Annotated in this window: 52 protein-coding genes and 1 riboswitch (1 of these 53 running past the window's edge); of the genes, 31 read left to right on the top strand and 21 right to left on the bottom strand. The window is 75.5% G+C overall.

Annotation, left to right across the window (positions count from 1 at the left end; translation table 11 throughout):
- On the top strand, positions 1–433 hold the final stretch of the coding sequence (locus ACIQBJ_RS04090; RefSeq protein ID WP_400703052.1) for an alpha-galactosidase. 1346 nt of this gene lie to the left of the window's left edge; only the last 433 of its 1779 coding nucleotides appear in the window; its start codon lies beyond the left edge, outside the window; its stop codon occupies positions 431–433.
- Between the two features lie 58 nt (positions 434–491).
- Positions 492–1490, top strand: a complete 999-nt coding sequence (locus ACIQBJ_RS04085) for a LacI family DNA-binding transcriptional regulator (protein ID WP_400703049.1) — start codon at positions 492–494, stop codon at positions 1488–1490.
- Between the two features lie 79 nt (positions 1491–1569).
- Here the strand turns inward: ACIQBJ_RS04085 and ACIQBJ_RS04080 are convergent, their stop codons facing one another.
- The gene (locus tag ACIQBJ_RS04080; RefSeq protein WP_400703046.1) at positions 1570–2541 is read right to left on the bottom strand and encodes a LuxR C-terminal-related transcriptional regulator; all 972 of its coding nucleotides are present in this window, start codon (positions 2539–2541) and stop codon (positions 1570–1572) included.
- Positions 2542–2906: 365 nt separating this feature from the next.
- Between ACIQBJ_RS04080 and ACIQBJ_RS04075 the strand changes: the two genes are divergently transcribed.
- The 4 genes from ACIQBJ_RS04075 to ACIQBJ_RS04060 all read left to right on the top strand — a co-directional run bounded on the left by ACIQBJ_RS04075 (position 2907) and on the right by ACIQBJ_RS04060 (position 6489).
- Entirely contained in the window at positions 2907–3095 is a 189-nt protein-coding gene (locus ACIQBJ_RS04075; RefSeq protein WP_400703043.1) for a hypothetical protein, read from the top strand.
- Positions 3096–3149: 54 nt separating this feature from the next.
- A complete protein-coding gene (locus ACIQBJ_RS04070) occupies positions 3150–3422 on the top strand; it encodes a hypothetical protein (RefSeq protein WP_400703040.1) in 273 nt (90 codons plus the stop codon).
- 128 nt (positions 3423–3550) lie between these two features.
- On the top strand, positions 3551–5101 hold the full coding sequence (locus ACIQBJ_RS04065; protein ID WP_400703037.1) for a CHAP domain-containing protein: 1551 nt from the start codon (positions 3551–3553) through the stop codon (positions 5099–5101).
- A 101-nt stretch (positions 5102–5202) separates the two neighbouring features.
- A complete protein-coding gene (locus ACIQBJ_RS04060; protein ID WP_400703035.1) occupies positions 5203–6489 on the top strand; it encodes a transglycosylase family protein in 1287 nt (428 codons plus the stop codon).
- A 68-nt stretch (positions 6490–6557) separates the two neighbouring features.
- Here ACIQBJ_RS04060 and ACIQBJ_RS04055 read toward each other — a convergent pair whose 3' ends face one another.
- Together ACIQBJ_RS04055 and ACIQBJ_RS04050 are read right to left on the bottom strand one after the other, a co-directional pair.
- Complete coding sequence (locus ACIQBJ_RS04055; RefSeq protein ID WP_400703032.1) at positions 6558–7421, bottom strand: endonuclease/exonuclease/phosphatase family protein; 864 nt, start codon at positions 7419–7421, stop codon at positions 6558–6560.
- A 41-nt stretch (positions 7422–7462) separates the two neighbouring features.
- Complete coding sequence (locus ACIQBJ_RS04050; protein WP_400703030.1) at positions 7463–8482, bottom strand: PQQ-binding-like beta-propeller repeat protein; 1020 nt, start codon at positions 8480–8482, stop codon at positions 7463–7465.
- Positions 8483–8689: 207 nt separating this feature from the next.
- On the opposite strand from ACIQBJ_RS04050, the gene ACIQBJ_RS04045 reads away from it, so the two are divergent.
- A complete protein-coding gene (locus ACIQBJ_RS04045; protein WP_400703027.1) occupies positions 8690–9094 on the top strand; it encodes a nuclear transport factor 2 family protein in 405 nt (134 codons plus the stop codon).
- Between the two features lie 58 nt (positions 9095–9152).
- On the opposite strand, the gene lanL is transcribed toward ACIQBJ_RS04045, so the two are convergent.
- Positions 9153–11735: a class IV lanthionine synthetase LanL gene (gene lanL / locus ACIQBJ_RS04040; RefSeq protein WP_400703024.1), complete on the bottom strand. Its 2583-nt coding sequence runs from the start codon at positions 11733–11735 to the stop codon at positions 9153–9155.
- A gap of 1 nt (position 11736) precedes the next feature.
- A complete protein-coding gene (locus tag ACIQBJ_RS04035; protein ID WP_400703021.1) occupies positions 11737–11907 on the bottom strand; it encodes an SflA family class IV lanthipeptide in 171 nt (56 codons plus the stop codon).
- A 438-nt stretch (positions 11908–12345) separates the two neighbouring features.
- Positions 12346–12433: riboswitch (ZMP/ZTP riboswitch) on the top strand.
- 38 nt (positions 12434–12471) lie between these two features.
- On the opposite strand from ACIQBJ_RS04035, the gene ACIQBJ_RS04030 reads away from it, so the two are divergent.
- Complete coding sequence (locus tag ACIQBJ_RS04030) at positions 12472–13635, top strand: phosphoribosylaminoimidazolecarboxamide formyltransferase (RefSeq protein WP_400703018.1); 1164 nt, start codon at positions 12472–12474, stop codon at positions 13633–13635.
- 7 nt (positions 13636–13642) lie between these two features.
- On the opposite strand, the gene ACIQBJ_RS04025 is transcribed toward ACIQBJ_RS04030, so the two are convergent.
- The 3 genes from ACIQBJ_RS04025 to xylA all read right to left on the bottom strand — a co-directional run bounded on the left by ACIQBJ_RS04025 (position 13643) and on the right by xylA (position 16360).
- Positions 13643–14134, bottom strand: a complete 492-nt coding sequence (locus ACIQBJ_RS04025; RefSeq protein ID WP_400703016.1) for a tyrosine protein phosphatase — start codon at positions 14132–14134, stop codon at positions 13643–13645.
- Positions 14135–14365: 231 nt separating this feature from the next.
- Complete coding sequence (locus ACIQBJ_RS04020) at positions 14366–15100, bottom strand: ASCH domain-containing protein (RefSeq protein ID WP_400703013.1); 735 nt, start codon at positions 15098–15100, stop codon at positions 14366–14368.
- Positions 15101–15193: 93 nt separating this feature from the next.
- Positions 15194–16360, bottom strand: coding sequence for a xylose isomerase (gene xylA / locus ACIQBJ_RS04015; protein WP_400703010.1), 1167 nt, complete (start codon positions 16358–16360; stop codon positions 15194–15196).
- Between the two features lie 178 nt (positions 16361–16538).
- Here xylA and ACIQBJ_RS04010 point away from each other — a divergent pair, with 178 nt between their 5' ends.
- From ACIQBJ_RS04010 to ACIQBJ_RS04000, 3 genes are all read left to right on the top strand, one after another.
- Positions 16539–18014: an FGGY family carbohydrate kinase gene (locus ACIQBJ_RS04010; RefSeq protein WP_400703007.1), complete on the top strand. Its 1476-nt coding sequence runs from the start codon at positions 16539–16541 to the stop codon at positions 18012–18014.
- 82 nt (positions 18015–18096) lie between these two features.
- A complete protein-coding gene (locus tag ACIQBJ_RS04005; protein ID WP_400703004.1) occupies positions 18097–19374 on the top strand; it encodes an ROK family protein in 1278 nt (425 codons plus the stop codon).
- A 64-nt stretch (positions 19375–19438) separates the two neighbouring features.
- Positions 19439–19960 (top strand): hypothetical protein, encoded by a 522-nt coding sequence (locus ACIQBJ_RS04000; protein WP_400703001.1) that lies wholly within the window; start codon positions 19439–19441, stop codon positions 19958–19960.
- Between the two features lie 221 nt (positions 19961–20181).
- Here the strand turns inward: ACIQBJ_RS04000 and ACIQBJ_RS03995 are convergent, their stop codons facing one another.
- Positions 20182–20430 (bottom strand): LacI family DNA-binding transcriptional regulator, encoded by a 249-nt coding sequence (locus tag ACIQBJ_RS03995; protein WP_400702998.1) that lies wholly within the window; start codon positions 20428–20430, stop codon positions 20182–20184.
- A 194-nt stretch (positions 20431–20624) separates the two neighbouring features.
- On the opposite strand from ACIQBJ_RS03995, the gene ACIQBJ_RS03990 reads away from it, so the two are divergent.
- From ACIQBJ_RS03990 to ACIQBJ_RS03935, 12 genes are all read left to right on the top strand, one after another.
- Positions 20625–21425 carry an alpha/beta fold hydrolase gene (locus ACIQBJ_RS03990; protein ID WP_400702995.1) on the top strand — a complete coding sequence of 267 codons (801 nt, stop codon included), beginning with the start codon at positions 20625–20627 and terminating at the stop codon, positions 21423–21425.
- 308 nt (positions 21426–21733) lie between these two features.
- Positions 21734–22186, top strand: a complete 453-nt coding sequence (locus ACIQBJ_RS03985) for a DUF1508 domain-containing protein (protein WP_400702992.1) — start codon at positions 21734–21736, stop codon at positions 22184–22186.
- Positions 22183–22587: a hypothetical protein gene (locus ACIQBJ_RS03980; protein ID WP_400702989.1), complete on the top strand. Its 405-nt coding sequence runs from the start codon at positions 22183–22185 to the stop codon at positions 22585–22587. The genes ACIQBJ_RS03985 and ACIQBJ_RS03980 overlap by 4 nt, the downstream gene beginning before the upstream one ends.
- Positions 22588–23126: 539 nt before the next feature.
- Positions 23127–24161, top strand: coding sequence for a PstS family phosphate ABC transporter substrate-binding protein (locus ACIQBJ_RS03975; protein ID WP_400702986.1), 1035 nt, complete (start codon positions 23127–23129; stop codon positions 24159–24161).
- 217 nt (positions 24162–24378) lie between these two features.
- Positions 24379–24981, top strand: coding sequence for a hypothetical protein (locus ACIQBJ_RS03970; protein WP_400702983.1), 603 nt, complete (start codon positions 24379–24381; stop codon positions 24979–24981).
- Positions 24982–25094: 113 nt separating this feature from the next.
- A complete protein-coding gene (locus ACIQBJ_RS03965) occupies positions 25095–26138 on the top strand; it encodes a substrate-binding domain-containing protein (RefSeq protein WP_400702980.1) in 1044 nt (347 codons plus the stop codon).
- Positions 26139–26445: 307 nt separating this feature from the next.
- Positions 26446–28944, top strand: a complete 2499-nt coding sequence (locus ACIQBJ_RS03960; RefSeq protein ID WP_400702977.1) for a hypothetical protein — start codon at positions 26446–26448, stop codon at positions 28942–28944.
- A gap of 86 nt (positions 28945–29030) precedes the next feature.
- Entirely contained in the window at positions 29031–30047 is a 1017-nt protein-coding gene (gene pstC / locus ACIQBJ_RS03955; RefSeq protein WP_400702974.1) for a phosphate ABC transporter permease subunit PstC, read from the top strand.
- A 13-nt stretch (positions 30048–30060) separates the two neighbouring features.
- The gene (pstA, locus tag ACIQBJ_RS03950) at positions 30061–31350 is read left to right on the top strand and encodes a phosphate ABC transporter permease PstA (protein ID WP_400702971.1); all 1290 of its coding nucleotides are present in this window, start codon (positions 30061–30063) and stop codon (positions 31348–31350) included.
- Positions 31351–31388: 38 nt separating this feature from the next.
- A complete protein-coding gene (locus ACIQBJ_RS03945; protein ID WP_400702968.1) occupies positions 31389–33101 on the top strand; it encodes a substrate-binding domain-containing protein in 1713 nt (570 codons plus the stop codon).
- Positions 33098–34015, top strand: coding sequence for a sortase domain-bontaining protein (locus ACIQBJ_RS03940; RefSeq protein WP_400702965.1), 918 nt, complete (start codon positions 33098–33100; stop codon positions 34013–34015). The genes ACIQBJ_RS03945 and ACIQBJ_RS03940 overlap by 4 nt, the downstream gene beginning before the upstream one ends.
- A 78-nt stretch (positions 34016–34093) precedes the next feature.
- On the top strand, positions 34094–34990 hold the full coding sequence (locus ACIQBJ_RS03935) for a phosphate ABC transporter ATP-binding protein (protein WP_400702962.1): 897 nt from the start codon (positions 34094–34096) through the stop codon (positions 34988–34990).
- A gap of 60 nt (positions 34991–35050) precedes the next feature.
- Here ACIQBJ_RS03935 and ACIQBJ_RS03930 read toward each other — a convergent pair whose 3' ends face one another.
- Together ACIQBJ_RS03930 and ACIQBJ_RS03925 are read right to left on the bottom strand one after the other, a co-directional pair.
- Positions 35051–36304 carry a PP2C family protein-serine/threonine phosphatase gene (locus ACIQBJ_RS03930; protein ID WP_400702959.1) on the bottom strand — a complete coding sequence of 418 codons (1254 nt, stop codon included), beginning with the start codon at positions 36302–36304 and terminating at the stop codon, positions 35051–35053.
- On the bottom strand, positions 36301–37953 hold the full coding sequence (locus ACIQBJ_RS03925) for an ATP-binding protein (RefSeq protein WP_400702956.1): 1653 nt from the start codon (positions 37951–37953) through the stop codon (positions 36301–36303). Before ACIQBJ_RS03925 ends, ACIQBJ_RS03930 begins: the two co-directional genes overlap by 4 nt.
- 124 nt (positions 37954–38077) lie before the next feature.
- Between ACIQBJ_RS03925 and ACIQBJ_RS03920 the strand changes: the two genes are divergently transcribed.
- The 3 genes from ACIQBJ_RS03920 (at position 38078) to ACIQBJ_RS03910 (ending at position 40431) form a co-directional block, all read left to right on the top strand.
- Positions 38078–38455 (top strand): hypothetical protein, encoded by a 378-nt coding sequence (locus ACIQBJ_RS03920; protein ID WP_400702953.1) that lies wholly within the window; start codon positions 38078–38080, stop codon positions 38453–38455.
- Positions 38455–38889, top strand: coding sequence for a response regulator (locus ACIQBJ_RS03915; protein ID WP_400702950.1), 435 nt, complete (start codon positions 38455–38457; stop codon positions 38887–38889). Before ACIQBJ_RS03920 ends, ACIQBJ_RS03915 begins: the two co-directional genes overlap by 1 nt.
- A 111-nt stretch (positions 38890–39000) precedes the next feature.
- Positions 39001–40431 carry a dihydrolipoyl dehydrogenase family protein gene (locus ACIQBJ_RS03910; protein WP_400702947.1) on the top strand — a complete coding sequence of 477 codons (1431 nt, stop codon included), beginning with the start codon at positions 39001–39003 and terminating at the stop codon, positions 40429–40431.
- 66 nt (positions 40432–40497) lie between these two features.
- Here the strand turns inward: ACIQBJ_RS03910 and ACIQBJ_RS03905 are convergent, their stop codons facing one another.
- Positions 40498–41118, bottom strand: a complete 621-nt coding sequence (locus ACIQBJ_RS03905) for a hypothetical protein (protein WP_400702944.1) — start codon at positions 41116–41118, stop codon at positions 40498–40500.
- Between the two features lie 217 nt (positions 41119–41335).
- Between ACIQBJ_RS03905 and ACIQBJ_RS03900 the strand changes: the two genes are divergently transcribed.
- Complete coding sequence (locus ACIQBJ_RS03900; protein WP_400702941.1) at positions 41336–42391, top strand: LLM class flavin-dependent oxidoreductase; 1056 nt, start codon at positions 41336–41338, stop codon at positions 42389–42391.
- A 76-nt stretch (positions 42392–42467) separates the two neighbouring features.
- The gene (locus ACIQBJ_RS03895; RefSeq protein ID WP_400702938.1) at positions 42468–42956 is read left to right on the top strand and encodes a nuclear transport factor 2 family protein; all 489 of its coding nucleotides are present in this window, start codon (positions 42468–42470) and stop codon (positions 42954–42956) included.
- A gap of 21 nt (positions 42957–42977) precedes the next feature.
- Here ACIQBJ_RS03895 and ACIQBJ_RS03890 read toward each other — a convergent pair whose 3' ends face one another.
- Positions 42978–43403, bottom strand: coding sequence for a bleomycin resistance protein (locus tag ACIQBJ_RS03890; RefSeq protein WP_400702935.1), 426 nt, complete (start codon positions 43401–43403; stop codon positions 42978–42980).
- Positions 43404–43544: 141 nt separating this feature from the next.
- Between ACIQBJ_RS03890 and ACIQBJ_RS03885 the strand changes: the two genes are divergently transcribed.
- Together ACIQBJ_RS03885 and ACIQBJ_RS03880 are read left to right on the top strand one after the other, a co-directional pair.
- Positions 43545–44987, top strand: coding sequence for a sialate:H+ symport family MFS transporter (locus ACIQBJ_RS03885; protein WP_400702932.1), 1443 nt, complete (start codon positions 43545–43547; stop codon positions 44985–44987).
- Positions 44988–45084: 97 nt separating this feature from the next.
- Entirely contained in the window at positions 45085–45888 is an 804-nt protein-coding gene (locus ACIQBJ_RS03880; RefSeq protein ID WP_400702929.1) for a FadR/GntR family transcriptional regulator, read from the top strand.
- A gap of 7 nt (positions 45889–45895) precedes the next feature.
- Here the strand turns inward: ACIQBJ_RS03880 and ACIQBJ_RS03875 are convergent, their stop codons facing one another.
- Positions 45896–47713 (bottom strand): exo-alpha-sialidase, encoded by a 1818-nt coding sequence (locus ACIQBJ_RS03875; protein WP_400702926.1) that lies wholly within the window; start codon positions 47711–47713, stop codon positions 45896–45898.
- A gap of 240 nt (positions 47714–47953) precedes the next feature.
- Positions 47954–48670 carry a TetR/AcrR family transcriptional regulator C-terminal domain-containing protein gene (locus ACIQBJ_RS03870; protein WP_400702923.1) on the bottom strand — a complete coding sequence of 239 codons (717 nt, stop codon included), beginning with the start codon at positions 48668–48670 and terminating at the stop codon, positions 47954–47956.
- A 139-nt stretch (positions 48671–48809) separates the two neighbouring features.
- On the opposite strand from ACIQBJ_RS03870, the gene ACIQBJ_RS03865 reads away from it, so the two are divergent.
- The gene (locus ACIQBJ_RS03865) at positions 48810–49529 is read left to right on the top strand and encodes a DUF4386 domain-containing protein (RefSeq protein ID WP_400702920.1); all 720 of its coding nucleotides are present in this window, start codon (positions 48810–48812) and stop codon (positions 49527–49529) included.
- A gap of 112 nt (positions 49530–49641) precedes the next feature.
- Here ACIQBJ_RS03865 and ACIQBJ_RS03860 read toward each other — a convergent pair whose 3' ends face one another.
- The 6 genes from ACIQBJ_RS03860 to ACIQBJ_RS03835 form a co-directional block, all read right to left on the bottom strand.
- Positions 49642–50391 (bottom strand): N-acetylmannosamine-6-phosphate 2-epimerase, encoded by a 750-nt coding sequence (locus ACIQBJ_RS03860; RefSeq protein WP_400702917.1) that lies wholly within the window; start codon positions 50389–50391, stop codon positions 49642–49644.
- The gene (locus tag ACIQBJ_RS03855; RefSeq protein ID WP_400703492.1) at positions 50388–51317 is read right to left on the bottom strand and encodes an ROK family protein; all 930 of its coding nucleotides are present in this window, start codon (positions 51315–51317) and stop codon (positions 50388–50390) included. The genes ACIQBJ_RS03860 and ACIQBJ_RS03855 overlap by 4 nt, the downstream gene beginning before the upstream one ends.
- Positions 51318–51556: 239 nt before the next feature.
- Positions 51557–52480 carry a dihydrodipicolinate synthase family protein gene (locus ACIQBJ_RS03850; RefSeq protein WP_400702914.1) on the bottom strand — a complete coding sequence of 308 codons (924 nt, stop codon included), beginning with the start codon at positions 52478–52480 and terminating at the stop codon, positions 51557–51559.
- Positions 52477–53460 carry an oligopeptide/dipeptide ABC transporter ATP-binding protein gene (locus ACIQBJ_RS03845; RefSeq protein WP_400702911.1) on the bottom strand — a complete coding sequence of 328 codons (984 nt, stop codon included), beginning with the start codon at positions 53458–53460 and terminating at the stop codon, positions 52477–52479. The genes ACIQBJ_RS03850 and ACIQBJ_RS03845 overlap by 4 nt, the downstream gene beginning before the upstream one ends.
- Entirely contained in the window at positions 53457–55403 is a 1947-nt protein-coding gene (locus ACIQBJ_RS03840; RefSeq protein WP_400702908.1) for a dipeptide/oligopeptide/nickel ABC transporter permease/ATP-binding protein, read from the bottom strand. The genes ACIQBJ_RS03845 and ACIQBJ_RS03840 overlap by 4 nt, the downstream gene beginning before the upstream one ends.
- Positions 55404–55405: 2 nt before the next feature.
- Positions 55406–56356 carry an ABC transporter permease gene (locus tag ACIQBJ_RS03835; protein ID WP_400702905.1) on the bottom strand — a complete coding sequence of 317 codons (951 nt, stop codon included), beginning with the start codon at positions 56354–56356 and terminating at the stop codon, positions 55406–55408.
- Positions 56357–56503 lie beyond the last annotated feature (147 nt).

The following is a 56503-nucleotide window of genomic DNA, read 5'->3' as shown; positions in this document are numbered from 1 at the left end:
GGTCCGGCTCGACGCGCTGCCCGCCGCGCACCTCGACGCGCTCCGGTTCTGGCTCGCCCAGTGGCGCCGGCTGCGGCCCCAACTCCTCGACGGCACCGTCGAACCCGGCCGCCCCGACGAGCAGTACACCCTGGTCGAGTCGGTCGCCGACGGCGTCCGGGTGGTCGACGTGCACAGCGAACGGGCCGTGCCGGTGCACTGCGCCGGGTACGCCGAAACCGTGCTGGTCAACGGGAGTTCGGCGGCCCGCCTGGTGCTGGACGTGCAGGACGGCCCGCACCCCGTCAAGATCACGGTGCACGGCCCGGACGGCCGTATCATCGAACGGGTCCAGACCACTCTCGCCCCCGGCCTGTGCAGCCTCCCGGTGCCGCGGACGGGTCTGGCGCGGATCTCCGGCGACTCCCCGGCGACGGGCGACACGGCCAGGTGACGGACATGACGGACCGTCGGCCGAGGAATGGTGAGGGCATGAAGATCGGGAACAGCGCATGAAGATCGGGATCGTGGAGATCGCCGCGCACGCGGGCGTCAGCGAGGCGACCGTCAGCCGGGTGATCAACCGCCGGCAGGGCGTGGCCAAGAAGACCCGCGACGCGGTCGAGCGCGCGATGGCCGAACTCGGCTACGAGCGCGCCGTGCAGGGCCAGTTGGTGGCCGTGCTGACCGAGCACGTCGCCAACCCGTTCTTCGCCGACCTCGCCGAGCGGATCGAGGCCGCGCTCGCCCCGCACGGCCTGAAGACCGTGCTCTGCCCCGCCTTCCCCGGCGGCGTGCAGGAACGCGAGTACGTCTCCGCGATCATCGACAAGGGCATCGCGGCCGTGGTGTTCCTGTCCGCGTCCAACACCGTCGAGGGCGCGGACACCGGCATCTACGAGATGCTGCGCTCGCGCCGCATCCCCTACGTCGGGGTGAACGGCGAGTTCGCCGACGGGGTGCCGGTCCCGGTGTTCTCCACCGACGACCGGCTCGCCGCCGACCTCGCCGTCGACCACCTGCACCGGCTCGGCCACCGCGCCATCGGCATGGTCTCCGGCCCCGCCGGCAACCACCCCGCCGACCGGCGGGTGCGGGGCTTCGTCGACGCGATGGCCCGGCGCGGCATACCCGGCGCCGAACAGCTGGTGGTCCGTCAGTCCTACACGGTGGAGGGCGGCCAGGCCGCCGCCGGGGCCCTGCTCGGCCTCGGCGCCACCGCGATCGTCGCCGCCAGCGACTGGATGGCGCTCGGCGTGATCCGCGGCGTGCGCCGGCTCGGCCGCAGCGTCCCCGAGGAGGTCTCGGTGGTCGGCTACGACGGCTCGATGATCACCGAGTTCACCGACCCGCCGCTGACCACCGTCCGCCAGCCCACCGACCGCCTCGCCCTGGAGGTCGGCCGCAGCGTCCTCGCCCTGGTCGGCAACCGCGACACCCCCACCGGCGAACTCCTCTTCGACCCCGAACTGGTGATCCGCGCCACCACCGCCCCCGCGCCGCTGCGCTGACCCCGGCGCCGTCCGACCCGGATGCCCGGCCGCCCTCCCCGGTGGTCGGGCATCCGTACGTTCGCCGACCGGCTGCCGGTCAGAGCCAGCCCCGGTGGGCGGCCTTGATGCCCGCCTCGAAACGGCTGCTGGCGTCCAGCCGCTCCATGATCGAGGCCATGTGGCGGCCGACGGTGCGCGAGGAGATGCCCAGCCGCTGCCCGGCCCCCTCGTCGGTGAGGCCGCCGCCGAGCAGCCGCAGCAGCTCGCGCTCGGTCGGGGTGAGCCCGGTGACCGGGTCGTCCGGCCGGGCCGCGCCGAGCGGGACGGCGGTGTTCCAGGCCTGCTCGAACAGGTCGAGCAGGGCGCCGACGATGCCGGGCTCGGTGACGTGCAGCGCGCCCTTGCGGCTGTCCGCCGGGTCGATCGGGACCAGCGCCTGGGCCCGGTCCACGATGATCACCCGCTGCGGCACGGCGGGCGCGGTGCGGACCTCGCCGCCCCGGCCGAGCAGCCAGTTGGCGTACGCCGTGACGTGCGGCTGGCGGCGGGTGGTGTCCTGGTAGAGCGTCCGCATGGTGATGCCGCGGGCCAGCGCCGCACTGTCGGAGGGCCGGCTGGCGTCCAGGTCGTCGGGGCGCTGGGCGCGCGGATGGGTGGTCAGCACCTCGCGCTCGGTCTGCCGGGCCATCAGCTCCAGCCGGAACCGGATGGCGTCCAGGCCGAGCAGCCGCTCCCCGTGCGCGGGCCGGTGCTCGGCCCGCTCCGCGACCATCCTGGTCACGGCGGCCCGGGACGCCGCCAACTGGGCCTGCCGGGCGGCGAGTTCGGCCTCGTGTCGGGCCAGTACGTCGGCCAGGCCGATCTCCGGGTCCACCGCGCGCAACTGCCCCGGGTGGTCGGCGGACACCCGGACCAGCATCAGCGCGCCGAGCTCGTCCAGGCAGTCGTGGACCTGCGCCTCGCTCAGCCCGCCGCGGGCCGCCAGCTCCGCCACCCCGTCCAACGGGTGGTCCAGCATCGCCCGGTAGACCGTCCCGGCCCCGGCCGACACCCCCAGTGCCTCCAGCATTCCGTCCCCCTCCGCACCCCGGTGCCGCCGCCCCGTGAATGGATGGCGTGCGAATCCTTTCAGGCCCCCACCCCTCCTTCAAGAACGATCAATGGGGCCATCGGGACTGGTCGGGGCATATGCGCGCGAAAGATGTTCGATTTTTTGGCGGTCTCCGGCAGCCCCGGACGGCGGGCCCCGTGTCTGGAACCGGACTGTCTGGTTGGGGACAGCCGGCGCACCTTCCCCGGGGCCCGGCGGCACGGAAAGCTTTACCTCGCCGCCAGGGAAACGGACCGGGCGGCAGCCGGACGAAGCGTCTACCGCGGGACGTGGAACCGGAGCGCAGCCAGCCAGCCCCACCGACACCGGAAGAGGTCCACCCCATGCTCCGCACCCGCATCGCCCAGGCCGCCGCGGTCGCCGCCCTCGCCCTGACCGCCCTCGCCGCCCTCCCCGTCGCCGCCCAGGCCGACGAGACCCCGGCCCCGGCCCCGACCGCCACCGCCCAGCCGACCGGAACCCCCGCCCCCGGGACCGTGCAGCCCGCCGGCAACTACGGCTGGGGCGACTGATCCCCAATGGACATCGTCCACGCCAGCCTGCACCGCAGACACCCTGCGGAGCCTGTGCCGGACGGTGAGACGGCGGAAATCCTCGCGGCCCTCTGGGCCCACGCACTGCCCGCCGACGGGTTGCAGCACATCACCGCCCGCGGCGAGAGCGACCGCACCGACCTCCTGATCTACCTCCGCACCCTCCCCGACCCGGCTCCCGCCCCCGACGCCCACCCGGCCGTGCAGCGGGCCCACCACCTGATCGCCCGCACCCACCGGGCCTCGCCCCTGCTCCACCGGAGCCACCTCCCGCCGGACCCGCCGGCCCCGGCCGTCCCGCGCTGAGCCCGCGCCGCCCGCCGCATCCCGCAGTACCCCTCTCCCGGACCTCCCGGACCTTCCGCCGCTCCGCCGTGCCCGAATCCGGCCGACCGCGCGCCCACTCGCCCACTCGTCAGACAGGAAGCCTCGCCATGCCCACCGTGTCCTCCCGTTCCTCCGCCAAGCTCGCCAAGCTCGCCCGGACCACCCTCGCCACCGCGATCGCCGCCTCCGGCGTGATCGCCGGCTCGGTGTTCTCGGCCGGCACCGCGCACGCCGTCACCACCGGCGACTCGATCGTGAACACCGCCGCCGGGCAGCTCGGCAACGCCGCCTGCGGCAACGGCGGCCGGGGCTACTACGCGTCCGGCACCGGACAGAGCAACAGCTGCTCCGGCGGCCAGGAGGCGCACGCCTGGTGCGCCGACTTCGTCGGCTGGGTCTGGGCCCGCAACGGCGTGCAGAACCTCGGCGTCCTGAACGACCTCGCCAACTCCCTGCAGACGTACGGCAACAACAACGGCACCCTGGGCAGCACGCCGCACGTCGGCGACGCCGTCTTCTTCCACCCGAGCGGCTACAGCACCGGCTACACCACCTACGACCACGTGGCGATCGTCTCCGCGGTCAACTCCGACGGCACCATCGACTGGATCGGCGGCAACCAGGGCAGCTCGCCCGGCTACGTCACCCGCAACACCCGGATGCCCGGAGCCGTCGGCTCCAAGGAGTGGTCGGTCAACGGCGTCAACGTGCACCTGGCGGGCTACATCCGGCCGGTCGGCGGCCAGGCCGCGGTCCAGCGCGGCGACCTGTTCCACGAGGTCCGCGACCCGTGGGGCTCCTGGTCCGGCTTCGCGGCGGTGAACGGCTACGCCGGCGCGCCGTCCTTCAACGCCAGCCAGGAGGCCATCACCTCGACGCCCGACAAGTCGACCCAGACCCTGGCGGCGGGCAACGACGGCAACCTGTACCACACGGCCCGCTACGCGAACGGCTCGTGGACCGGCTGGGCCCCGCTGGCCGGCTACGACGGCGCGCCGAACTTCTCCGCGAAGTCCTTCTCGATCGCGGGTATGCCGAACGGCGACGCGCAGGTCCTGGCGGTCGGCAACGACGGCGGCATCTACTTCAACACCCGCCTGGTGAGCGGGAGCTGGCAGGGCTGGAGCAAGGTCGGCGACTGGGGTGCCCGCAAGGTGGCGATCACCGCGATGCCCAACGGCGACGCCCAGATCCTGATCATCGGCAACGACGGGCTGGTCTACCACAACATCCACTTCGCCAACGGCACCTGGCAGGGCTGGAACGGCGTGGCGGGCTACGGCGGCGCGGCCTCGTTCGCGGCCAACAGCATCTCCCTCGCGGGCATGCCGAACGGTGACGCGCAGCTGGTCGCGGTCGGCAACGACGGCAACGTCTACCACTCGATCCGGCAGGCCAACGGCTCCTGGCAGGGCTGGGGCCCGGTCGCGGGCGTCGGCAGCGCGACCAACTTCGCCGCCTCCAGCATCGGCATCACCAGCACCCCGAACGGCGACTCCCAGCTGGTCGCGGTCGGCAATGACGGCATCGCCTACCACAACGCCCGCTTCTACGGGGGCAGTTGGCAGGGCTGGGGCTCGCTCGGCTTCGGCGCGGTGAACGTCGCCATCGCCGGGGTGGCGGACGGCTCCTCGCAGGTCCTCGCCACCCACGGCTGAGCCGCCCGGCCCGCCCACCGGCCCCGACCGGTGGGCGGGCCGCTCCCCGCCACCGCCCCGCCCGCCTCTTCGCAGACTTCGACCACCAGGAGCCCGTCACCGTGTCCGCGCCCCGCCGCAAGCCCGCCGCCGTCCTCGCCCTCGCCTCCGCCGCCGCCCTCGCCCTCCCCGTCCTCGCCGCCGGCACCGCCCAGGCTGCCTCGGTCGCCAACTGGGACAGGGTCGCCCAGTGCGAGAGCGGCGGCAACTGGAGCATCAACACCGGCAACACCTACTACGGCGGCCTCCAGTTCAACCTGTCGACCTGGCGCGCCTACGGCGGAACCCAGTACGCCGCCTACCCGCACCAGGCCACCAAGCAGCAGCAGATCCTGATCGGCGAGAAGGTACTGAACGGCCCGCAGGGCGCCGGGGCCTGGCCGAGCTGCGGCGGTCCGCTGGTCGGCGACCACACCAACCCGTACCCGAGCACCCCCGCCCCCACCGAGCGCGGCACCCTCTACCACGAGGTCCGCGACCCGTGGGGCGCCTGGTCCGGCTTCGCCCCGGTGATCGGCTACGGCAGCGCCCCGAGCTTCAAGGCCGGTCAGGAGGCCGTCACGTCGACGCCCGACAAGTCGACCCAGAGCATCGCCCTCGGCAACGACGGCAACCTGTACCACACGGCCCGCTACCCGGACGGCTCGTGGACCGGCTGGGCCCCGCTGGCCGGCGTCGGCGGCGCGGCGAACTTCGCGGCCAGCACCTTCTCGATCGCGGGCATGCCGAACGGCGACGCGCAGGTCCTGGCGGTCGGCAACGACGGCGGCATCTACTTCACCACCCGCCTGGTCAGCGGTAGTTGGCAGGGCTGGAGCAAGGTCGGCGACTGGACCGCCCGGAAGGTCTCGATCGCCGCGCTGCCGAACGGCGACGCGCAGGTCCTGATCGTCGGCAACGACGGGCTGGTCTACCACAACATCCACTTCGCCGGCGGAAGTTGGCAGGGTTGGAACGGGGTGGCGGGCTTCGGCGGGGCCGCTTCGTTCGGTGCGAGCAACGTGGCGATCACGGGCATGCCGAACGGTGACGCGCAGCTGGTCGCGGTCGGCAACGACGGCAACGTCTACCACTCGGTCCGGCAGGCCAACGGTTCCTGGCAGGGCTGGGGCCCGGTCGCCGGCGTCGGCGGCGCGGCGAACTTCGCGGCCTCCAGCATCGGCATCACCAGCACCCCGAACGGCGACGCGCAGTTGGTCGCGGTCGGCAATGACGGCATCGCCTACCACAACGCCCGCTTCTACGGGGGCAGTTGGCAGGGCTGGGGCTCGCTCGGCTTCGGCGCGGTGAACGTCGCCATCACCGGCCTGGCGGACGGCTCCTCGCAGGTCCTCGCCACCCACAGCTGAACCGGCCGGGTGTCGGCGGCGCCACGGGAGGGTTCCCCGGGGCGCCGCCGACGCGCGTACGGGCCCGGTCAGGGTGTCAGATCGACCGCCAGCGGGCGGTGGTCGGAGACCGGGAGGCGGGGGAGCCGGACCGGGGTGGCGGTGTGCGGGCCGAGGCCGGCCGCGAGCAGGTGGTCGAGCTGGGCCCGCGGCCGGTCGGCGGGGAAGGTCGGGGCGCGCAGCAGGTCGCGCCAGCCGTCGCGCGGGGCGGCCGACCGCAGCACCGAGACGGGCACCGCCCCCGGCAGGTTGAAGTCGCCGAGCAGCAGGTACGGGCCCGGCAGCACCGCCAACCAGCGCCGCAGGGACAGCAGTTGACGGACGTTCCAGCCCGGGACGAAGGACAGGTGCACGGCCGCCGCGGTGAACGGCCCGCCCGGGCCGCGCAGCACGGCGGCCAGCGCCACCCGCGGGTGGTCGCGCACCACCCGCAGCCCCGGCCCGTCGGCCGCGGGCAGCGGCACTGCCAGCGGCGGCTCGCCGAACCGGTGGGCGTACCACCCCAGCACCGGCAGCCGGGAGTACAGCGCGACGCCGTGCGACGGCCCCCCGTCGGACGCGCCGTCGTCCGGCCCGTGCACCCGCACTCCCCGGACGGCCGGGTCGCGCACCCAGGCCCGGCCCGGCACCGCCCGGGCGTGGAACGCGGTGGCGTACCGCCACTCCCGCACCCCGGCCGCCCCGGCCAGCGCCCGCGCCTGGTCCACCCCGCCGGAGCGCTCCTGGCCCCGGTCCAGCTCCTGCAGCGCCAGCACGTCCGCGTCCAGCCCGGCGACCGCCTCCGCCAGCGGCGCCAGCCCGACCGCCCCCGTCGGCCCGTCGACGGACGGCCGCCGCCCGTGCAGCACGTTGAAGGTGGCGAGGCGCAGCGGCGCGGCGGCGGTTCCGGTCACCCGTCGGACGCTACCGCACCCGGCGGCCCGGAGACGGGGGGTCAGAGCTGCCAGGCTCGCAGGCTGTTGCGGGTGACGGCCAGCAGCCGCCCCGGGCCCAGGGCGTGGACGGCCGCGACCCGGTGCCCGATCCGCTCCCGGTTGCCCGTCCCGCCCGTCCCGCCCGTCCCGCCCGGCAGTTCGGGCCCCGGCACCCGGAGCAGGGCGCCGTCCTCCAGCGCCACCGCGACCCCCGTCGGCGTCCCCACCACCCCCGCCGTCACCGGCCGCTCCCGGACCGCGACCCGCTGCCGGGGCGTGCCGTCCAGCGGATCGACCCCGACCCAGCCGCCCCCGCCGCCGCAGCGCCGCTCGCGCAGCCACAGCAGGCCGTCCGCGCGCAGCGGCGCCCCGCCCAGCAGGGCGTTGCGCTGCGGCCGCAGCACCTCCACCGCGCGCCCCGTCCGGGACAGCACCACCACGCTCCGGCTGCCGCACACCACCGCGCAGCGGTCCTCGTCGAGGACGGTGAACACCGTCCCGCTGTCCGCCCCCGCGAGCGGCAGCGGCAGCCGCCAGGACGCCGTCTCCCGGCCGGTGCGCGGGTCCAGCAGCCAGGCCCGGGTGCCGTCGCCCAGCAGCAGCCCGCCCGCCCAGGCCGCCGGCAGCTCGGTCCGGACCGGCGCGGGCGCCCGCCACAGCGGCCGCCCGTCCGCCAGCGCGAACGCGGCCGGCGCGGTGTACCCGCGCCACCCGCCGGTCAGCACCACCCCATCCACCACCGTCACGTGGCCGCTCCCGCGCGCCAGTTCGGCCTGCCACAGCAGCGCGCCCGACCCCAGCGCGAAACAGCTCAGCACCGGGCGGTCCTGCGGCAGCGCCAGCACCCGGTCGCCGGCCACCACCAGCGCCCGCGGCCACGTCCCGAGCGGCACGTCCCAGCCCGGCGACCCGTCCGCCGCGTCCAGGCAGACCAGCCGGCTGTGCCGCTCGTGCACCAGCACCCGTCCGCCCGCCACGCACAGGCGCGAGTGCGCGCCCCGCTGGTGCAGCACCCGTTCCCACAGCTCCACGACCACCACGACCGCCTTCCCCCGTACCCGGCCGACCCGGTCGGCGCCCACCGACCGGCGAACCGAGCAGGATACGGCAGCCCCCGGCACCGGCCTGACGGCGGGTCGGCAGCGGGGTGACAGCGCGCTGACAGCGACCCGGCACCGGGGCGCGCCACAGTGGAGCCAGGACGGGGCGGGGCGCCCCGCGACAGCACGGACGGACGGGGAACGACGATGGACGAGACGCTGGTCGCACGGATGCGCGAGTACCTGGACGCCGGACTCGCGATGGACCTCGACACGCTCGAAGCGATGTACGACCCGGAGTTCGAGAACGTCCGGACCGACACCCGGGGCCAGGTCGCGGTGCTGACGAAGGCCCACTTCATGGCCCGCTTCCGCGCCCTGCAGGCCCAGGGCACGCCGATCGGCGAGGACACCGACGACGTGCGCTTCCTGCACACCTCCCTGGACGGCGACCGCGGCACCCTCGTCATGCACCGCGAACAGGACGGCGAGGCCGGCCGCTACCTCTTCGTCTGGCGCCGCGAGCACGGCCGCTGGACCACCCTGCTGCGCGAGTACACCTTCGAGCGCGACGTCACCCCGCTGCTCCGGATGCTCGCCGGTTCCTTCTGACGGACGGTCACCCGGCAGCACAGGAACACAGGAGCCCGGGAGTCCGGGCGACGGCGGGTCAGGGCAGCGGTCCCGGGCGCGGCCCGTCCGGGGCGGTGAGGCGGCGCAGGAAGGACAGCACCCCGGCGGTGCCGGTGGCGTACGGGAAGGACGTCCGGGTCAGGGTGGGGTCGGGGAAGTCGGGGCGGTCCGCCGGCCCGGCCGCGCGGGCCAGTACCAGGGCGGCGACGGACTCGGCGGCGGTGCGGAACTCCTCGTTCCCCGGCGCGAGTTCGAGCATCAGCTCGCCGGCGCCCGCCAGGCCGCAGCACCGGGTGACCAGCGGCATCCGGGGCGCGAGCGCGAGGCAGGCGCGGGCGCAGCGCTCGGCCAGGACGCGCAGCGACGGATCGGCCAACGGCCCGGCGGCCCGGGCCAGAACGGTTCCGATGCCCGCCAGGCCGCGGCACCAGGACCCGTAACGTCGGCTCGCGGAGGGCGAGTCGGCGGCCGCCAGCAGATCGGGGACGGCGGCGGCCAGTGCGGCGCAGGCCCGTTCGGCCTCCCGGAGCGCGGCCGGGGAGCCGGTGGCGCGGGCGTACTCGACCAGGAAGTACGCGACCCCGGCCTCCCCGTGCGCCAGTCCCCGGGCCAGCGCGGCGTCCCCGGGCCGGGGGTCGGTGACGGGGGTGAGCCGGGCCCGGCCGGTGCGCAGGCGCAACCGGCAGTCGGCGGCCACCGCGAGGTGCGCGGCGGGGTCGGCGGCGCCGACGAGCGGGCCGGTGGGGCCGGACTCCGTCGCCCGGTCGGCGAGGCGGGCCAGCCGGAGGTGGCCGAGGCCGATGCCCGCGAGGCCGTCGATCAGGTCGGCCTCCGGCACCCCGCCGTCCGGGCGGCGGTCCGGCAGGGCGGGGGCGGTGAACGGCGCCGGGGTGCCCGCGGCGGCCAGGAACAGGTCGACGCCCGTCCAGCCCGAGTACAACCCCGGTTCCAGGGTGCGGGACTGGCGCCCCGTCCAGTCGGCGAGCCGGGCGACGGCGGCGGGCACGCCCGGGCGGTGCAGGTGCTGGAGGAGTTCCAGGCCGAGCCCCGCGCTGCCGCCGTAGAGGTCGATCGGCGTCGGGACGGCGCTGCGGGCGGACAGCTCCGGGTCGGCGATCCGGTGCGCCTCCGCGACGCAGTACCGGACGGTGTGCTCGACGACCGCTTCGAGCAGGTCGGGGTGCGGGGCGGCCGACTTCCTCGCGGGAGGCGGGGGCTGGAGCGGCGTGGGGAAGCCGTCGCGCAGGGCGGCCGCCGTCGCGGTACGGGTGGCCGGGTCGGGGTGGGTGAGGCCGGCCAGGGCCGCGCGGAGCGCCCGGTGGGCGGAGCCGGGGAGGGCGAACTCCAGGCAGGCGAGGGTGCGTTCGCGGCCGACCGCCGGGTCGGGGTCGAGTATCACCGGGTCCAGGCCGGTGGCGGCGAAGTGCAGCGTCATGCCCAGGGCGTACAGGTCGTCGGCGGGTCGGGCCGGTGCACCCGGGCGGAGGACGGGGCCGCTGTACCCGGGCGTGGCGCCCTCCGGTCCGCGGCCGTGCACCGAGCTGATCCCGAAGTCGACCAGGTGGCACCGGCCTTCGGCGTCCAGCACCACGTTGTCCGGCTTCACGTCGCGCATCACCACGCCCCGGCGGTGGATGCCGTCGAGCAGGCCGAGCAGCCGGTCGGCGAGCGCGGGCAGGCTGCGCGTCGGGGGCCGGCCGCCCGTCCCGGGCCCCGGGCCGTCCGGGGCGGTGGCGGGGTAGGGGCCGTGGGTGAGCACGTCGCGGCGCAGGTCGCGGTCGCCGCAGGCGGTCGTCACCAGGTACTCGTCGGACCGGTGCCGGAAGTAGTCGAGGGCGCGCGGGACGCCGTCGGCGCCGTCGAGCGCGGTCAGCGCGGCGTGCTCGTTGCGCAGCCGGTCGCGGGTGTCGGCGCCGGTCTCGTCCTCGGCGACGTACGCGCGGGCCTGCTTGACCACCACGGCGCGGCCGGTGGCGACCTCGACCGCCCGGTACACGTTGCCCTGCGGTTTGCGGGCGATCCCGCCGGTGACGCGGTAGCGGCCGCCGCCGAACCCGGCCGCGGCGGCGCGCCCCGGGGCCGGGGCGGGGCGGGCGAACGGGTCCTCGGCCCAGGGCGGGCAGCGGTAGGCGGTGCCGGCCAGGCCGTCGAAGAGCCGGCCGTCGGGGCCGGTCATCACGGACTCCAGGCGCCCGGTGCGGCCGGTGCGGTACTCGGCGGTGAACGGCCCGTAGCGGTAGTAGACCGGCGCGCCGGGGTCGATCCGGCGGTCGCTGACGATCGGCGGGCCCTCGTGGCCGCCCAGCACGGCGACCAACTCGGCGGCGAGCGGCAGCAGTTCGTCCGGGGCCGGGTAGAGCGTCATCGCCTTGCCGACCGAGGCGCTGTTGGTGGCGCCGGAGTTGAGGGCGCGCAGGGTCTCCCGGTCGCGGGCCCACTTGGCGTGGCAGACGTGCCGTTCGAGCACGGGCAGGACCAGGGCGGTGACGGTGTCCAGGGTGGCGGGGCGGGCGGAGACGTGGAGTTTCCACCCGTGGTCCATCGCCGGCATGCGCGGATCGGTCAGGTACGACCAGGTGTCGTCGGACCCGGGCCGGCGGCCGGCGATGGACCCGGTCACGTCAGGAGTTGCGGTCGTCGCAGGCGAAGCGCGTGGTGGCGGTCACCCACGGGTCGGCGAGGCAGGCCGTGGGGTCGAGGTCCGCGCGGTCGTCGTCCTCGAACAGCAGGGTCTCGTCGTCGAGGGCGAGCGGCCCCGCGTCGCGGATCTCGGTGAGGGTGGCAACGGGCATGTGACGCCTCCAGGTCGTGTCGCGCGTCCGGCCGTTCCGCGGGGTCGCGGCGGCCGTGGGACGGGGCGGCCCGGTCGGGCCGCGGTCCCGGAGCACGAAGGTAGGGAGGAATGGTGAACCTGACAAGGGGTCAGGTCGCCCGGGCTTCACCGAACTGTCACATCCCGTCCGGGTGTTCGTCGGCCCGCCCACCGCCCGGGGAAACGGCCGGTGCGGCCGGTCCGGCGGGCGCGGCGGCGAGGGCGGTCCGCCCGGCCCGGACCGGGCGGCCGTCCCGGTCCGGGCCGACCGGGACGATCGGCGGACCACCGGCCCGTCCGATCACCGTACGGCGACCGGTCCGAACCTCCCGGTCCGGCCCACCGGGCGTCCGCCGATCGTCGTACGCCCGCCCGTCCGGGAGATCCGCTTCCGCTCGGCGGACCCGCGTTGCTAGCATCGGCGCGCCGCGACTGGCGAGAGGTGGAGCACCACCGGGGAGCGGCGGAGCACGACGGGACCGACACCGTCCGCCTGGGTGTCCTCCGAAGCCGATCCATCGACTTCGCGGAGGGGGCCACCACCATGGACCTTCGGTACGGCATCAACCCGCAGAACACCCGCGCCCGGGTCGAACCGCTGCACCCCGGCGCGGACCTGCCGCTGCGCCTGCTGCAGGGGCAGCCCTCGTACGTCAACCTGCTGGACGCGCTCAACGCCTGGCGGCTCGTCAGCGAGGCGGCCGCCCTGCTCGGCCGACCCGCCGCCGCCTCCTTCAAGCACGTCTCCCCGGCCGGGGCCGCCCTGGCCGGCCCCGTCGACGACACCGCCGCCGCCCTGTACGGCGTCGACCCCACCACCGTCGGACCGCTCACCGCCGCCTACCTGCGGGCCCGCGACGCCGACCCCAAGTCCTCCTACGGCGACTTCGCCGCCGTCTCCCACGAGGTCGACCTCGAACTCGCCGACCTGCTCGTCCGGGTGGTCTCCGACGGCATCGTCGCCCCCGGCTACGCGCCCGGCGTGCTGGACGTCCTGGCCCGGAAGAAGAACGGGCGCTTCCTCGTCCTGGCCGCCGACCCCGGCTTCGTCCCGCCCGCCACCGAGGCCCGCGAGGTGCACGGCCTGCGCCTCGTCCAGGACCGCGACCCGCACCCGCCGACCGCCGACCTGCTCACCGACGTCCGGGTCGGCACCCTGACGGAAAGCGCTTGCACGGACCTGCTGCTGGGCCTCACCGTGCTGCGGTACACCCAGTCCAACTCGGTCTGCTACCTGCGCGACGGCATGGCCCTCGGCATCGGCGCCGGCCAGCAGTCCCGGGTCGACTGCACCCGGCTGGCCGGGGCCAAGGCCGACACCTGGTGGCTGCGCCGCCACCCGGCCGTCCGCGCCCTCGACTTCCGCCCCGAGGTGCGCCGGCAGGACCGGATCAACTGGCAGATCCGTTACCTGGAGGGCGACCTCACCCCCGACGAGCGGATCCGCTTCGCCGCCGCCCTGCGCGGCGCCGCGCCCGCCGCCCTCGAACCCGCCGGGCGCGCCGCCTGGCTGGCCCGCCGCACCGGCCTCTCCTACGTCTCGGACGGCTGCCTGCCGTTCCGCGACAACGTCGACCACGCCGCCCGGCACGGCGTCACCGCGATCGCCGAACCCGGCGGCTCACTGCGCTCCGCCGAGGTCGAGGCGGCCTGCGCCGAACACGGCATCGCCCTCGCGCACACCGGCCTGCGGCTGTTCCACCACTGACGGGCCGTCAGGCGGTCGGCCGCGGGAGCAGATCGGTCCAGGCCCGCTGCTCGGGGGTGTCCGGGACGGCCAGGCCGCGGGCCCGGCCGATCAGCCCCCAGGCCGTGTCGGCGTCGGTGCCGGTCAGGACCAGGACCGCCGCCGCCAGCAGCGAGGACCGGCCGATGCCCGCCCGGCAGTGCGTGACGACGTGTCCGCCGGCCCGCAGACGCTCCGTCAACTCCCGGATGGTGGGCAGGACTTCGGCGGGCTCCGGGGTGGTGCGGTCCGGTATCGGGAGCGCGACGAAGCGCAGCCCGGCGGCCCGGGCCAGCTCCGCCTCGGCGGTCAGCCCGAGTTCGGCGTTCTCGGCGGGCGTGAGCGCGCTCACCAGGTCGGTCACCCCGGCGGCGGCCAGCCCGGCCAGCTCCTCGGCCAGCCAGTCGCCGCCGCGGGGGCGGGCCATCGTGCTGAGCCGTCCCGGGCCGGGCCGCTCGACGGTGAACAGGGTGGGACGCATGACGGGACCTCCGGTCGGTGGGTGCCTGCTGCGGGGCGTCGACGGCCGGAGGCGGCACGGCGGTCGACGCGGCGTCGGCCCCGGGACCCGGCCGGTGCGGCGGGCCCCCGGGCGGCGACGCCGGGGGACGTCGACCGGGCCGCGCACCGAGGGCGGGCCGTTCTGCGGTCGACGGCGCAGACGCTAGCACCCCCGGGACAGGTGCCTCCGGCGTGGGTCGGGCGGGTGGGTTCAGCGCGCCGCGTCGGGCGCTTCCACCGTGAAGGTCACCACGTCGACGTCGGCGTCGGCGGGCAGGCCCGGGTAGTGGCTCCGCAGGCCCTCCCTGAACCGGTCGACGCTCGCGCCGGGGTCGAGGCGGGCCTGCGCGGCGGTGAGGCGGTCCAGGCGGTGCCGTTCGACTCCCGTGACGGTGCCGTCGAGGGTCCGGTGGGCCTCGTCGTCCTCGAAGAGGAAGAGGGCCGGACCCACCGCGATCGGGTCGTCGTGGCGGACGGTGGACCTCTTCCGGCCGGCGGCGACGTCCTCGTAGTAGCGCTTGTTGAAGCGGACGACGCGGCGGGCGGCGGCGTCCGGGAAGAAGTAGGTGTCGGGCAGCAGCTTCCGCACCGGCCGCACCTGCGGGCCGTCGGCGGTCGGCACGGCGACCAGCACGTCGGGGTGCAGGTCCAGGAGCACCTGGCGGCAGCGGCCGCAGGGCGGGACCAGGCCGCGCCCGCCGTCCCCGGCCGCGGCGATGGTGACGAGCGGGCCGGCGCCCGCGGTGGCGGCGGCGCCGAGCACGACGAGTTCGGCGCAGGGCCCGCCGGTGAAGTGGTGGACGTTCACGCCCACGTGGACGCGGCCCGCGGTGTCCATCGCGGCCGCGGCCACGGTGTGGTTCGGGTCGCCGCCGAGACCGGCGGCGAGCCGCTCCGCCGCCTCGATCACACGGAGTTCGGACTCGAAGAGCTGCACGGGAACCATGCCGCCGACCCTATCCGCCGGGCCCGCGGAACGGCCCCGGGTTTTCGGCCCGCCGCCGGAGTCCGCCGGACCCCGCCGGCACCGCCCCGGGGGTCAGCGGGCGCCGAGCAGGTGTTCCAGGGCCAGCTGGTCGAGGTGCTCGAAGGCCATGCCGCGTTCGGCCGCCGCGGTGACGTCGAACTCCTCGAAGGCGGAGCGGTCGGCGAGCAGCGCGCCGAGGCCGTCCTCGGCGGTGGGCAGGGCGAGTCGGTCGAGGCGGGCGGCGCGCAGCGCGTCCTGGACCTCGGGGTCGGCGCGGAAGGCCAGGGCGCGCTCCTTGAGCAGCAGGTAGTTGCGCATGTTGCCGGCCGCCGAGGCCCAGACGCCGTCGAGGTCCTCGGTGCGCGGCGGCTTGAAGTCGAAGTGCCGCGGGCCCTGGTAGCCCGCCGACTCCAGCAGGTCGACCAGCCAGAACGCCTGCCGCAGGTCGCCCGCGCCGAACCGGAAGTCCTGGTCGTACTTGATGCCGGACTGGCCGTTCAGGTCGATGTGGAACAGCTTGCCCGCCCACAGCGCCTGCGCGATGCCGTGCGGGAAGTTCAGGCCCGCCATCTGCTCGTGCCCGACCTCCGGGTTGACGCCGACCAGCTCCGGGCGCTCCAGGCGCTCGATGAAGGCCAGCGCGTGGCCGATGGTCGGCAGCAGGATGTCGCCGCGCGGCTCGTTCGGCTTCGGCTCGATCGCGAACCGCAGGTCGTAGCCCTGCTCCGTGACGTAGTCGCCGAGCAGGTCGAACGCCTCCTTCAGCCGGTCGAGCGCCACCCGGACGTCCTTGGACGCGCCGTGCTCGGCGCCCTCGCGCCCGCCCCAGGCCACGTACACGGTGGCGCCCAGCTCGACCGCCAGGTCGATGTTGCGGACGGTCTTGCGCAGCGCGTACCGGCGCACGTCGCGGTCGTTGGCGGTGAACGCGCCGTCCTTGAACACCGGGTGGGTGAACAGGTTGGTGGTGGCCATCGGCACCCGCAGGCCGGTGGACGCCAGCGCCGCCGCGAAGCGCTTGACGACCGCCTCCCGCTCGGCCTCCGAGGCGCCGAACGGGATCAGGTCGTCGTCGTGGAAGGTCACGCCGTACGCGCCCAGTCCGGCGAGCCGCTCCACCGACTCGACCGGGTCCAGGGCGGGGCGGGTCGCGTCGCCGAACGGGTCGCGGCCCTGCCAGCCGACCGTCCACAGACCGAAGGTGAACTTGTCGGCGGGGGTGGGGGCGAGTCGGCTCATCGGGTACTCCAAACGCTGGTGGCGGACGGGGGCCGTACGGCGGGGGTCTATTCGTAAGGCCGGAAGACAAATTAATATGGCCGAGCCCGGGAGGGAAGCCCCCGGGCCGAAACCCCGCCCGGCGCCTCGCCCGGCCAACCCGCCCGCCCGCTCGCCCCGCCCAGACAGGAGCACGCCCATGGCACACCCGCAGGTGGTGATCGGCGTCGACAGCTCGACCCAGTCCACCAAGGCGCTGGCCGTCGACGCCGACACCGGCGCCGTCCTCGGCGAGGGCCGCGCCGCCCACCGGGTCGACTCCCGGCACGGCCAGGAGAGCGGCCCCGAGCAGTGGTGGGACGCCCTCGGCGAGGCCGTCGCCGCCACCGGCTGGGCCGACCGGGCCCGGGCCCTGGCGATCGGCGGCCAGCAGCACGGACTCGTCACCCTGGACGCCGCCGGTCGGCCGGTCCGCCCCGCCCTGCTCTGGAACGACGTCCGCAGCGCACCCCAAGCCGCCGACCTGGTACGGGAGTTCGGCGCCGACTGGTGGGCCGCCGAGATCGGCAGCGTCCCCGGCGCGTCCTTCACCGCCGCCAAGTGGGCCTGGCTGCGCGCCAACGAGCCCGCGCACGCCGACCGCACCGCCGCCGTCCGCCTCCCGCACGACTACCTGACCGAGCGGCTGACCGGCACCGCCGTCACCGACCGCGGCGACGCCTCCGGCACCGGCTGGTGGACCCCCGACGGCCCGCACCCCGCCGTCCTCGCCGCGATCGGCCTCGACCCCGCGCTGCTCCCCGCCACCGCCCCCGCCGGGAGCGCCGCCGGCACCGCCCGCCCCGGCGGCCCGCTCCGCCCCGGCACCCCCGTCGCCACCGGCACCGGCGACAACATGGCCGCCGCCCTCGGCCTCGGCCTGACCGCCGGCACCCCCGTGCTCAGCCTCGGCACCTCCGGCACCGTCTACACCGTCGCCCGCCGCCGACCCGCCGACCCCACCGGCACCGTCGCGGGCTTCGCCGACGCCCTCGACGGCTGGCTCCCGCTCGCCTGCACCCTCAACTGCACCCTCGCCGTCGACAAGGTCGCCGCCCTGCTCGGCCTCGACCGGCAGGCCGTCGAACCCGGCGGCAGCGCCGTCCTGCTGCCCTACCTCGACGGCGAACGCACCCCCGCCCGCCCGCACGCCAGCGGCCTGCTGCACGGCCTGCGCCACGACACCACCCCCGGCCAACTGCTCCAGGCCGCCTACGACGGCGCCGCCCACTCGCTGCTCGCCGCCCTCGACGACGTCCTCGCCGTCGACGGCCCCACCGACGCCGCCGCCGACCCCGCCCACCACACCGCCACCGCCGACACCGCCGCCGCCGACCCGGAGCGGCCGATCCTGCTGATCGGCGGCGGCGCGCGGGGCCGGGCCTGGCAGGACACCGTCCGCCGGCTCTCCGGCCGCCCCGTCCGCCTGCCCGCCGCCCGCGAACTCGTCGCGCTCGGCGCCGCCGCCCAGGCCGCCGCCCTGCTCACCGGCGAACCCGCCGACGCCGTCGCCCGCCGCTGGGGCACCGCCGACGGCCCGCTGCTGCCCGCCGTGCCCCGCGACGACGCGGCGCTCGAACGGATCGCCGCTACCATTTCGCAGACGGTCGGCCTGCACGGCGCCGACCGCCGGTAAGCACGGACCCCACCGGCGGCCCGCGCCGCCGGTGGGAGCGGCCCGGCCCCGGCGGGCCCGCGGAACGGAGGACGAGGACAGCGTGGCAGCGGACGGGCAGCAGCCGAGCGACCCCGCGCCCCGGCGCGGCCCCGCCTCCCAGCAGGACATCCGGCGGCAGAACCTCGCCCTGGTGATGCAGACCGTCGCCGCCGCGCACCCGCTCTCCCGCGCCCTCTCCCGCGCCGACGTGGCCGGACGCACCGGCCTCACCCGCACCGCCGTCTCCAGCCTGGTCGACGAACTCATCGGCGGCGGACTGCTGGTGGAGGGCGAACTCGAACGCAGCGGCCGGGTCGGCCGCCCCGGCCGGGCCCTCGGCCTCAACGACACCGGCCCCGCCGGACTCGGCCTGGAGGCCGGGGTCGCCCACCTCGGGGCCTGCGTCCTCGACCTGCGCGGCGAGGTCCGGGTCGAACTGCACCGCCCCGCCCCGAACGCGGCCCGCCCCGCCGCCGAGACCCTCGCCGACCTCGCCGCGCTCGCCGCCGAGGCCGAACGGCAGGCCGTCGACCTCGGCCTGCGGGTGGTCGGCGGCGTGCTCGCCGTCCCCGGCAGCGTCCCCCGCGACACCCCCGGCCGCCGGGTCGAGCACGCCCCCAACCTCGGCTGGCACCACCTCGACCTGCCCGCGCTCTGGCCCGGCCCCGGCCCCGCCCCCGCCGTCGAGAACGAGGCCAACCTCGGCGCCCTCGCCGAACTCCGGCAGGGCGTCGGCACCGGTACCTTCGTGCACATCTCGGCCGGCGAGGGCATCGGCGGCGCGCTCGTCCTGGACGGCGAACTCTTCCGCGGCGTCCAGGGATTCGCCGGCGAACTCGGCCACCTCACCGTCCGCCCCGACGGCCGCCCCTGCTCCTGCGGCGCCCGCGGCTGCCTCGAACCGTACGCCGGACTCGCCGCCGTGCTGCGCGCCGCCGGCCTGCTCGACGAACTCGACGCCACCGGAAGCAACTTGACGGACGGTCAGGAGATCGACGCCGTCGCCGAGTTGGCCCGCCGCGCGGCGGCCGGGCACGCCGACACCCGGCGCGCCCTGCGGCACGCCGGCACCGCGCTGGGCACCGCGCTCGCCGCCGCCGTCCACCTGATCGACCCCGCCACCGTGGTCCTCGGCGGCGCCTACGCCGACCTCGCCCCCTGGCTGCTGCCCCCCATGCGGGCCGAACTCGCCACCCTGATCCGGGTCCGCCCCTGGCCCGAGGACGCCCTGCGCGCCTCCCCCCTCGCCCGCCGCGGCCCCGTCCTCGGCGCCGCCCTGGTCACCGTCCGCCGCCTGCACACCGACCCGGCCACCCTCTGGCTGCCCGCAGAGTCCTGACCCGCCGAAGCCCCTGTCCCCAGAAGCCCCGCCCCCCAGAGCCCCGAAAGGCCCGCACTGCACCGTGCTGCTCACCTACATCACCGAACTCGCCGACGAGCCCCTCGCGTTGACGCCCGACCGGCGGGACGAGGAGACCGAGGTCAACACCTGGTGGCTGAGCTCGGACGACGAGGACCTGCGGTCCCTGACGGTCGCCGAGGTGGTCGCCGCCTTCGAGGCCACCGCCGCCGCGCTGCGCCGCCGGGTCGCCGAGTCCGGGTACGCCGGGCCGGCCACCTTCTACGTCCGGCACGACCGGCAGGCCGGCCAACTGCGCACCTCCACCGGCACAGTGGGCCCCGCCGAGCTGCCCTTCGGCGGCCGCTACCGTCCCACCGCGGACCTCGCCCCGGTCGTCGCGGGCTACCTGGCCGACGCGGACCCCGGGTCGGCCCGTCGGGAGGACCCGGTCGAGGTGGGCCCGGACGACCTGGAGCCCGATCCGGAGCCGGAGCCGTTCCCTGTCTGGGTCAGCGCACTCGGTGACACCGGTGCCCCCGGTGTGCTCGGCGGCGGCGACGCGTCGGCGGACGGCCGGGGCTGAGCGTCCCGGGTCGGGCGGTGGCGGCGGGGTGTTCGCCGCGGCCGAGTTCGACAGCGAGCCGGGCGGCGGTCTCGGCCATCTCGACCAGCGGTTGGCGGACGGTGGTGAGCGGCGGGCCAGGACGCCGTCCACCCAGGTCTGGCCGGGGGTGAGCCGGCCGGCCGACTCGGAGAGCACCACGCTCAGGCCCTCCGCCCGGGCGACGTTCCCGACGCCCCGGATCACCTCCACCGCCCAGGCGCTGTCCAGTGGTGGAAGACCAGGTCGAGCAGCCGGGACGGCGGCGTGACGGTGCGGCGGCGCTGGTAGCCGGTGCGGCGCAGGATCTCCTCGACCTTGGCCCGGGTGGCGGGCGCGACGTCGGCCCGGCCGTTCAGGACCTTCGAAACTGTCGGCGCCGAGACGCCGGCCGCCCGGGCGACCTCCGCGAGGGTCGGCGCGGGGCCGGGTTCGATCTCTGCGGCGCTCATGGCACGGACAGTAGTGCCCGCGGTCCTCGACGGGCCGCCGCCGACGGCCGCGGCCCCCGCGCAGTGTTCGTCGCCGCCGCGAAACATTCGCCCGTCGGGCGGTGCGGGGAGGGGGAGTTCGGGGGCGGGGTTCGGGGGAGCGCAGGGGCAGTGCGGGTGCCGGACCGCCGCCGGTGCTGGGGGATCATGGGGCGATGAGCGACAAGCGAACCCCGACGGCGGTGCTGCTGCACGGCTGGCCCGTCACCTCCGCGCACTGGCGGTACCTGGTGCCGGCGCTGGAAGCCGCGGGCATCACTGCGATCCCCGTCACGCTGCCCGGGCTGGGCGCCGCTCCCGGCGCCGAGGTGACCGCCTTCCACAAGGCGGCGCTCGCCGACCTGGTCCTGGCCCGGCTGGCCCGGGAGGGCGTCACCCGGTTCGCCGTCGTCGGCCACGACTGGGGCGCGACGGTCGGGTGCCTCCTCGCGGCCCGGGCGCCGGAATCGGTCGGTGCGCTCGTGGTCGAGGAGGAGATCCTGCCCGGCGTCGAGGTCGGCGTTCCCGCACCGGGCCGGGCCCACTACCCGACCTGGCACGGCCCCTTCAACCGGGCCCCGGGGCTGGCCGAGCAACTCGTGCCCGGCCGGGAGGCGGCGTACTACGGCGCGTTCCTGGAGCAGAGCGCCGGACCGGAAGGTCTCGCCCCGGACGTCCTCCGCGCCTACGTCGAGGCGTACAGCGCCCCGGGCGTGCTGGAGGCGGGCCTGGCCCACTACCGCACCGGGACGCGGGACGCCGAGGACGTCCGGGCCCTCGCCGCCCGGCCGCTCTCCGTGCCCGTCCTGGCGATCGGGGGCAGGTACGCGATGGGGACGGCCGTCGCCGACGGAATGGCTGCCCTCGCCACCGAGGTCACCCCGCTCGTCCTGGAGCGGTCCGGCCACTACCCCGCGGAGCAGGAGCCGGACGGCGTGAACCCCGCGGTCGTGCGGTTCCTCCGGCGGTACGCCTGACCGCACGGTCCGGGACCGGCCCGCCCGCCGCGTGCATAGTACATGTGATGTGCATGGTGCATATGGCAAAGGTTCGGTGCGGGCGGACGGCACGGGACAGGTGGGGCAAAGCGGTGGCAATCGTCCGACAAGTCGTCAGTTTCCTTGCCGCGCAGCCGACAAGGGCGTGAAAGCCCCGTGCATTAACAAGGGAGAACTTCAGGGCAAACAGACTCAGCTCAGAGGGGATTCCACTTCCGGATTTCCTCTGTGCACACATAGCGTTCGCCACGTGACAATGAGCGTCCAAAGACCCGGGGGGTAGCGCGGTGCGCGGGGAGGGCCTGTTCACGGAGCGGGCGCCGAACGGACGGTTCCAGTGGCAGCTGAAGGCGATGAACGGCCGGGTGGTGGCGGTGTCCTCCTCCGTCTACGAGTCGCCCGGCGACGCCGAGCGGGCGTTCGCGGAGCTGGTCGAACTCGGGCCGGCCCTGGTGGCGCGGATCACCCATGTCCGCGACGGACTGGGCTGGACCTGGGTGGTGCCCGGCCCGCGCGGCAACCCGGTGGTCAGGTCGAGCCGCGCCTACGAGCGCTACGCCACCTGCCAGAACGCCTTCCGGCGGTTCATGGCACTGCTGGCCCGGCTCACCGAGGCCGCCGCCGCGGTGGCCGTCGCCGGGCCCGCCGCGTCCGCCGTCGCCGGGCCTGCCGTGCCCGAGACCGTGCCCGCCGTGCCTGCCGTACCCGCGACCGTGCCCGGTCCCGGGGCCGGGCGGTGAGCAGACCGGAGACCGGCCGGGGCCCCCGACTGGTGCCGCTCCGCGGCCCGGACGGGCGGGCCGGCTGGTCACTGGTCGCTGCCAACGGGCGACGGCTCGCCGTGTCCGTCCGGGCCTATCGGTCCGACCGCGAACTCGCCTACGGAGTCGGTGAGTTGCTGGCCGAACGGGCGGTGCTGCGGTTCGTCCTGAGCCAGCGCGAGGACCGGCTGTGGGTCTGGACGGCCCACCTGCCGCCCCGCACCACCCGGCCCGGCGCGGGCGGCGGCGAGGCCGTCGCCCGCAGCGCGCGCGGCTACCTGCGCCGCGACCAGTGCCGGCAGAGCGTCGTCGGCTTCCAGCAGGCCGTGGAACACGTCCGCCGGGCCGGCCGCGGGACCACGACCGCACCCCCCTGGTGAACCCGCCCCCGCCACGGCCGTTGACGCCCACCCGGGCCACGAGGCCGCGAGGGCACGGCGGCGGGGCGTTCGGACGGCGCGGTGGCAGATCGATGTCGACGGAGGGTCGCCGCGCCGTACCCGCAGCCCCGGCGCACCCCGTCCCGGCCCATGCCGCCCCGCCCTGCCCCGCCCACCCCGTCCCACCCCGTCCCGTCCCGTCCGGTCCCGTCCGGTCCCGGTCAGGGTTTCGCGTGCGTTCGTCGCGGGGCGGTGCCGGGGGAGTGAAGCGGAGATGGCCGGGGTGACCCCGTGGTCCCACCTGGAGAAGAACGTGTCCGGGCTCGGGGCGGGCCGACGGGGCGTCAGCCGGGTGTCCCACCAGCGGATTCGTGGGCGCGGCCGGGGGCGCGGTGGTGCGCCGGGGGTGCGGGGGGCGCTTCCGGGGGCGGGCGGGGGCGGCGAGGATCGCACCGCCGGAAAGCCGCGGAGCTCTCCGGCACCGGGCCCCGCCAGGTCCGGTCCAGCTAGGCCACTTTCCTTTATGGAGGAACAGGACCATGCGTCACACCGCTGCCAAGGCGTTCACCGCCGTCGCGCTGGCCGCCGCCCTCTCGGCCGTCGCCGCCCCCGCCATGGCCGACCCGTCCACCCTGCCGACCCTGCCCGCCGCGCAGGACATCGTCGGTGCCGGCTCGGACACCACGCAGGCTCTGCTGAACCAGTTCTCGGCCGACTACAACGCCTCCCTGGGCGCGGGTTCCACCCTGCCCCACCTGTACAGCTGGGACGCGACCGGCTCCGCCACCATCACCCCGAAGACCGGCGCGGCCACCATCAACCGCCCGAACGGTTCCGGCGCCGGCATCACCGCGCTGAACGGCAACACCAGCGCCACCCTGGACTTCGCGCGCTCCTCCCGCGCCCCGCAGACCGGCGACCTGACCTCCGACCTGTTCGTGGCCTTCGCCAAGGACGCGGTGACCTGGTCCGCGAAGGCGACCGGCGGCCACGCCCCGGCGAACCTGACCACCCAGAACCTGTTCGACATCTACTCCTGCGCCGCCGGCGCCACCAACTGGTCCGCCTTCGGCGGCACCGCCGGCACCATCAAGCCCTACCTGCCGCAGGCCTCTTCCGGCACCCGCTCCTTCTTCCTGAAGGCGATCGGCAACCCGACCCTGGGCAGCTGCGTCGTCACCGGCCCGGAGGAGAACGAGGGCACCGACCCGCTGCTGAACAACGTCGACGTGATCTTCCCGTACTCGGTCGGCCACTGGGTGGGCCAGGCCAACGGCCACGTCACCGCTTCCGACAACAAGGGCGACCTGACCCTGCGCAGCATCAACGGCGTCGCCCCGCTGACCGGCACCGGCACCCTGAACGCGGCCTTCGCCGCCGGCACCTACGGCCGCGTGCTCTACAACGTGGTCCGCGACACCGAGTGGACCGCCACCACCACCCAGGGCACCGCGCTGCGCGCGATCTTTGGCCCCTCGGGCTGGATCTGCTCCACCCCCGGCAAGGCCGACACCACCAGCTACGGCTACCTGACCCTGCCGGCCTCGGCCTGCGGCTCCACCACCCACATCTGACCCACCCCCGGGGCCCGTTCCGCCCCGAGGCGCACCACAGCGCACCGCACCGCACCGACCGCCGCCCGTCCCGCGCACCCGCCGGGACGGGCGGCGGCCCGTGGCACCACCGCGCACCGCGTACGACCCGTTCCACCCGGCACCACCGCGCTCCACCCAGCACCACCCGCAGAGCAGAACAGCACCGGGTGCCAGGCACCCCTCCGAAGGAGCCACGATGTCCCGTCTTCCCGTCCGGATCGCCGCCGCGGCCGCCGGTCTCGCCCTCGTCGCCACCGCCGCCTCCGCGACCGCCGCCTCCGCGACCGCCGCCTCCGCCGCCACCCCGGCGTCCGGCAGCGCCGTGATCCACGAGAGCAACGCCTTCTTCCAGCAGGCCGCCCAGGCCGGCATCGTGGCGGTGCCGCTGCCCACCGCGACCGCGGGCTACGACGCCGCCACCGGCCTGTCGGCGAGCTTCCCGGTCACCGACGGCTCCGGCAGCCTGCGCGACTTCTACGGGAACATCAAGCTCGGCGGCGGCCTGCTGTTCGTCGACGTCAGGACCGGCAGCGCGGCCTCCTTCCACCAGCTGTCCTTCTCCATCGACAACTGGGCGGTCACCGGCGTCGCCGACGGCACCGGCACCACCGTCACGCTGTTCGACCCGGCGGGCAACAACAGCGTCACCAACAGCGGCACCACCCAGAACCTGACCGCGGACTCGCTGGTCCTGGACGCCGCGGGCGCGCAGTACCTGGACGGCAAGCTGCGCACCACCTTCTTCACGGCGGGCCAGAGCGTCGGCTCCTTCGCGGTGACCTTCACCCCCGCCTCCTGACGCTCCGCCGGCACACCACCACAGCACGGCAGTTCGGCACATCCGTACGAGCGCCCGCACCCCGTTCCGCCGCCCGGGCGGTACGGGGTGCGGCCCACCGAGGGGAGACCACCGTGCACCGCACCGCTGCCGAGGTGCTCACGGTCGCCACGACGACCGCCGCCCTGCTCGCCGCCGGCGCCGCCGCCCCGGCTCTCGCCGACCCGCCGGCCCCGGCCGCGCAGGACCTCGTCGGCGTCGGGGCGGACACCGCCAACGCGCTGATGAACCGGATCTCGACGGACTACAACGCCGCGCTGGCGGCGGCCGGCGACACCACCTCGCCCCGGCTGTACAGCTGGGACTTCACCGGCTCCGCGACCATCACCCCGAAGACCGGGGCGGCCACCATCGCCCGGCCGCGCGGGAGTTCGGACGGCATCCTCGCGCTGAACCTCAACACCCGGGCCACGGTGGACTTCGCGCCGTCCTCCCGGCCGCCCCGGTACCTCCAGGACCCGCCCTCCGAGCTGTTCGTGGCGTTCGCCAAGGACGCGGTGACCTGGGCGGCGAAGTCCGGCGGCCACGCCCCCGCCAACCTCACCACCCAGGCGCTGCGGGACATCTACTCGTGCCAACCGTGGGCCGTCGACTGGTCGGCCTACGGCGGCGCGGCCGGCCCGATCAGGCCCTGGCTGCCGTCGCCGTCCTCCGGCACGGGGGCGTTCTTCCTGAAGGCGATCGGCCTGTCCGCGCCGGGTGGCTGCGTGCGCTACGGGCCGGTCGAGAACGAGGGCACCGACCCGGTGCTCGACGACCCGGACGCGATCGTCCCGTACTCGGCGGGCCACTGGGTGGGCCAGTCCCGGGGCCACGGCAGCGCGGCCGACGCGCCGGGCGCCCTGACGCTGCGGAACATCAACGGCCTGGCCCCGCTGAACGGCATCGGCGCCGTCAACGCCTCCTTCGCGGCGAGCTCCTACGGCCGGGTGCTGTACAACGTGGTCCGCGAGGCCGAGTGGCGCGGCAGCGGCCCGCAGACCACCGCGCTGCGGGCGGTGTTCGGCTCCACGGGGTACCTCTGCTCCGTCCGGGCCCGGGTGACCGTCGTCGACTACGGCTACCTGAGCCTGCCGTCCGCGGCCTGCGGATCGACCGTCAGCTCCGAAACGGTGTGACGGGAACCCCCTCCGCCCCATCCGAACCAGCCGAACCACCTGAACCAGCCGAACCGCCCGCCGGACCCCGGACGGGCGGTTCGCGCGTCTGACGGGCCGTCAGTCCTTTTGATTCGAGCACCAATTGGGGTCTCGTACACCTGACGGACAGCGACCGGCCAGACGCGACTGGCCGAATATCGTCGGAGCCGCCGAACGGTCGGTTCCGCTCCCTGTTCCCGTGCGTGCCCCGAGTCGGCGCGCCGTCGCCGGAGGTGCTGCGCCGATGAGAACCCGCCCGTCGGGGCCGAGAGTCGGATCGCGTCCGTTGAGGGCCTACCTGGCCGCGGTGCTGGCCTGGACGGTGGCCGCCGCCGTGGTGTTCCTGCCGCTCGGCGGGCCCGGCGCGCAGCCCGCGCGGGCCGCCGCCGGGACGACCGTGGAGGGTCCGGCGCGCTGGAACCCCGCCGACTGGACGGAGGGCCCGAAGGGCACCGTCACGCTGTCCCGGTCCACCGGCCTCGGCAACCAGGTGGTGCACGTCAGCTGGACCGGGTTCACCCCGACCGTGGACCTCCAGGGCCAGCCGGTCAGCTCGGTGCTCAGCCCGCGGACGGGCTACATCGACAAGGACGCGCTCTACCCGGTGCGGATCTACCAGTGCCGGGGCGAGCACCCGGAGATCACCGACTGCTACGGCTCCAGCCTGTACAACGCCGACCCGGCCAAGGGCTTCCTGCAGCCCTCCCCGGCCGGCGGCCTCACCACGCCCGAGTTCCCGTCGAACATGGCCATCGCCGCGACCCGCCCCGACGGCACCGGCGACGCCGACATCGAGGTGTGGACCGCCCAGCAGAGCCAGTCCCTGGGCTGCGACCCCACCCACAAGTGCTCGATCGTGGTGGAGCCCAACTACGGCGGCGACCCGATCGGCGCCTACTCCTACCCGGACTCGCAGATCAACTGCGCCGAGCACTCCGGCGACGCCGACTTCTTCTTCAACACCGCCACCGACGCCACCCTGTACACCAACATGTACCGGACCGACGACAAGCAGTACTGGAGCGGCGAGGCCTGCGCCTGGTCCCGGCACGTCACCGTCCCGCTGGAGTTCGCCCCCACCCCGGCCGCCTGCGCCGACGGCGGCGCCGCGTTCTCCGCGATCGGCCTGGAGATGGCCGACCGCGCCGTCCAGCAGTGGCGCACCGGCCTGTGCCTGGCCGCCGACCCGCTGAACGTGCAGTACAACGTCGGCTCCGGCGAGCCCCAGGCCCGCGCCGGCTTCCTGCGCGGCTCCGGCGCGGACGTTGCGCTCACCTCGCTGCCCGACACCGGACCCCCGGCCCGCCCGTACGTGTACGCGCCGCTCGCCGCCGGCGCGGTCTCGATCGTGTACATCGTCGACGACGGCAGCACCCACCAGCAGGTCCGCCGACTGCGGCTCAACCAGCGGCTGCTGGCGAAGATGCTGACCCAGACCTACCGCTCGGACGCCACCGACACCACCGACTCGGTCAAGGGCAACCCGAACTGCCTCTTCGAGGACCCCGAGTTCCGCCGGCTCAACGCCGACGTCTCGCCGAACACCACCTGGCTGCCCTGCAACGTCGCGGGCTTCGCCAGCTCGGTGCCGATCGTGGTCGGCGGCACCACCGACCTGGTCCGCCGGCTCACCCAGTGGATCGCCGCGGACGGCGACGCCGCCGCCTTCCTGCAGGGCGCCACCGACCCGTGGGGCACCCGCCTGAACACCCACTACCTGCCCTCGGCCTTCCCCGGCTACCCGCTGGACGCTTTCCAGGCCCAGGACTTCTCCGGCTTCAACAACCTGAAGCAGTACGAGTGGAACCCGGTGCTCGGCGGCCTCGGCCAGGTCCTGCGGATGACCATGGAGGGCCGGCTGTCCTGCCTCAACACCGACGTCATCGACGGCCAGCACGCCCGCTGCCGCCCCCAACTCGACGGCAAGCGCTCGCTGTTCGCCGTCCTGGACGCCGGCCAGGCGCAGGCGATGAGCCTGCCCGAGGCCGAACTCCCGAACCCGGCGGGCGGGTTCACCACCCCGACGATCGAGTCCATGCAGGCCGCCGTCCGCGACATGCCGGTCGACGAGAACACCGGCACCCAGCAACTCCCGTACGGGGACGGCAACTCCGCCTACGCCAAGGACACCAGGGCCTACCCGCTGACCATGGTGCAGTACGCCATGCTGCCCACCGGCGGCCAGCCCGCCGCCAAGGCCGCCGCGATCAGCCGCTTCGTCCGCACCGTCACCGACCCCGCCAAGGGCCAGGTCTACGGCCGCGACCCCGGCCAACTCGCCCTCGGGTACGCCGGACTGACGGCCGGTCAGATCACCCAGGCCAGGGCTGCCGCCGACCACGTCGCCGCCCAGGACGGGGCCAAGCCGGGCAAGTCCACCGGCACCGGCGGTGACAGCGGCGGCACCGGCACCACCGGTGGCGACACCGGCAGCGGCGGCGCGAGCGGCACCGGCGGCACGGGTGGCGGGAGCGCCGGAGGCGGCCTCGGCGACACCGGCGGCACCCTCGGCGACGCCGCCGCGGGCGGCACCGGCGGCGCGGCCGCCGCCCAGGGCGGCACCGCCGGGCCCCGGCCCAGCACCGCGCCGACCCTCGGCGCGGCCGCCGTCGGCCGGGCCTCGGCCGACCGGGCCGGCCTCTCCCCGCTGCTGCTGCCCGTGGTCCTGATCACCGGCGCCGTCCTGCTGGTCGGCGGGCCCGCCGTCCTGCTCCTCGGCACCGCCTCCGCCGGGGGCGGCCTCCGCGGCGCCGCCGGGCGGCTCCGGTCGCGGCTGCTCCGCTGACCCTCCCGCCGGACGGGCGCCCCGCGCGCCCGTCCGGCGGCCATCCGCCCACCCCAGGAACCCTCACCGCGCGGAGAGTTGACACCATGACAGCCGCCGTCCAGCCGACGGACACCCGCGTCCCCCCGCCGACGCCCGAGCACGACCGGCCCCGCCCGATCGACGCCCCCGCCCCGCCCGCCGACCGGGCCTTCCGCGGCCTCCTGCGCGCCGCCGGGCTGTCGGTCTTCGTGATGATGGGCCTGATCGCCTTCTTCCTGCTGCTGCGCGGCGCCGAGGCACTGCGCGCCGTCGGCCTGTCCTTCCTCACCGAGGTCAACTGGCGCACCGCCGCGCACTCCTTCGGCATCGCCGCGGTCCTCCCCAACGGCATCATGATCGCCGTCATCGCGCTGGTCCTCGCGGTCCCGGTGGCGCTCACCGCCGCCCTGTTCATCTCCGAGTACGCGCCGGTGCGGCTGCGGCCCGCGCTGATCTCGATGGTCGACCTGATGGCCGCCGTCCCGAGCATCGTCTACGGCCTGTGGGGCCTGTTCTTCCTGCAGCCCCGGATCGTCGGCACCTGCCGCTGGCTGGCCAACCACCTCGGCGGCCCGCTCCCGTTCCTCCGGGTGCGGATCGGCGACACCCCGACCTCCTACACCTCCTCGACCTTCATCGCGGGCGTCGTGGTCTCCCTGATGATCATTCCGATCATCACCTCGCTCAGCCGCGAGGTGTTCTCGCAGGCCCCGGTCGGCGAACGGGAGGGCGCCTACGCGCTCGGCTCCACCCGCTGGGGCATGGTCCGCACCGTCGTCCTGCCGTTCGGCCGCGGCGGCATGATCGGCGCCGTGATGCTCGGCTTCGGCCGGGCGATGGGCGAGACCATCGCCGTCGCGCTGATCATCTCCCCGGTCTTCCGGGTCGCCTGGCACGTCCTGGAGAACGGCGGCGGCTCGATCTCCGCCCTGATCGCGCTGCGCTTCAGCGAGTCCGACAGCCTCTCGCTGTCCGCGCTGATGGCCGCCGGACTGGTGCTGTTCGCCCTCACCCTGCTGGTCAACGTGGCCGCCGGGTTCGTCATCAGCCGGTCCCGGTCCGGCGCCTCGACCTCGGACTGACCGGAGGCCACCGATGTCCACCCAGCCCCTCGACGCCCCCGCACCCTCCGGCGTCCCGGCCCTTCCCACCCTTCCCGCGCTCCCCGTCGTCCCCGCACTCCCCGAGCAGCGGCGGATCAAGCTCGGCGGCACCACCCGCGAGGAGGTGCTCACCATGCTCGGCGCGGGAGTCGGCTCGCTCGCCCTGGACTGGCTGCTGTACGAGCGCGTCCTGCCGTTCAGCGGCGCCCTCGGCTTCCTGCTCTGCTGGTACGCGCTGTTCCTCGGGCTCTACACCCTGGCCGGCCGCCTCCAGTGGGACGCCCTGACCGTCCGCGAACGCCTCGCCACCGCCGTCGCCTGGAGCTCCGGCCTGCTGCTGTTCGCGGTCATCCTCGAACAGATCGGCTTCGTCGCCCTGCACGGCCTGGCCGCCGCCCGGCACGCGAACTTCTTCACCGAGACGATGCGGACCACCGCCCCGCTCTCGCCGATCACCTCCGGCGGCTGCCTGCACGCCGTCGTCGGCTCGCTCGAACAGCTCGGCCTGGCCACCCTGTTCTCGGTGCCGCTCGGCATCCTGACCGCCGTCTTCCTGGTCGAGGCCGGCGCCACCCGCCGCGGCGCCCGCCTGGTCAAACCCGTCCGGGTGCTGGTCGAGGCGATGACCGCGCTGCCGTCCATCGTCGCCGGACTGTTCGTCCTCGGCGTCGTCATCCTCACCCTCGGCGCCGAGAAGAGCGGCTTCGCCGCCTCGCTCGCGCTCACCGTGATGATGACGCCGATCGTCACCCGCGCCGCCGAGGTGGTGGTCCGGATCGTCCCCGGCACCCTCAAGGAGGCGTCCTACGCGCTCGGCGCCAGCCAGTGGCGCACCGTCTGGCACGTGGTGCTGCCCACCGCCCGCCCCGGCCTGACCACCGCCGTCGTGCTCGGCATGGCCCGCGGCGTCGGCGAGACCTCCCCGGTGCTGCTCACCGCCGGCTTCACCACCCGCCTCAACCTCGACCCGCTGCACGGCAACCAGGCCAGCCTGCCGCTGTTCATCTGGAACTACGTCAAGCAGCCCTACCCCGAGATGGTCGCCCGGGCCTTCGCCGGCGGCCTCACCCTGATGCTCGTGGTGCTGGTGCTGTTCGTCACCGCCCGCGTCCTGGGCCGGCCCCGGACCGCCGCCGACCGCCCCACCCGGCGCCCGCTGCGCCCCGCCCGCACCACCCCCGCCGACCGCCCCGCCCGGCGCTCCGCGACCTCCCGCCCGGCCCTCGCCCGCACGGCGACCGCCGCGGCCCCGCACCCCGCCCCGGCGGTGGAGAACCGATGAACCGTCAGAAGACCAGTCAGCGAAGGAAGACCCGTCCCGTGCGACTCCGTCACCTGGCGTCGGCGCTGCTCGCCGCCGCCCTGGCCCTGCCCACCGCGCTGCTCACCGCCGCGCCCGCGCACGCCGCGACCTCGCTGAACGCGGACGGCTCCAGCTGGGCCGGCCCGGCCATCGACCAGTGGCGGCGCGACGTCGGCCCGATGGGCATCGAGATCGACTTCAACCCGGTCGGCTCGGCCGCGGGCCGGGTCCAGTGGGCCAACGGCCAGGACGACTTCACCGCCTCCGACGTGCCGTTCCGCTCCGGCGCCGACACCGGCATCGACCCCACCCGCGGGCAGGCCGGCCAGGGCCAGTCGGAGAACCCGCGGTACGGCTACTCGTACGTGCCGATCACGGCCGGCGGCACCGCCCTGATGTACCACCTGGAACTCGGCGGCAAGAAGGTCACCGACCTGCGGCTGTCCACCGACACCATCGTGGACATCTTCACCAACCGGATCACCTCCTGGGACGACCCGAAGATCACCGCCGACTACGGGCGGGCGCTGCCGAAGATCCCGATCACCCCGGTGGTCCGCTCCGACGGCTCCGGCGCCACCGCCCAGTTCACCCGCTGGATGCAGCACACCCACAAGGACCAGTGGGAGGGCTACTGCAAGCAGGTCAACGGCGTCACCTGCGGCGACTACACCGAGTTCTTCCCCGCCGCGGGCCGGATGACCTCGCAGAACGGCTCCGACGTGGTGGCGGGCTACATCCAGTCGCCGACCGGCGTCGGCGCGATCGGCTACGACGAGTACGCCTTCGCCAAGCGCGCCAACTGGCCCGTCGTCAAGGTGCTCAACCCGGCCGGGTACTACAGCCTGCCGACCGCCTCCAACGTGGCCGTCGCACTGACCGCCGCCCGGATCCGCGGCGTCGACGACAACACCTCCGCCGACGACCCGAACTACCTGCAGCAGAACCTCGACGGCGTCTACACCAACAACGACCCGCGCTCCTACCCGATCTCCTCCTACAGCTACCTGATCGTGCCGCGGGCCGCCGCCGCGCTGCCGGTGCCGCCGCGTTTCAACGACGCCAAGGGCAACGCGCTCAGCCGCTACCTCGCCTACGTGCTGTGCGCCGGGCAGGGCGAGGCCGACGAGCTCGGCTACTCGCCGATCCCGCGCAACCTGGTCCGCGGCGGGCTGCTGCAGACCCGGCACATCCCCGGCAACGCCAGCCCCGTCGACCCCGACTCGCTGAACAACTGCGCCAACCCGACGTTCAATTCGGCCGGCGAGCTGACCGTGCTGAAGAACGCCCCGCAGCCCGGCCCCTGCGACAAGAAGGGCGCCCCCCTGGCCTGCACCGTGCAGAACGGACAGGCCGTCAAGTCCGGTACCGGAAACGGCACTTCGGGCGGCAACGGGACCGGCGGCAGCGGCGCGGCCGGCGGCGCGGGCGGGACGGGCGGCGCCTCCGGCGGCAACGGCGCGACGACCGGCGGCGCGGCGGGCGGCGACGGGAGCGGCGGCGCGGCGATCGACCCGCTGACCGGCGAGAGCGTCGAATCCGGCTCCGGCGGCGGCGGTTCGGGCGGCGCGCAGAACGCCCCCGGCACCGTGGTCGCACTCGACGGCCGCCCGCAGGACTGGCTGCTCTCCACCCTGACCGCGCTCGAACTGCTCGGCGTGGTCGCCGTCCCGCCGCTGCTGGTCGCCCGCTGGCGCCGCCGCGACACCACCACCGGGGGCAGCCGGTGAGCCACGTCGTCGCGCCCGCGCCCGTGCCCGTGCCGGACAGCACGCCCGCCCCGGCCCGCCCCGCCGGAGGCCCCGGCCCCGGCCCCGAACTCCCCGGCGCGGCCGGCCGCCGCGTGGTGCTGACCGTTGCCCGGGCGGTGACGCTCACCGCCGTCCTGCTGCTCGGCTTCGCCGGCTACCTGCTGGCGTTCTCCGGCCTCCAGCAGGCCCACCACCAGTCCACCGCCTACGCCACCCTGCGCGACCGGCTCGGCAGGGCCACCGCCCCGACCGGCCCGACCGCCGACGGCGCGCCGCTCGCCGTCCTCGACATCCCCGCGCTCGGCCTGCACCGCGCCGTCGTGGTCGAGGGCACCGACGGCCGTGACCTGATGCGCGGCCCCGGCCACCGCCGCGACACCGTCCTGCCCGGACAGCCCGGCGTCGCGGTGCTGTTCGGCCGCTCCACCACCTTCGGCGCGCCGTTCGCCGGCCTGACCGGCCTCAAGCCCGGCGACGGGATCGACGTCACCACCGGCCAGGGCAGCTTCCACTACACCGTCAACGCGTACGGGGACGGCGAGCACCCGATCCGGGACACCGCCCCGAACCGGCTGGTGCTGGCCACCGGGGACTCCGACTGGATGCCGACCGGCACCGTGCTGGTCGGCGCCCGGCTCGACGGCGACCCCGAACCGACCGGCGCGCGGCGGCCCGCCGCCACCCCCACCGACAAGATCCTGGCCGCCGACAAGGGCGCCCTGCCGGCGCTCCAACTCTGGTCGCTGGCCCTGCTGGCCGCCGTCGTCGGCGCCGTCGTCACCGCCCGCCGCTGGCGCCGCTCGGCCGCCTACCTGTGCTTCGCGCCGGTGGTCGCCGCCCTGCTCTGGTCGGTGTACGAGAACGCCGCCGCCCTGCTCCCCAACGTCTACTGACCCGCCGGGCCCGGCCGCGCCGCCGTCGCGCCGCCGGGCCCCGGGCCGCCAGCCCCGCCGGAAAGGACCGCCCGACCGATGACCGAGACCGCCCAACCCGCCCTCCCCGTGCCGAAGTTCGACTCCGCCCCGGCCGGTCCGGCCGACCCGCCGACCGTGCCGCTGCCGCCCGTCCGGCTCGACCCGCCGCCCGCCGGACGGCTGTCCGGCCTGGAGACCCGCGACCTCACCGCCTGGTTCGGCCCGCGCAAGGTGCTGGAACGCGTCTCGCTGGGCATGCGGGCCGGCGAGATCACCGCGCTGATCGGCCCGTCCGGCTGCGGCAAGTCCACCTACCTGCGGATCCTCAACCGGATGCACGAGATGGTGCGCGGCGCCGCCCTGGCCGGCGAGGTGCTGCTCGACGGCGAGGACGTGTACGCGCCCGGCCGCCGCCCCGCCGAGGTCCGCCGCCGGATCGGCATGGTCTTCCAGCGCCCCAACCCGTTCCCCGCCATGTCGCTGTACGACAACGTGGTCTCCGGCCTCAAACTGGCCGGCATCAAGGCCACCCGCGAGGAACGCGACCACCTGGTCGAGTCCAGCCTCCGGCAGGCCGGCCTGTGGGACGAGGTCGGCAACCGGCTCGGCACCGCGGGCGGCGCGCTCTCCGGCGGCCAGCAGCAGCGCCTGTGCATCGCCCGCTCGCTCGCCGTCTCCCCGGAGATCCTGCTGATGGACGAGCCCTGCTCGGCCCTCGACCCGACCTCCACCCGCCGGATCGAGGAGACCATCGCCGAACTCCGGCACCGGGTCACCATCGTCATCGTCACCCACAACATGCAGCAGGCCCAACGCGTCTCGCAGTCCTGCGCGTTCTTCCTGGCCGCCCACGACACGCCCGGCCGGATCGTCGAGGCCGGGCCCACCGAGCAGCTGTTCACCGACCCCGCCGACCCGCGCACCGCCGACTACGTCAACGGCCGCTTCGGCTGACCCGGCCGACCCCTGACCCCGGCCCCTCGGGGGCCGGGGCCCGGGGTCAGGGTGCCGGGGTCAGGGGCAGCGCAGGTGCAGCAGCGCCATGTCGTCGGAGTGCCGGCCCGCGTTGAGCGCGCGGGCCCGCTCGACCAGGCGGGTCAGCAGCAGGTCGCCGCCCGCGCCGCCCGCGTCCTCGATCAGCCGGATCACGCCCGCGGTGCCGAGCCGGCCCGCGTCCGGCGCGGTGCCGGTCCGGCCCTCGCTGAGGCCGTCGGTGTAGAGCAGCAGGTCGGCGCCGGCCGGCAGGGTGTGCCGGGTGGGCCGCCAGCTGCCGAGGCCGGGCGCGATGCCCAGGGCCAGGCCGTACTCGACCGGCAGCTCCCGGGCGGTGCCGCCGGAGATCACCAGCGGCGGGTGGTGACCGGCCAGATGGACCGTCAGTTCCCGGCTTTCGGGCCGCAGTTCGAGGATCGTGCAGGTGGCGAAGTTGTCGGCGGGCACCCGTTCGGCGACCAGCATCTCCTCCAGCAGCCGCAGCAGGTCCGCGCCGCGGTGCCCGCCCAGGGTCAGCGCCCGCCAGGTGATCCGCAGGCAGACGCCGAGCGCCGCCTCGTCCGGGCCGTGGCCGCTGACGTCGCCCATCACGGCGTGCACGGTGCCGTCGGAGGTGTGCACCACGTCGAGGAAGTCCCCGCCGAGCAGGGCCCGTTCGCGCCCGGGCAGGTAGCGGGTGGCGGCGGTGACGGGGGAGCCCTGGAGCAGCGGGGTGGGCAGCAGGCCGCGCTCCAGCCGGGTGTTCTCGTGGGCGCGCAGCCGGTTCTCGCGCAGCTCGGCGGCCGCCCGCTCGGCCTGCTTGCGGTGCACGGCGTAGCGGATCACCCGGGTCAGCAGGTCCGGGCTGACCTGGCCCTTGACCAGGTAGTCCTGGGCGCCGCCGGCCACGGCCAGCTCACCGGTGCGGGACTCGTCCAGCCCGGTCAGCACGATGATCGCGGTCTCCGGGCGGACCGACTGCAGGGTGCGCAGCGCCCCGATCCCGGTGGAGTCGGGCAGGTGGAGGTCGAGCAGCACGCAGTCGGCGCCGTGCGCGGCCAGCGCGGCCACCGCGCCGGCCAGGCTCTGCTGCCAGGCCAGCGAGTGCTCCAGGCCGGTGTCGAGCAGCAGCTCCTCGACCAGCAGGGCGTCACCGGGGTCGTCCTCGACCAGCAGCATCCGGTAGGCGGGCTCCGGCGGCGCGGACCGCTGCGGCTCGATCGCGGCGGCCGGGCCGGGGGCGGCGAGGCCGGTGGCGAGGCCGGGGACGGGACCGGTGGTGGGGGCGAGGTTCACCGGGCGCTCCCGGCGAGGGCCCCGGCCGGGTGCCCCCCGGCGGCCGCGCCGACCTCGCCCTCCGGCGCGTCCTGCTCCGGCTCCACCGGGGCCGGGGCCTCGGCGGCGAGCGTGAGGACGATCCGGGCGCCGCCGGTGTGCGCCGTGTCGACGGCGATCGTGCCGCCGTGGAACTCGACGATCTTCTGGCACATGGCGAGTCCGATGCCGTTGCCCGGGTACTCCTCGCGGGTGTGCAGCCGCTGGAAGATGACGAAGATCCGCTCGGCGAACTCCGGGTCGATGCCGATGCCGTTGTCGGTGACGGCCAGCTCCCAGTGCTCCCCGGTGCGGCGGGCGGTGACCGCGATCCGCGGCGGCCGCTCGGGGGAGCGGAACTTGACCGCGTTGCTGAGCAGGTTCTGCAGCAGCATGCCGAGCTGGGTGGTGTCGCCGGGCAGCGTCGGCAGCGGGTCGGCGGTGACCTCCGCGCCGGTCTCCTCGATCGCGACGGCCAGCGCGTCCCGGGTGTCGGCGAACACCCGGTCCAGGTCGACGGGCACGTACTGGCGGTGCAGCCGGCCGACCCGGGAGAACGCCAGCAGGTCGTTGATCAGCGTCTGCATCCGGTTGGCGCCGTCCACCGCGAAGCCGATGTACTGGTCGGCCCGCTGGTCGAGCTGCCCGGCGTAGCGGCGCTGCAGCAACTGGCAGAAGCTGGCCACCTTGCGCAGCGGCTCCTGGAGGTCGTGCGAGGCGACGTAGGCGAACTGCTCCAGCTCGGTGTTGGAGCGGCGCAGGTCGGCGGCCTGCTCGTCGAGCCGGTCGCGGATCCGGTCCGCGAGGGCCAGTTGCTCGACCAGGCGGCGGCGCATCTGCTCGACGTCGGTGCCGAGCTGGGCCAGGTCGGCGGGCCCGCCGGGGAGGTCGACGGGGTGGTCGAACTCGCCGCCGGCGACCCGGCGGACGTCCCGGGAGAGGGCGTCCAGCGGGAGGGTGATGCCGCGCAGGCCGAGGAAGGCGGCCCCGGCCAGCAGCAGCACGATGGCGCCGATGGTCGCGAAGACCCAGTGGCTGAAGTTCTCGGCGTCGGCGAGTTCGGCGGCCGAGCGGGCCCGGGAGCCCTCCAGTCGGACGCGCAGCGTGTCGCTCGCGGCCCGGACCGCGTCGAAGTCCCGCTTGCCGGCCTCGGCGTTGACGGCGGCCAGCGACACCGGCGCGCCGGACGGGGCGGCGGCCACCGGTTCGGCGACGTCCCGCCGCCAGACCGCGGCCCGGTCCAGCACCGTGTCCAGGTCGGCGAGTGCCGGGCCGTCCCCGGCGAGCAGGCTGCGCAGGCGCCGGACGGCGGCGTCCTCGTCGGTGCGCCCCTGGGTGTAGGGGTCGAGGAAGTCGGGGCTGCCGGAGAGGCCGTAGCCGCGGATGCCGGTCTCCTGGCCGACCAGGGCGGCGTCCAGCCGGACGGCGCTTATCAGCGCGGGCGAGGTCCGACCGGTGAGGCGCTCGGTGGCGTCGTTGGCGCGGGCGAGCGCCCAGCCGCCGAGCGCTCCGAGCACCAGCAGCACGGACAGCGAGACGACGACGCCGGTGCCCAGCCACCGCCGGGTGGTCCAAGCCGTCCTGCTCCGGGCCGTCCCGGTTCGGGCGGGTCGAGTCGTCGTGCCAGGCACCGTGCACCTTCCGTCACCGTCCGTCCGGCGTTCCGGGGCCCGGAGCCGGTCGAGCAGCCGTACTGTACACCGGGATCGACAACGAATGTTGTCGAGGCGTCAACCGCTGGCCTAGGATGCCTCCATGCCGGCCAACCCGACGCGACAGCGGATACCCGAAGACGAGCTGGCCATGCTCTGTGCGACGGCGCTCACCGATCTGGGTGTGCGGTTGACCGAGCGCTTCTTCGGCACCGACCCGGAAACGGACCACCTGGCCCGGCTGCGGGTCCTCGTCCACCTGCAGCGGGCACTCGCCCAGCAGTGCGAGCAGACGGCGCTGCACGCCGCCCGCGCCGGCGCGGGCTACCCTCAACTCGGCCAAGCCGCCGGAATCACCCGGCAGGGCGCCCGGCGCCGCTGGCCCGGCCTGGTGCCGGTACGGACCGACCAGACCCCGGCACGGACCGACCAGGCCCCACCAGCGGTACGACCTTCCTCTTCTACGGACCGGAGCCGGTAATGGCGACCCCCCTCAGCACCCGCCCCTTCGACATCCTGCTGGTCGAGGACGACCCCGCCGACGCCCTGCTGATCGAGGAGGCCCTGCTCGACCGCAGCGACACCCGCACCATCACCCAGGTCTCCGACGGCCTCGCCGCGCTGGAACGCCTGCGCGACCCGGCACTGACCCGCCCCGACCTGATCGTGCTCGACCTCAACATGCCCCGGATGAACGGCCGCGAACTGCTCGGCGTGCTCAAGGGCGACGAGGAGCTGAAGATCATCCCCACCGTCGTGCTCACCACCTCCGGCGCGCCCGACGACATCTCCTCGGCCTACCGCAACCACAGCAACGCGTACATCACCAAGCCGGTCAACCTGGACGACTTCGTCCGCGCCGTCCGGCAGATCGACACCTTCTTCCTCGACACCGCGACGCCCCCGGCCCGCTGACGGCCGCCGCACCGGCAGCCCCGCTCGCCCCGGTCGCCCCGGCCGGTGCGGCAGGATGGGACCTGACGGGCCGTCGGGCCCGGCGCACGGACGGACGGGCGGAGGCGGCGGATGGACAGCGGGCAGACCTGGGACGTGGTGGTGCTCGGCGGCGGGCCGACCGGCGAGAACCTCGCCGACCGGGCCCGGGCCGGCGGCCTGAGCGCGGTGGTCGTGGAGAGCGAACTCGTCGGCGGCGAATGCTCCTACTGGGCGTGCATGCCCAGCAAGGCCCTGCTGCGCCCCGCCGCGGCGCTCGCCGACGCCCGCCGCCTGCCCGGCACCCGGGAGGCCGTCACCGGTCCGCTGGACGCCGCCGCCGTGCTGGCCCGCCGGGACGCCTTCGCCTCGCACTGGCACGACGACGGCCAGGTGTCCTGGCTGGAGTCGGTCGGCATCGACCTGGTCCGCGGCCACGGCCGGCTGGACGGCGAGCGCCGCGTCCTGGTCGACACCCCCGACGGCGGGCGGCGGGTCCTGCACGCCCGGCACGCCGTCGCCGTCTGCACCGGCACCCGGGCCGCCCTGCCCGACCTCCCCGGCCTGGCCGACGCCGGGGTCTGGACCAGCCGGGAAGCGACCTCCGCCAAGGCCGCCCCCGGCCGGCTCGCGGTGGTCGGCGGCGGCGTCGTCGCCGTCGAAATGGCCACCGCCTGGCGGGCGCTGGGCAGCGAAGTCACCCTGCTGGTGCGCGGCGACCGCCTGCTCGACCGCACCGAGGACTTCGCCGGGCAACTGGTCGCCGACGGCCTGCGCGCCGCCGGCACCGACGTCCGCCTCGGCGTCTCCGTCACCGCCCTGCACCGCGCCCCCGGCGGCGAACTCACCCTCGACCTGTCCGACGGCACCCGGCTGCCCGCCGACGAGGTGCTGTTCGCCACCGGCCGCACCCCCAACACCGCCGACCTCGGCCTCGACACCGTCGGCCTCACCCCCGGCGGGTGGATCGCCACCGACGACACCGGCCTCGCCACCGGCGTCCCCGGCCAGTGGCTGTACGCCGCCGGGGACGTCAACCACCGCGCCCTGCTCACCCACCAGGGCAAGTACCAGGGCCGGATCTTCGGCGCCGCCATCGCCGACCGCGCCGCCGGCCGCCCGCTCGACACCGCCCGCTGGGGCCGCTCCGCCGCCACCGCCGACCACGCCGCCGTCCCGCAGGTCGTCTTCACCGACCCCGAGGTCGCCGCCGTCGGACTGACGCTCCGCCAGGCCGAGGACGCCGGACTGCGGGTCCGCGCCGTCGACTACGACCTCGGCAACGTCTCCGGCGCCGCCCTGCACGCCGACGGCTACCGGGGCCGGGCCCGCGCCGTCGTCGACCTCGACCGCGAGGTCCTGGTCGGCGTCACCTTCGCCGGCCCCGGCGTCGCCGAACTCCTGCACGCCGCGACGATCGCCGTCGTCGGCGAGGTGCCGCTCGACCGGCTCTGGCACGCCGTCCCCGCCTACCCCACCGTCAGCGAGATCTGGCTGCGCCTGCTGGAGACCTACCGGGGCTGAACCCGGGCGCCCGGCCCCGCCCCGGCCCCGGTGCTCCGGGTGGGGCGGGGCCGGAACAGGCGTCGGTCAGCCGCCCAGTTTCGCCACGGCCAGGCGGGCCAGGGCCTGTTCGGCCGAGGTCTCCGCCGGGGTGTTGGAGGAGTCCGTCGCGCCCCGGTCGGCCACCGCCTCGATCGCGTAGTGGCCGGCGCCGACGGTGAACAGCAGCTCCGGCTGGCTCCCGTCGCTCGCCCGGGTCAACTGCACCGCGCCGCCGCCGATCCCCGTCACCGGCTCCGCCCGGAAGGCCGGATTCGCCGTCAGCTGCGCGAACGAGGCGTCGTCCACCGAGCGCAGCGAGACGTACGCCCGGCGCGACCCCCAGGTGCAGGACCACGGCCGCTCCGTCGACGGCCCCTCCGCCAGCAACTGGGACGCGCCGCCCAGCGCCGCGCTCACCTGAGCGTTCGTCAGCACCGAGCACGGGTCCGCCGGACGGCCCGCCACGCCCGCGCCGACCGCAGTGGACGCGGCGCCCGCGGTGGAGGCGGTGGCCGGGGCGGCGGTTCCGGCGGGCGCGGACGGGGTTCCCGAGGCGGCCGCGTCCGCACCGCCCCCGCCCGACCCGCCCGATCCGCCGGAACCTCCCGACCCGCACCCCGTCACCAGCAGCGCGACCGCCGCCAGACCCGCCGTCGCCGTACCCACCCGCCGAGCATCGAAGAACACCGTCGCCCCTCCCGAGCCGTTCCGCACTGCCGGACCACCTCACGCTACCCACCCGGCCCGACGACCGGGCCGGAAACCGTTTTCCCGTTGTTGCGGCGGCATGACGCCACGTCACAATCCGGCCGCGCGGTTGATCGTCCGGCCCCCGTGTGTGAGCGTGGCGGCGGAGAACGCGCACAGTACGAGGAGGAACCCGGTGCCCACCCCCGACCGTCCCCTGCGATCGCTGGGCTTCCTGACCATCGGCCTGTTCGACGAGCACCGGCCCGCCGAAGGCCACGAGACCACCCTGCGGATGATCGAACTCGGCGAGCAGCTCGGCTTCGACAGCGCCTGGCTGCGCCACCGCCACCTCCAGTACGGCATCTCCTCCCCGCTGACGGTGCTCGCCGCCGCCACCCAGCGCACCCGCCGGATCGCCCTCGGCACCGCCGTCACCCCGCTCGGCTGGGAGAACCCGCTGCGGTACGCCGAGGACCTGGCCACCGTCGACGTGCTCTCCGGCGGACGGCTCAACCCTGGCGTCAGCGTCGGCCCGCCACTGCACTTCGAGGACGTCAAGGACGCGCTGTACCCCGACACCGCCGACCGCGAGGACTTCTCCTACCGCCGGGTCGAGCGGCTGCTCGGCCTGCTGCGCGGCGAACCGGCAAGCGCTTTCCGCGGCACCGAGGGCATCGAGTCCTACTCCGACCGCGTCCAGCCGCACGCCCCCGGCCTGGCCGACCGGCTCTGGTACGGCGGCGGCAGCCTGCGCTCCGTCACCTGGGCCGGGCAGCAGGGCCTCAACCTGCTCACCAGCAGCGTCGTCAAGGCCGAGACCGAGACCGAGACCGGGACCGGGGGCGGACAGGACGGGACCGCGGACTTCGAGACCGTCCAACTCGGCCTGATCCGGGCGTTCCGGGCCGCCCACCCGGCCGGGGAGCGGGCCCGGGTCTCGCACGGCCTCGTGGTGGTCCCCACCGACAGCGCCACCCCCGAGCAGCGCGCCAAGTACCACGCCTACGCCGAGTCCCGGCTCGCCCGCACCCGCACCCCGCAGGGCCCGGCCCGGCTGCTGTTCGCCCCGGACCTGGTCGGCACCAGCGAACAGCTCGCCGAACGGCTGTACGCGCACGCCGCGTTCCGCGAGACCGACGAGGTCGCCTTCGCCCTCCCGTTCACCTTCGCCCCCGAGGACTACACCCAGATCCTCACCGACCTCGCCACCCGCCTCGGCCCGCTGCTGGGCTGGAAGCCCGCCGCCTGAGCCCCTGGCGGGCCCGTTGTCGGGGGCGCCGGAAAACGGTTGTCCGGGGGTGCGGCGGCGCTGCTGGAATAGGGGCATGGACGAGACGATCACGACCCCGCTGGAGCGGATGCTCGCGGAACGCGCCTGCGAGCGCCTCCTGGTGGACTTCATCCACCGCCTGGACCTCGGCGAACCGGGCTCGGTCGCCGAGCTGTTCACCCCGGACGGCTACTGGCACTGGCCGTACGGCGACCGGCGAATCGAGGGCCGCGAGGCCCTGGGCCGGTACTTCGCGTCCCGCCCGGCGGACCGGCTGTCGCGCCGCCTGATGACGAACATCCTGGTCACGGTGGAGTCCGCGACGACGGCCCGGTCCGTCTCGTACCTGACGACGTACCGGGTCGACGGCTACGCGGGCGGCATGACCGAGCCCCGGCTCCCGGTCGGCATCGGCCACTACGAGGACACCTTCCGCAAGGTCGACGGCAGTTGGCTGCTGCACGGCCGCACCGTCTTCCTCCCGTTCGGCGCCGACACCGAGCGGCTGCCCGCCGCCGACCGGGCGGAGAGCGGCCGGAGCTGACCGGCCGGAGTGGACCGGTCGTCAGGTGCGGGGGAGCGGCGAGCCGACCCGGTGCAGCGTCCCCTCCGGGTCGACGTAGCCGAACTCCCGCAGCCCGTACGGGGTGTCGGCCGGGGCGGTGAGCCGCCCCGGCGCCCCGGCCGCCGCCCACTCGGCGTGCAGCGCGTCCGCGTCCGACACGTACAGGTACACCACCGCGCCCGTCCGGGCCGGGTCGTGCTCCGCCCACTCGGTCAGGTGCAGCTCCACCGCGCCCCGGCCGACGAAGCCGTACCGGTCACCGTCGTCCCCGCCCCCGTCCCCTTCGCCCCCGTCCCCCTCGTAGGGCTCCGCGGTGAAGCCGAGCAGCCGGTAGCGGGCCAACGCGGCGGCCAGGTCGCGCACCGGGACGACGGGCGCGACCCGGTCGAAGGAGACGGCGGCGGTGCGGGCGGCGGGGTCGGTCATCGGTCCTCCCGGACGGCGCGCGGGCCCTGACGGGCGTGCGGGCGAAGTGCCCCGCCGAGGCTACCGCCGGCCGCGGGGACACCGGCGGGACGCCGTGCCGCGCACGTTCCCGGAGGGATCGCTTCCGGATATCCTGCCGCGATGGAACGCCCACCGCGCAGCGTCGCGCCCCCGCCGGGGCGCTGGTACCGGCAGGTCGGCGGGCGCGGTTGGCGGGCGTTCGGGGCCGCGTGGGGCGGGTACGTGCTGGACGGGTTCGACTTCGTCCTGATCACGCTGGTGCTGACCGAGATCAGGGCCGAGTTCGGGCTGGACGCCGCCCGGGCGGCCTCGCTGGTCTCGGCCGCGTTCGTCAGCCGCTGGCTCGGCGGCATGCTGCTGGGCGCGCTCGGCGACCGGTACGGGCGGCGGGCCGCGATGGCGGCGAGCATCCTGCTGTTCTCGCTCGGCACCCTCGCCTGCGGCCTCGCCCCGAACTACGCCGCGCTGTTCGCCGCCCGCACCGTCGTCGGCCTCGGCATGGCGGGCGAGTACAGCGCCAGCGCGACCTACGTGATGGAGAGCTGGCCCGCCGCGCTGCGCGGCCGGGCCAGCGGGTTCCTGATCTCCGGCTACTCGATCGGCACCGTGCTGGCGGCCCAGGTCTACAGCGTGGTGGTGCCCGCCTACGGCTGGCGCCGGCTGTTCGTCCTCGGCGTCCTCCCCGCCCTGTTCGCGCTCTGGCTGCGCCGCGCCCTGCCCGAGGCCGTCGACTGGGCGGAGGCCGTCGCGGAGACCGCCACCCGCCCGAACCCGTTCCGCCCGCTGTTCACCACCGCCGACGGGCGCCCCGCCCCGCGCCGCGCCGCCGCCCACCTCGCCCTCGCCGCCGCCGTCCTCGGCGCGCTGCTGCTCCTGTTCACCGGCCGGGCCGGACCCGCCGCCTGGCCGCTCGCCCTGCTGGTCGCCGCGGGCCTGGGCACCTTCGCCGTGCGCCTCGGCGGCCCGCGGTACCGGGTGCTGTACCTCGCGCTCACCGCCACCGTGTTCGCCGGGTTCCTCTACACCTGGCCGATCCAGGCGCTGCTGCCCACCTACCTGCGCACCGAACTGCACTACAGCCCCGAGCAGGTCCGCGACGTGCTGTTCTGGGCCGGGTTCGGGACGGCCGCGGGCTGCGTGCTGGCGGGCTTCACCGGCGACCGGTTCGGCCCGGCCCGCGCCTACGCGCTCACCCTCACCGCCTCGTTGGCCCTGGTCTTCCCGGTCTTCGCCGTCCGGGACGACCTGCTGCTGCTCGGCGTGCTGCTGTTCCTGCTGCAGGCCACCTCCTTCGGCATCTCCGGCCTGCTGCCCCGCTACCTGGCGGCCCGGCTGCCGGTGCGGCGCCGCGCCTCCGGCCTCGGCTTCGTCTACAACGTCGGCGCGCTGGGCGGGGCCGTCGCCCCGCTGCTCGGCGCCCGGCTCGCCGAGGGCCGGCCGCTCGGCCAGGCCCTGGCCGTCCTCACCTTCGGCCTCAGCCTGCTGGTGATCCTGCTGATCGGCCTGGACGTCCCCGGTCGGCTGCACCGCCGCTTCGACACCCTGCCGAACCCACTGGTCTGACATCGGATGTCCGGCGGTCGGCTGGTAGGCTGGGCAGCCCCCGCGGCCGGACGGGCCGCAGCCCGGGGGAGTGCGGACGGCAGAGGGGGAGACACCGGTGGCCGACAGCAGCCGCGGCAGGAGCGGGGCCTCGGCGCGGCCGCTGCGCCGCCACGAGGTGGCCGAGCGGATCAAGCGCTACATCATCGACAACCGGCTGCGCCCCGGCGACCCGCTGCCCAGCGAGGGCGAGCTGTGCGAGGCGCTGGCCGCCAGCCGCTCCAGCGTCCGCGAGGCCGTCAAGACCCTGGACGCGCTGGACATCGTCGAGGTCCGGCACGGCCACGGCACCTTCGTGGGGCGGCTCAGCATGTCCGCCCTGGTCGAGGGGCTGACCTTCCGCGGACTGCTCAGCCCCGAGGACGACTTCAAGGTCCTGGAGGAACTGGTCGACGTCCGCGAGGTGCTGGAGCGCGGCATGGCGCAGCGCATCCTGGACACCCTGCACGCCGACCACCTCACCGAACTCGACGCGCTGGTCGACGAGATGGAGGCCGGGCTGGCGGCCGGCCGGGAGGTCATCACGATCGACCGCCGGTTCCACGCGCTGCTGGTCGAGCCGTTGAAGAACGACCTGATCAGCCAGTTCTCCTCGGCCTGCTGGGACGTGTACGGCATCGTCGCCCCGCACCTCCAGGTGATCACCAAGCAGGACGAGATCGACACCGTGAACGCGCACCGGGCGGTGGTGGCCGCCGTCCGCGGCAGCGACGCGGCGGCCTTCGACCGGGCGGTGGAGGCGCACTACCGGCCCGCGCGGCGCCGGATCGCCGCCGCCCGCGAGCGCAACGCGAAGGCGGCCGCGGTGGCCGGCGCCGGGTCCGCTCCCGGCGCGGGCCCGGCTCCCGCCGCACGTCTCTGACGGTCCGTCAGGAGCCCTGCACCCAGGCGGTGGTGAAGGCGGTGTAGACGATGCCGCCGGTGCCGCCGATCTCGTACAGGTCGGCGACCGTGCCGTCGTCGAGCACCGCCGCGCTCGAGTAGCCGCTCGGCCCGGCCTTCAGCAGCGCCCGGTGCGGCCAGCTGGCGCCGTCGTCCTGGCTGATCCGGACGGTGAGGTCCTGCCGGGTGGCGTTGTCGGAGGTCGCCGCGTTGGACAGGACCGCGGTGCCGCTGAGCAGCGGCCGGCCGGCCGCGTCCACGTCGGTGGGCCGCAGGTAGGAGATCTCGTCGCCGTTGCACCCCGGGTCCAGCAGGCCCGAGTTCCAGGCGGCGCCGAACGGGGAGGCGACATCGGCGGCGCCGGTGTCGCTCGCGGTGGCGTACCAGCGGTTGCCGCCCCCGTTGGAGCGCATGTTCTGCACCACCTTGCCGGTGCCGCGCTGGATCGCCTTGGACTCGTTCACGCCGGTCGCCGCGGAGGAGCCCGCGTGCCAGCTCGCGCCGTGGTCGTCGGAGTACAGGTTCGCGGCGTGGTCGCCGGCCGCGTCGTGGTAGACCATCGGCTGTACCAGGCGGCCGGAGGCGAGCTGCACGCCGTGCCCGGAGGAGGCGAACATGCCCGCCCAACCGGCGTCCCGGACGGACGGGTTCAGGTCGACGACGGCGCTCCAGGTGGCGCCGTCGTCGTCCGAGCTGACGTAGCTGACGTGGGTGTTGGTGGTACCGGTGGCGGAGGTTTCGCCGGCCGTGGAGCCGGAGTAGCCGACGCCGGGCTTCGGCGCGTACGTGAAGAAGCAGAACACCCGGCCGGTGACGCGGTCCACCAGCAGGCTGGAGTCGCCGTAGCCCTCCTTGGTGGTGGGCGGGTGCGCGATGATCCGGGGCGCGGAGAAGGTCGTCCCGCCGTCGGTCGAACGGACCATCGCCACCTGGATGTTGTTCGTCCCGCCGCCGAGGTCGGCGCCGCCGTCGATCCGGGCGTCGGCGGTGGCGATCACCGTGCCGGACGCGGTCTGGGCCAGGGCCGGGATGCGCACCGACTTCGCGGTGGCGGTGGCCGTGGTGTACGAGACGCCGTCCGCCGCCAGGGTGTTGACGCCGCTGATCGGGGTGCTCGTGGTCAGCACGGTCTGCGCGTTCATGCCGGGGGTGCCGGCGGCCAGGCCGCAGCTCGCGGCGCCGGACTCGGTGGCGGTCCAACTGCGCCCGGTGGCAGACAGGTTGAAGGTGTACGGGGTGCCGTTCGGGACGGTCCAGTACAGCGAGGAGTCGCCGGACATCGCCGGAACGGTCACCGTCCAGGGCGAGTCGGCCCGGCCGGGCCAGGCGACGGCGAAGGTCTGCGCGGTGGCGGTCCGGTTGTCGAGCGTCACCCGCAGCCGGTGGGTGGCGGGCAGCGAGCCGTCCGCGGTGCGCGGGCACTCCAGGCTCACGTTGGCGTCCAGCGCGTTCGAGCAGTCCAGGGTGCCGGTGACGGTGCTGTCGTAGCCCTGCGGGGTGGTGGTGCGCAGCGTGTAGGCGGTGCCGGAGGGCTTGGTGAAGTAGAAGTGCGCGGAGTCGTGGGCCGCGACGCTCGCCGTCCAGGTGCCGTTGCCGGGCCAGGAGAGGGTGAAGACGGTGGCGGCGGCGGTGTCGTTCACCACGGTCTGCTGGATGCGTCCGCCGGACGCGCAGTCCTGGGAGACCACGGCGCGCTGGCCGGTCGGGGAGGCCGCCAGGGCGGGGCCGCCCGCCAGCGGCAGCGAGGCCGCCGCCAGGGCGAGGGCCGCGACCAGCGTGCGGGCGTGCGGAGGGGAGAGGGCCACGGGAGTGCTCGCAATCGTCCGAGGGGGGTTCGGTCGAGGGTTCCGCCGAAGGGGGGCCGCGTCCGCCGACCGGCGCGGAGCGCGCTGCGGCGGCCCGTTGGGGGTGGCCGGTCGGCGGACGGGTGGGGACGAGCATCAGAGCAAAGACATCTGATGTCTCGCCAGTGACCCTAGGGAGAACGAGTGCGAGCGGTCAAGAGGTCCGGCGCAAGACATCAGATGTCTTGGTGGTGGGATGCCTCAGTGGGCGGAGGTCCAGCCCGCGCGGTGCAGGCGGGCGAAGCCGTCGAGCAGGACGTCGAGGGCGAACTCGAACTCGAAGGCGTCGTCGCAGCCGCCGCCGACGACCGAGCCGGGGTCGTGCGAGCGGGCCGCGACGATCGCCGCCAGGTGCGGGAAGTGTGCCGCCATCGCCTGCAGTTGGGCTGCTGTCGCCGCCTGGGCGGCTTCGGCCGCTGCCTGGGCGGCCGGGTCGGTCGGCGGGGCGGGGAACAGTTCCTGGGTGAAGCCCCAGACCCGGCTGCCCAGGGCGTGCATGGCGTGGTGGGTCAGGTCGGCGGAGACTCCGCCCGCGAGGAACAGGCCGGCCACCGAGTCCAGGTGGCTGAGCATCGCGGGGGTCGGCCTGGTCCGGCTCTCGATCGCCCGGGACGCCCACGGGTGCCGCAGCAGCGCGGCCCGGGCGGCGAGGACGCGCCCGCGCACCGCCGCCTGCCAGTCCGCGCCGCCCGTCGGCGGGCCGATCTCGCCGACGACCGCCTCGACCATGCCGTCCAGCAGTTCTTCCTTGTTGGCCACGTGCTTGTACAGCGCCATCGGCACCACGCCCAGCTCCTGGGCCAGCCCGCGCATGCTCAGCGCCTCGATCCCGGTCCGGTCCGCGAGCTCCACCGCGGCGGCCAGCACCCGGGCCCGGTTCAGCTGCGGTCGGCGAGCGGCGTTCGGGGTGCGGTCCATCGGGGCGGCGCCTCTCGCGGGTCGGACGGGCGTTGACAGGTGTACGCGGTGCACCCTACCTTTCGAGCCGGAGGTGTACGCCGTACACCTCCGGCCGCGCCCGGACCGTTCCGGGCCCTTCCGATCCGAGGAGTCCCTGGTGGCAAGTTCCGTGCCCGCCGTCCCGTCCAGAAAGCTCGCCGTCGCCGCGGGCCTGTGCTACCTGCTCACCCACGTCACCTCGATCGGCGCGCTCGCCCTCTACGCGCCCGTCCTGCACGACACCGGCTACGTGCTCGGCACCGGCGCCGACCACCGGGTCCTGCTCGGCGCGCTCGCCGAGGTGCTGCTGGCGTTCGGCATCGTCGGCACCGCCTGCGCCCTCCATCCGGTGGTCCGCCGCCACGGCGAGGCCGCCTCGATCGGCTACGTCGCCCTGCGCACCCTGGAGGCCGCCGTCATCGCCGTCGGCATCGTCGCGCTGCTCGCCGTCCTGACCCTCCGTCAGCACCCGCCGGCCGGCGCCGACCCCGGCGCGCTCCTCACCACGGCCCGCGGCCTGGTCGCCGTCCACGACTGGACGTTCCTGCTCGGCCCGAACTTCGTCTGCGGCGCCAACACCACCGTCCTCGCCGCCGTGCTGTACCGCTCCCGACTGGTCCCCCGTCCCGTCGCCCTCCTCGGCCTGGTCGGCGGCCCGCTCCTGCTCGCCACCGCCACCGCCGAACTCTTCGGCCTCTACGGCCAGCTCTCCACGGCCGGCGCCCTCGCCGCGCTGCCCACCTTCGCCTGGGAGCTGGCCCTCGCCCTCACCCTGCTGCTCAAGGGCTTCCGCCCGGTCGGCGGACCGGCGCCGACCGGCCGTCCGACCGAGGCGTGACCCGTTCGTCACGGTCGGATTCCGGTGCGCGACCGATCACGGGGAACGGCGAACGGCGAACGGGGAACGGGGAACGGCGAACGCGGCGGCCCCCCGGGCAGCGGAGCAGCCGTCACCCGTCCTGCGGGGAAGGCCGGTCGCCGTTCTCCAGGGCCTCCGCGAACCGGCGGGCCAGCGTGGTCGGGTGGGTGATCGCGGTGCCCACCACGACGGAGAAGGCACCGGCGGCGAGGGCGGCGCGGGCCTGCGCCGGGGTGTGGAAGCGGCCTTCGGCGACCACCGGGACGGGGAGGGCGGCGGCGAGGGCGGCGACCAGGTCGAGGTCCGGGCCGGGGAGGCGCGGCGAGTCGGCGGTGTAGCCGGACAGCGTGGTGCCGACCAGGTCCGCGCCCGCCTCGGCCGCGCGCAGGCCCTCCTCGAACGTCGCCACGTCCGCCATCACCAGCGCGCCCGCCCCGTGCGCCGCCGCGAACGACTCCGCGAGCGGCCGGCCGTCCGGGCGCGGCCGGGACGTCGCGTCCAGCGCGACGACGTCCGCGCCCGTCGCCGCGACCTGCCGGACGTGCCCGGCGGTCGGCGTGATCACCACCCCCGACGCGCCGTCCTTCCACAGTCCGATCAGCGGCGCGTCGGTGGCCGCCCGGATCGCCCGCAGGTCGGCGAGCCCCTGGGCCCGCAGCCCGGCCGCCCCGCCCGCCAGCACGGCGAGCGACATCCGCCGCATCGCGTCCGGGTCGCGCAACGGCTCGCCGGGATAAGCCTGGCAGGAGACGATCAGCCGCCCCCGGAGCCGCTCCAGGACGGGCGGCGGGGGACCGGCGGGACGGCGGCCGCCGAGGGGCGGGGGCTGAGGGGGCGTCATGCGGGGCCTCCGGAACGGTGCGGGACGGCGCGGTCGGGTCGGGGGAGGTGCTGCCGGGCGAGACGGGCCGCGCCGACGATCGCGGCGCCGGTGCCCAACCGGCACGGGGTGAGGGCGAGTTGGGCCAGCGGGGGGAGCAGTTCGGCGGCGAAGGCGGCCCGCAGCGGCTCCCACCAGGACGGACCGCAGTGGGCGACGCCGCCGCCGATCAGGACGAGGTCCGGGTCGAGGACGTTGGCGAGGCCGCCGAGCGCCCGGCCGAGGGCCCGCGCGCCGGTCGCCAGGGTCCGGGCGGCGAGCGGGTCGCCGTCCGCGGCGAGGGCGGCGACCGCCCGCAGGTCGGTGACGTCCGGGCCGCCGCCCGCGCGGCGGTACGCGGCCAGCAGGGCCGGGCCGGACGCGACCGCCTCGACGTGGCCGGTGCCGCCGCAGGTGCAGGGCAGGCCGTCCGCCTCGGGGACGGCCAGGTGCCCCAGGTGCCCGGCCGCGTTCCGGGCCCCGTGGTGGACCCGGCCGTCGATCAGCAGCGAACCGCCGACGCCCGTCCCGACCGCGGCCAGCAGCACGGTGCGGGCGCCCCGGGCCGCGCCCGTCCACGCCTCGCCGAGGGCGTGCGCGTGCACGTCGTTGTCGACGGCGACCGGCAGGCCGAGCAACTGCTCCAGCCCGGAACGGAGTTCGGTCCCCGCCCAGCCCGGCATCGCGTCGGTCGCCGAGACGACCCGGCCGCGCGCCGGATCGATCACGCCCGCGCTGCCGACCCCGACCGCCGCCGGCTCGCCGCCGAGCGCCCGGACCGCCCCGGCCACCGCTGCCAGCACCGCGGCCGGTCCCTCGGCGGCGGGCGTCGGCACGGTGACGACCCGTCCGACCGCGCCGTCCGGCCCGACCAGCGCGGCGGAGGTCTTCGTCCCGCCGATGTCCACCCCGGCCACGACCGGCCCGACCGGGCCGGCGGAGGCGGCGACGGCGACGGTGGCGGCGACCGGAACTTCAGGATCAACGGGCTTTCCGCGCACCGGTGTTGTGCCACCCGACCCCGACGGCCCACCGGCGGCCCCCGGCCCGGCAGTCTGTGGCCCGGCGGTCTTCAGCTCGGCGGCCTCCCGCCCGTTGCCCGGCCGCCCTGGTGTCCCGCCGCCGTAGGCGGGGTCCGTGGCGGGGGTCAACGCAGCCCGGCCCGGTCGAGGATCGCGGCGACGGCGGCGGTCTGTTCGGCGTCGTAGGGGGCCATGGGGGTGCTCATCGCGTTGGTGGCGATGACGCCGCGCAGCATCAGCGCGGTCTTGAAGGCGCCGAGGCCCGCGGCGGTGCCGGAGGTGTCCTCGGCGACGGTGACGATCTCGAACAGGCTTGCCAGCCGGTCCTGTTCGGCCGCGGCGGCGGCCCAGTCGCCGCGCGCGGCGTGGTCGACCAGGCGGCGGTAGCCGTGCGGGTCGACGTTGCCGAGGCCGGGGACGACGCCGTCCGCGCCGCCGAGCAGCGCGCCGTCGACCACCACCTCGTGGCCGGTGAGGACCGCGAAGTCCGGCAACTCCCTTGCGCCCAGGCAGAGGTAGCGGAAGGCGACGTCGTCGCCGGAGGAGTCCTTGACCCCGGCCAGTACCCCGTCGGCGGCCAGCCGCAGCAGCATCGCGGTGTCCAGCTTGTTGTGCACGCAGACCGGGATGTCGTAGGCGAACAGCGGGAGTTCGGCGGCGGCGGCGATCGCGCGGAAGTGCCGTTCGATCTCCCCGGGGTGGGTGCGGGTGTAGAACGGCGCGGTGGCGACCACCGCGTCCGCGCCCAGGTCCCGTGAGATCAGGGCCCGTTCGATCACCCGGTCGGTGGTGGTCTCGATGCAGCCGGCGATCACCGGGACCTGGCCGGCGTTCGCGCCGACCACGATCTCCAGGGCGCGGGTGCGCCGGGCCTCGGTGAGGTAGGCGGTCTCGCCGGAGCTGCCGAGCGCGAACAGGCCGTCCACGCCGCCCTCCAGCAGGAAGCCGACCAGGCGTTCCAGCGAGGGGACGTCGATGTCGCCGTCGGCGGTGAGCGGGGTGACGACGGGCGGGACGACGCCGGAGAAGGCGGGGCGGCGGGTGGTCATGACGTGCTCCTGGGAAGAAGGTTCTCGGGGTGGATGCAGTGCCAGCGCCGGGTGTCGTCGCCGTCGGCGGCGGGGAACGCGGTGGCGCAGGCGTCGTCGGCCTTCCAGCAGCGGGTGCGGAACGGGCAGCCGGAGGGCGGGTTGGTGGCGGACGGGACGGGGCCGTGCAGGACGATCCGCGCGGTGTCCTCCAGCAGGCTGGGGGTGGCGGAGAGCAGGGCCCGGGTGTACGGGTGGGCGGGTGCGGCGGCGACCTGCCGGGCGCGGCCCTCCTCGACCACCCGGCCGAGGTAGAGCACGGCGAGCCGGTCGGCGAGGTAGCGCACGGTCTGGATGTCGTGCGAGACGAACACCATGCCGAGGCCCAGGCGTTCGCGCAGGTCGACCAGCAGGTTGAGGACCTGGGCGCGAACCGAGACGTCCAGTGCGCTGGTCGGCTCGTCGGCGACCACGATCTCCGGTTCCAGGGCCAGCGCCCGGGCGATGGCGACGCGTTGGCGCTGCCCGCCGGAGAGCTGGCCGGGCAGGTTGCGGGCGACGTGGCCGGGCAGGCCGACCAGGTCGAGCAACTCCTCGACGCGGGCCTCGCGTTCGGCGGGGGTGCCGCGCCGGTGGACGTCCAGCGGGTCGCGCAGGATGCGGCCGACCGGCAGTCGCGGGTTGAGCGCGGTGGAGGCGTCCTGGAACACCATGGCGACGCCGGAGCCGAATTCGCGCCGCCGCCGGTCGGCGGGCAGGGTCCACAGGTCCTCGCCGCGGAAGGACACGGTGCCCTCGGTCGGCTTCTGCAGGCCCGTCAGGACCCGGGCCAGGGTGGACTTCCCGCAGCCGGACTCGCCGACCAGGCCGAGGATCTCGCCCTTGCCCACGGTGAGGGTCGCGTCGGTCAGGGCGTGCACGGCGTCCCGTTTGAACAGCCCGCCACTGCGGGCCCGGTGGCGGACGTGCACACCGTCCAGGCTCAGTACGGGACGTGTCATCGCGGGCTCCTTTCGAGGCGGTGGGCCGCCGGGTGGTGGCAGGCGAAGGCGTGGCCGGCGGAGCGGTCGGCGGCCTGCGGCGGGGTGGTGCGGCACAGTTCGCTGGCGGCGGCGCAGCGGGTGGCGAACCGGCAGCCGGCGTTGAAGCGCTGCGGGGCGGGCACCACGCCGCGGATCTGGTGCAGGCGCTCGGACCCGGCCTCCAGGGAGACCACCGAGCCGAGCAGGCCGCGGGTGTAGTGGTGCGCGGGATCGGTCAACAGGGCCTCGGTGTCGCCGAGTTCGGCGAGCTGTCCGGCGTACATGACGGCGACCCGGTGGGCCAGGTCGCCGACCAGGGCGAGGTCGTGCGAGACCAGCACCATGGCGAAGCCGAGCTCCTCGCGCAGCCGGACCAGCAGTTCGACGACCTGGGCCTGCACGGTGACGTCGAGCGCGGTGGTCGGCTCGTCGGCGATCAGCAGCTTCGGGTCGCGGGACAGCGCCATGGCGATCAGGACGCGCTGGCGCTGGCCGCCGGACAGCTCGTGCGGGTAGGAGCGCAGGGTGCGTTCGGGGGAGAGGCCGACCAGGTCGAGCAGTTCGGCGGGGGCCCTGGTGCCGCCGCGCGAGGTGAGTTGGCGCAGTTGGCGGCCGACCAGCATCGACGGGTTGAGCGAGGAGAGCGCGTCCTGGTACACCATGGCGATCTCGGGTCCGGCCAGGGCGCGGCGCTCCTTGGCGTCCATGGTGAGCAGGTCCCGGCCGCGGTACTCGATCCGGCCGGAGACCTCGGCGTTGCGGGCCAGCAGGCCCATCACGGCCAGCGAGGTGATCGACTTGCCGCAGCCGGACTCGCCGACCAGGCCCAGGGTCTCGCCCTGCCGGACGGTGAAGTCCAGGCCACTGACGACGGCGACCTCGCCGTAGCGGTCGGGGAAGCGGATCGACAGGTCGCGCACCGCGAGCAGTTCGGGCGCGTCGTCCGGGACGGGCGCCACCGGGCCGGGCCGGTCGGCGATCCGCTCGGCGAGCACCGCCAGCGCGGCGGAGACCCGCTCGTCCTCGGGGGCCGCTCCGGTGCCGGCCCGATCCGAACCGCCTTGCACCGGAGCGGACTTGGCGGGCGAGGCGGTGGCGTCGGTGAGCCCTTCGGCGAGCACGTTCAGCGCCAGTACGGTAACCAGGATCGCCAGGCCGGGGAAGAGCGTCGCCCACCAGCCGCCGGCCAGCAGGATCTGCTGCCCGTACGCGAGCACGTTGCCCCAGCTCGGGTTGGGCTGCTGCACGCCCGCGCCGAGGAAGGACAGGCTGGCCTCGAAGATGATCGCCTCGGCGACCAGCACGGTGGCGAACACCGCGATCGGGGCGGCGCAGTTGACGGCGACGTGCCGCAGCACGATCCAGCCGCGCCGGGCGCCGATCACCTGCTCGGCGGCCACGTAGTCCTCGCCGTACTGGGCCTGGACGTTGGCGCGCACCACCCGGGTCAGCATCGGCACGTAGACGAAGGCGATCGTGCAGACCAGGATCGGCACGCTGGTGCCGAAGATGGTGACCAGCACGGCGGCCAGCGCGATCGGCGGGAAGGCCATCACCACGTCGAGGGTGCGCATCACGCCCTCGTCGCCGGCCTTCCGGGAGGTCGCGGCGAACGCGCCGAGCACGCTGCCGACCAGCAGCGCGACCAGGGTCGCGCCGAGGCCGATCACCAGCGAGTAGCGGGCGCCGCCGACCACCCGGGCGAACACGTCGCGCCCGGCCCGGTCGGTGCCGAACCAGTGCGCGCCGCCAGGAGGTTGCACCGGCAGGCCGGTGGCCAGCGGGTCCTGGGTGAACAGCGGGCCGAGGGCCGCCGCGAACAGCACCAGCAGCAGCACGCCGAGGGCGATCCGGGAGGCGGGCGGCAGCCGGCGGAAGGCGACGCCGGGCCGGGCCAGCGAGCGCAGGAGTCCGATACGCATGATCACACCGTCCTGACACGGGGGTTGACGAGCAGGACGAGCAGGTCGACGAGGACGTTCACGGCCAGGAAGACCACCGCGATGGTCAGCACCGTGCCCTGCACCAGGGCGACGTCGCCGCCGGTGACGCCTTCGAGGATCAGCTTGCCCATGCCGGGGAGGTCGAAGATGGTCTCGATCACCACGGCGCCGGACAGCAGGTAGCCGACCCGCAGCCCCAGCACCGTCAGCGGGGTCACCAGCGCGTTGCGCAGCACGCCGCGGACCACCACGGCCCGCGGCAGGCCGTTGCCGGTCGCGGTGCGGACGTAGTCGCGGTCGAGTTCGGCGACCATCGCGGTGCGCACCAGCCGGGCCAGCCCGGCGGCCACCGGGATCGCCAGCGACACCGCGGGCAGGATCATCGTCCGCAGCCAACCGCCCACCGAGTCGGCCGGATTGACGTAGCCGCCGGTCGGCAGCAGCGGTCGGTTCAGGGCCAGTTCCTGGATCAGCACGATGCCGAGCCAGAACGACGGGATCGCGACGCCGGAGATCGACAGCACCCGGGTCAGCTGGTCGGGCCAGCGGTCGCGGTACAGCGCGCCGGTGAGGCCGAGGGCGAGCGCCAGCACGACCGCGATCGCCAGTCCCAGCAGGGTGAGTTGGAGGGTCAGCGGGAACGCGGTGGCGATCCGGTCGGCGACCGGCGCGCTCGGCGGCACGGTCACCCCGAGGTCGCCGTGCAGCAGGTCGCCGAGGAAGCGGACGTAGCGCACCGGCAGGGGGTCGTCGAGGCCGTGGGCGGCGGCGAACGCCGCCCGGGCCTGCTCGGACGCGCCGTCGCCGAGGGCGTTGTACGCCGGGTCGGCGGGCGAGAACTGCAGCACCACGAAGACCAGCAGGGTCACGCCGAGGACCATCACCGGCAGCATCGCGAGCCGCCGCAGCGCGAGCCGGAGGAATACGAGCATGAGGAGTCCCAATCAGGAGGGGCGGGGGGGGGGGCCCGGGCCCCCCCCCCGGGGGGCCGGGGGGGCGGGGGGGCGGGGGGGGGGCCGCGGGCCGCCCCCCCCCGGGGGGGCCCCGGCGGGGCCCCCCCCCCCCGCCGGGGGGTGGAC

The sequence above is a fragment of the Kitasatospora sp. NPDC088391 genome (genome assembly GCF_044753345.1).
GTDB lineage: Bacteria > Actinomycetota > Actinomycetes > Streptomycetales > Streptomycetaceae > Kitasatospora.
This window is presented reverse-complemented; position numbering and strand designations above follow the sequence as displayed.

Excerpts from the sequence above, each read along its gene's own strand:
- ACIQBJ_RS03935 (WP_400702962.1), top strand. The coding sequence starts at position 34,094 with ATGACCGAGACCGCCCAACCCGCCCTCCCCGTGCCGAAGTTCGACTCC.
- ACIQBJ_RS04075 (WP_400703043.1), top strand. The coding sequence starts at position 2,907 with ATGCTCCGCACCCGCATCGCCCAGGCCGCCGCGGTCGCCGCCCTCGCC.
- ACIQBJ_RS03970 (WP_400702983.1), top strand. The coding sequence starts at position 24,379 with ATGTCCCGTCTTCCCGTCCGGATCGCCGCCGCGGCCGCCGGTCTCGCC.
- pstC (WP_400702974.1), top strand. The coding sequence starts at position 29,031 with ATGACAGCCGCCGTCCAGCCGACGGACACCCGCGTCCCCCCGCCGACG.
- ACIQBJ_RS03910 (WP_400702947.1), top strand. The coding sequence starts at position 39,001 with ATGGACAGCGGGCAGACCTGGGACGTGGTGGTGCTCGGCGGCGGGCCG.
- pstA (WP_400702971.1), top strand. The coding sequence starts at position 30,061 with ATGTCCACCCAGCCCCTCGACGCCCCCGCACCCTCCGGCGTCCCGGCC.
- ACIQBJ_RS03920 (WP_400702953.1), top strand. The coding sequence starts at position 38,078 with ATGCCGGCCAACCCGACGCGACAGCGGATACCCGAAGACGAGCTGGCC.
- ACIQBJ_RS04035 (WP_400703021.1), bottom strand. The coding sequence starts at position 11,907 with ATGCCCGTTGCCACCCTCACCGAGATCCGCGACGCGGGGCCGCTCGCC.
- ACIQBJ_RS03895 (WP_400702938.1), top strand. The coding sequence starts at position 42,468 with ATGGACGAGACGATCACGACCCCGCTGGAGCGGATGCTCGCGGAACGC.
- ACIQBJ_RS04010 (WP_400703007.1), top strand. The coding sequence starts at position 16,539 with ATGGCACACCCGCAGGTGGTGATCGGCGTCGACAGCTCGACCCAGTCC.
- ACIQBJ_RS03990 (WP_400702995.1), top strand. The coding sequence starts at position 20,625 with ATGAGCGACAAGCGAACCCCGACGGCGGTGCTGCTGCACGGCTGGCCC.
- ACIQBJ_RS04020 (WP_400703013.1), bottom strand. The coding sequence starts at position 15,100 with ATGGTTCCCGTGCAGCTCTTCGAGTCCGAACTCCGTGTGATCGAGGCG.
- ACIQBJ_RS03915 (WP_400702950.1), top strand. The coding sequence starts at position 38,455 with ATGGCGACCCCCCTCAGCACCCGCCCCTTCGACATCCTGCTGGTCGAG.
- ACIQBJ_RS03870 (WP_400702923.1), bottom strand. The coding sequence starts at position 48,670 with ATGGACCGCACCCCGAACGCCGCTCGCCGACCGCAGCTGAACCGGGCC.
- ACIQBJ_RS04065 (WP_400703037.1), top strand. The coding sequence starts at position 3,551 with ATGCCCACCGTGTCCTCCCGTTCCTCCGCCAAGCTCGCCAAGCTCGCC.
- ACIQBJ_RS04025 (WP_400703016.1), bottom strand. The coding sequence starts at position 14,134 with ATGCGTCCCACCCTGTTCACCGTCGAGCGGCCCGGCCCGGGACGGCTC.
- ACIQBJ_RS03835 (WP_400702905.1), bottom strand. The coding sequence starts at position 56,356 with ATGCTCGTATTCCTCCGGCTCGCGCTGCGGCGGCTCGCGATGCTGCCG.
- ACIQBJ_RS03995 (WP_400702998.1), bottom strand. The coding sequence starts at position 20,430 with ATGAGCGCCGCAGAGATCGAACCCGGCCCCGCGCCGACCCTCGCGGAG.
- ACIQBJ_RS04080 (WP_400703046.1), bottom strand. The coding sequence starts at position 2,541 with ATGCTGGAGGCACTGGGGGTGTCGGCCGGGGCCGGGACGGTCTACCGG.
- ACIQBJ_RS03850 (WP_400702914.1), bottom strand. The coding sequence starts at position 52,480 with ATGACCACCCGCCGCCCCGCCTTCTCCGGCGTCGTCCCGCCCGTCGTC.
- ACIQBJ_RS03885 (WP_400702932.1), top strand. The coding sequence starts at position 43,545 with ATGGAACGCCCACCGCGCAGCGTCGCGCCCCCGCCGGGGCGCTGGTAC.
- ACIQBJ_RS03845 (WP_400702911.1), bottom strand. The coding sequence starts at position 53,460 with ATGACACGTCCCGTACTGAGCCTGGACGGTGTGCACGTCCGCCACCGG.
- ACIQBJ_RS03840 (WP_400702908.1), bottom strand. The coding sequence starts at position 55,403 with ATGCGTATCGGACTCCTGCGCTCGCTGGCCCGGCCCGGCGTCGCCTTC.
- ACIQBJ_RS04085 (WP_400703049.1), top strand. The coding sequence starts at position 492 with ATGAAGATCGGGATCGTGGAGATCGCCGCGCACGCGGGCGTCAGCGAG.
- ACIQBJ_RS04030 (WP_400703018.1), top strand. The coding sequence starts at position 12,472 with ATGGACCTTCGGTACGGCATCAACCCGCAGAACACCCGCGCCCGGGTC.
- ACIQBJ_RS03975 (WP_400702986.1), top strand. The coding sequence starts at position 23,127 with ATGCGTCACACCGCTGCCAAGGCGTTCACCGCCGTCGCGCTGGCCGCC.
- xylA (WP_400703010.1), bottom strand. The coding sequence starts at position 16,360 with ATGAGCCGACTCGCCCCCACCCCCGCCGACAAGTTCACCTTCGGTCTG.
- ACIQBJ_RS04045 (WP_400703027.1), top strand. The coding sequence starts at position 8,690 with ATGGACGAGACGCTGGTCGCACGGATGCGCGAGTACCTGGACGCCGGA.
- ACIQBJ_RS03890 (WP_400702935.1), bottom strand. The coding sequence starts at position 43,403 with ATGACCGACCCCGCCGCCCGCACCGCCGCCGTCTCCTTCGACCGGGTC.
- ACIQBJ_RS03860 (WP_400702917.1), bottom strand. The coding sequence starts at position 50,391 with ATGACGCCCCCTCAGCCCCCGCCCCTCGGCGGCCGCCGTCCCGCCGGT.